The organism is Bryocella elongata (genome assembly GCF_900108185.1).
Taxonomy (GTDB): Bacteria; Acidobacteriota; Terriglobia; order Terriglobales; family Acidobacteriaceae; genus Granulicella; species Granulicella elongata.
In genome coordinates this window covers 346,028-403,698 of record NZ_FNVA01000003.1, presented here as the reverse complement: position 1 = coordinate 403,698, position 57,671 = coordinate 346,028, and the positions used below count along the sequence as shown (strand labels likewise).

Genomic DNA, 57,671 nt, shown 5'->3' with positions numbered 1-57,671 from the left:
ATCGTCGTCGACGACGGATCGCAGGACGACTCGGCTGAGATCGCACGTTCCTATCCGAATGTCCAGGTGCTGACACAGCCCAACATGGGAGTCGTTCGTTCACGAAACCGCGGCATCACGGATGCGACCTCGACGTGGATCGCGTTCCTCGATCAGGACGACGTCTGGCTGCCGGATAAGATGGAACGCCAGATTGCGGGGCTGCAGGCGAACCCGGTCGCTGAAGTCTGCATGTGCGGCTTTCAGATCCTGATTGACGGCAAACCGGGGGAGATTCGCCGCGCGCCGGAGAACTTCGCCCGGTCCCTCGAACATGGGTGCCTGGCACTACCGAGTGGGACGGTGGCGCGCAAGTCGGCGCTGGTTCGCGTCGGGGGGTTTCATGTGGACGCGGCCAAGGCTGAAGACTGGGACCTGTTGGTCCGGCTCAAGCGATCCGGCACGATCTTCATGAGCTTTCCGGAGCCCCTGATGCTCTACCGGCGACACGGCGCGAACGTGACGAACGACCCCGCGCATATCTACACGGGCGATCTGGAGGTCTTCGACCGGCTCATCCTGCCAGGCATTGCGGCGCCGTTGCGTCCCCTGGCCCGCTGGAGGCGCGTGTCGATGCTGGAAGGTGACCGCTCTATCCTCGAGCGCGAGCAGGGGCAGCCTCACCTCACACGCATGCTGCGCTCCCTTGCGATGTGGCCCTTCGGTAACGGCAAGCGGTACAGAATCGCAGCGCATATGGTGCTCCGGCGCCTCGGCGCCGTCGGGGACGACTCCATTCCGCCCAGTGCGAACTGATGGGTGCGACCCGATTCAAGCGCCTTGACGCCGATGTCTCCTTCACGGACTTCCGTGAAGGAGACATCGGAATCGAGCGCGACGTTTCGAAGAAAGACTTAGTGACCGGCGCTGGCAGAAGCGTTCTTGGGTGGCTTCGGGATGAAGAAGAGCAGCGGAATCATGCAGGCGCAGAAGATCGTCAGGTAGCGGATGATGTCCACGTAAGCGAGTGTTGCGGCCTGGCGATGCATCTCGTTGTAGATGTAGGCCTGCGCCTGGTGGATGGCGCCGAAGCTGGCGCCGTTGAACGGGCCGCCCTTTACGCCGGTACCGTTGCCGATCTTGAAGCTGCCGGCCATCTTGCTGACCTGCTGCTGATACCCGGGGCTACTCGGCGTCAGGTTGCGGATCATCGAGTTCTCATGAGCTGCGGTGCGCCTTGTGAGCATGGTGGCCATGAAGGCCGTGCCGCTCGAGCCGCCGATGTTACGCGCGAGGTTGGTAAGGCCGGAGACGTCGTTGTTCTCGTTCTGCTTCACCCCGATATACGCGATCGTGTTGATGGGGATGAAGAGGAACGCGAGACCGGAGGCCTGGAAGATGCGCATCAGCACAAGCTCGCCATAGCTGATGCCGAGGTTGATCTGCGCCATGTACATCAGCGATACGGTGAGCATGAAGAAGCCGTAGCCGATGAGCTTGCGCGGGTCGATCTTACCCGAGAGCACACCCACCACAGGCATCATGGCCATCATCATGAAGCCGGCAGGCGAGAGCACAAGGCCTGCGAGCTCCGCCGTGTAGCCCAGCAGGGTCTGCACGAACTGCGGGATGAGGATGGTGGTGCCATACAGCGAGAAGCCGAGCACGAACATCAGCATGAAGCTGATGGCGAACTGTCGTCGCTTGAAGAGGGTGAGATTGAGGATGGGCCGATGCCCGTCGCGCAGCTGCTTGAGCTCCCACCAGATCATGGTGATGAACGCGATGACCATGGCGGCGATGAAGAAGGTGATGATCTTCGAGCCGAACCAATCGTCTTCCTGGCCCTTGTCGAGCACGAACTCGAGTGCGCCGAAGGTGATGGCGAGTAGACCGAAGCCGATGAGGTCGAGCCGGATGCCGCCCTTCTGCGACTCCTTCACCTGCTTCTCGACCCACGGTGGATCTTCCACGATGCGCGAGGTGAGGAACAGCGAAAGCAGGCAGATAGGAACGTTGAGGTAGAAGATCCAGCGCCAGTCGAAGTTGTCGGTGATGTAGCCGCCGAGCGTGGGGCCGATAGCGGGAGCGACAACGACTGCGAGACCATACATCGCGAAGGCCTGGCCACGCTTCTCCGGCGGGAAGGTGTCGGCGAGAATTGCCTGCTCCGACGGTGCGAGTCCGCCGCCGCCGATACCCTGCAGGATGCGGAAGAAGACCAGCATCGGCAGCGAAACCGCCAGGCCGCAGAGGGCGGAAGAGATGCCGAAGAGGGCCACGCAGATCATGTAGAACTTCTTGCGGCCGATGAAGGTGGTCATGTACGCGCCGGCCGGCAGAATGATGGCGTTGGCGACGAGATACGCGGTGAGCACCCACGTGGCTTCGTCCTGCGTTGCGCCCAGCCCGCCCGCGATGTGCGGCAGCGCGACGTTGGCGATGGAGGAGTCGAGGACCTCCATGAAGGTGGCCAGCGTCACGGTCATCGCGACGATCCACGGGTTGATGCGCGGACGCCACGGCGGAGCGGCGACGGTGGTAGACACTTCAGTTGCGGTAGCTGCAGCCATACGGAAGGAGTTCTTCCTCTAGATTGTGGTCTTGGGCGGTCCGATTCAGAATGTTGGCGAAAAATGCCCTCGAAAGGGTCTTGCGGGGAACTGGCACGATGGCGTGCAGTCTCCCCGGCGTCCGCGTACGATGGTGCCCACGGGTTAAGACGGGGAACATAGCGGAATATTGTGAGATGAACGAAGTTCTTGAAAAACTGATCGTGGCCCAAGCTGTCGACCTGGAACTTGCCAGGCTGAAGAGCGAACTCGCGGGCGTGCCTGCGCGTCGCAAGGCCGCCGAGACCGCATTGCGTGCCGCCGAGGACGCGCTGCGGAAGATCGACGAGGGCATGCGCAAGGAAGAGGTTCTTCGCCGCACGCAGGAGAGCGAGGTCCGCAGCTACAAGGACAAGCAAACCCGGCTGCGGAAGCAGCTGGACGCGGCCACCTCCACCGCGCAGGTCACGGCACTTGAACACGAGATCGGCTTCACCGAGCAGGCCGTGGCGAAGCTCGAAGACGAAGAGCTGGCTTCCATGGAACGAACCGAGCAGCTGGAGATCGATCGCAGCCATGCGCAGGAGGCTCTGGAGCGGACGACCGCGACGCTTACCCGCGAAACGGTCGCCTGCGAGGTGCTGACCGAGCAGAACACTGCCCGCATCGCAGACCTCACCTCAGAGAGGGCCGCGATACGAGCCGACGTTGGCGCGACCGAGGAAGGCGAACGGTTGTTGTCGCAGTATGATCGCGTTGCGAAGTCGAAGGGGACGGCGCTCTCCGAGGCGACCGGACAGAAGTGCTCGGCCTGCCAGATGATGCTACGGACGCAGCGCTGGAACGACATCACCGACCGCGATCCAAACTCACCCCACAAGGACGAGGTGTTTACCTGCGAGACCTGCGGGCGGATGCTGTTCTACGACCCGCGCCGGGACGCACCGGGTGAGTGGACGCCAGGACAACGGCTCGCCTCCAGCAAGTGAGCCCGCAAAGACCGTTCAGCAGCGCGAGATGAGCGCGTCGCGGGTAGAGCGGTCGACCATGGCGGCCACGTCGAAGTACGGGATCGTCTCGACGCGGGAGGTCACAAGGAGCAGGCTGGCCCAGAGATCTTCCTGTAGACCCGAGGCGGCACAGTAGAAGTCGCCGCGGTTGGTGAAGAAGACCATGTGCTCATATCCGAGACTGTTGAGGAACCGAAGGCCATCGAGGGGATCTTCCTGGAGCAACCTTGGAAACCACTCAAAGAACAGCACTGGGTGGTAGCGACGCAGCAGCTCGACGCCGGAGCGCAACACGGCAAAGTCAAAGCCTTCGGTGTCGACTTTGATGAGGGCGAGGCCATTCCGGCTTTCGACAAAGGGCAGCGCAAGGGAATCCAGTCGGCGCAGCGTGCCCATGGCGACCCCATGAGCGGCAACGCGCGTGGTGGGGTTCGCCCTGCCGTCATCCTCGAGATAGACCTCGGCGCCTTCCTGCTCCCCAACAAAGGCGCGGGTCACTACCACGCGCGAATTGGCTTCGTGGTTTGCGGTACAGAGACCGGCTATCTCTTCTTCCGGCTCGATGCAAAGGTAAGCGAATCGTCCAGGCAGTGCCTCTTCAAGGATGGCGACGGTATCCCCAATATTTGCTCCCACATCCACTGCGGCGAGCATGGACGATGGGGTATGCTCCGCAGCGATCGCCTGGGCGGTGAGAGCGAGCGGACGGTTGTACTGCGGATTCACGACGAGGATCCCCGGAAGAGGATGCTCAGCGGGCATCTGGAGGCTCTGGCCATAGACGACGCACTTCACCGTTCGCCGGGAGCCAAAGCTGCGCGCCAGGGGGGCCACCACCCGTCGGGCGACCTTCGCCACGAGATTCAAAGGAAAAGGCGAGCCATGCGATGCGCGAGAGAGGCGCAGCTCCGCATCGAAGGAGAGCTGTGCGAGTCCCCCTGGCTGACGGGCCTTAAGCCCTTGACTGGTGCGTTCCACGTTCTGCATCACGGCTCCGCAGGCAAATGGAGGGGGCCTGGGAAGCACTTTCAGTGAGATAGGAGCTTGCTGGCGCGATTGTAGCGTACCGCAGGCTGCGCCATTGGCCACGGGGCGTGGCCGACGCATCTCGAAACCCGGCTCAGGGCTTGCGGATCGCCGCTTTGACAGCAGGAACCCGTACTTCGGCGCGGTTGCTGCCGCGCATGGGCTCGCTCATGGAGAGAATGAGCGCCGTGCAGGTCGCCTCACCGATCTTCTGGTAGCTGTGAACCGCCTCCGCATCGAAGTACACGGCGTCGCCCTCATCCAGCACGTCGACCATGCCATCATGCGTGAGTTGCAGCTGGCCGGAGAGCATCACCAGGAACTCCATACCACCGTGCTGGTGGGCACGCTGCGGGCGGCGCTCGTTGCCGGGAAGGAACTCGGCCACGTACGGGGTGACAGGCTGGTCGGCAGGCACCTGGCCGAGGCTCTCGAAGAAGTAGGCAGGCTCTTCGGCGCCGGTCTGCGGCAGGCGCTGGCGATCCGCGGCACGCACGATGCGGAACATCTCCGGGCGCTCCGGCTCGAAGAAGTAAATGAGGCTCCGCGAGAAGACCATCGCGATGCGTGCAAGGTTCCGCAGCGTAGGCACGACGCGGCCAGTCTCGAGCTGCGACAGAAAGCTCGCAGACAAGCCGGTGTGGCGGCCAAGCTCGACGAGGCCCATGCCTTTACGCTGGCGGAGCTGCCGGATGCGCTCGCCAATGCGCTTGCTTTCAATGCACACCTCGGCGGCTTCGGCGGTGATCGCTTCTGCTTGCACCGTGACGGGGTGCAACTCGGGCTGGGTCTGGGTCAGTATCTCGCTCATAGGCATCCGGGAACCTGAATTCAGGCACACCCCAAGCTCGGACCGCAGCCTGGCAATGTTGTAGGTACGATGACGTCTTGACGAGAGAGGATGCCCCACTTTGCGCTCCGGTGGAATCGTCCGGGCATGCGATTGAGCCTGTTGGACTTGCGAGGACGCCTCGCCCGGGGTCGCAGGGGTGCTAGGCTCGTTAGCATGGTTCGGTTCGTCGGGAAGCGTGTGTGGTGCAGCAGCTTTGGAGGCGCAATGGGCTCCGTTTTGCTGGCCGGGTTGCTGACCGGTTGCGCCAATCCCGGACCTCCGCGCGCACCCTCGCTGCATCTGCCGTCGCTGCCACGCGACCTCAGCGCAGATCGCTCCGGAGACGTCGTCGAGCTGCGATTCACTGCGCCCAGGAACTCCACGGACAAGCTGCCGCTGCGCGCCGCGACGATCAGCGGAACGCTTTGCCGGCAGGTGGGCAAGGGGCCATGCGTCACCGTCCCCGGCTCCGGTGGTACCTTTCCCCGGGTCGATGCCGGTGGAAGGCCAACGATTGTGGTGTGGCACGATTCCCTGCCCGCCGACCTTGGCTCCGGACCTCGACGCCTGCTGTGCTATCGCGTCGAACTGTTCAACGCTCTGGGCAAGTCCGCTGGCCCTTCCGATCCGGCGTATGTCGTTGCGGGAACTCCGCCGGCGCGTGTCGAGCACCTGACAGCGGAGGGCTCACGCAAAGGCATCGTGCTGCACTGGGCTCCTTCGACAGGGGATGCTGGCGAGGTGCTTCTTCGTCGCGAAGGCCGAGCTTCGCTGCCGCCCAAAGAAGCTGCCAAGGCGGAGAGCGCCACGCCAAAGCGCACCTCGACGCTGAGCTTGAACGATGACAGAACCGCGAAGCAGGACGTGGTTTGGATGAGCGCAGTACCCGATGCAGCGGACCGCTCGCAGAACCGCTCCCTGGACGCGAGCGCCGTGCTTTCCGTGCCCTACCGCTACCAGGCTGTGCGACGCGAGATGGTGAAGTTTGGCGGCCGCACGCTGGAGCTTCGTGGCGAGCTGTCCGACCCGGTAAGCATCACGCTGCAGCCGGTCTTTGCCTCGGCGGCGCCGACGGGGCTCGTCGCTGCCGCCTTCAGTAATGCGACGTCCCCAGGTGTCGCGGGTCCTTTCGCGGTTGACCTGGTGTGGCAACCCGTCGACGACGCGGATATCGCGGGCTACAACGTCTATCGCGAGCGGATCGATGCCAGTGGAGCCGCTGTGGGTGGGCGCGAGAAGCTCAGCCCAACCGCATCGCGGGAGCCGGGCTTCCACGATGCGACTGCGAAGGCAAACGAGCGCTATCGCTACAGCGTGACCGCGGTGGATACGCATGGCAATGAGAGCGCGGCGGCGACCACCGTGCTCGAGCCGAGCGAAGTGCAGTAAGAGGTTTTCGTCGTCATTCCGACCCTGAGGGCAGCGAACGAGGAAGACCCCCTGTATTCGCTTGCAGTCGAACAAGAGCCGAGTGAGCCTGATGCCTCTTCCGCAGCAATCATCCTGCGAAGCGATACGGGGGTTCCTCGTTCGCGCCGCTCTCTCGGAATGACGGTTAGTGCCGCGTTGACTATCGTCCTTCGCTCTTGAGGCGTGCAGCTTCGAACTCATCACCGTGCAGCCACTCGATGGTGTGAGGCAGATGAATCACCTGCCAGCCCAGATCCATGCCGAAACGGGCGATGTTGGCGTCGCCGCGGAAGTCCCACGTGGGATCGAAGTTGTCCGTGACGTTGTGATAGTCGTGCTCGTTGAACGCCTTCTCCTTGGCGATCCCCCACGCATGATCGTGGCCTTCATACAGCGTGCCGGAATCGATGGAGAACGCCGGGATACCGAGCCGCGAGAGCGAGAAGTGATCGCTGCGGTAGTAGCTGCCGGCGGACGGGCGCGGGTCGGGCACGATGGCGAGGCCGAAGCGTTTCGCGGTGGCTTCTACCTGCGGATAGAAGGTGGTCCGCTGCGCTCCGTTGACGTTGACCTCCTGCTGCACCCCGAGCGGCAGCAGCATGTCGACGTTGATGTCCAGCGCGATCTGAGCGGAGGGGATGGGCGTGTGCTGGCCGAGGTACTCGGAGCCCAGGAGGCCTTGCTCTTCCGCGGTGACCGCGGAGAAGAGCACGGAGTGCGGCAGCTTGAGGCCGTGCTTCGTGGCGTCACCCCACGCATGGGCCATCTCGATGAGCATAGCCACGCCGGTGCCGTTGTCGGCTGCGCCGTTGAAGATCTTGTCGGGGCCAGGTACTGAGGGATCGACGCCGAGGTGATCGTAGTGCGCGGTGTAGAGGACTGCCTGATCGGGAGCGCCGTTTCCAGGCAAACCACCCACCACGTTCGGGCTCTGGAAGGGCTTCACCGTGCTCGAGACCGTCGCCTGAAAGTGCACGGGCAGCTCCACCGCTTTGAAGCCGCGCTTCCCTGCCGCGTCGAACTCCTTGTCGAGATCAAGGCCGCTCATCGCGAAGATCTTGCGTGCTACCTCAAGCTGCACCCAGCTCGCGGCTTTGAGGCGTGGGTTCGCATCATCGCGGAGGTAGGTCTTCTCGCCGGTGTTGGAGTTCTGCACCACGTTCCAGCCGTAGCTGGCGAGGTCGGTGCGATGGATGATGAGCGCGCCGATCGCGCCCATCTTCGCGGCGTGCTCGAACTTGTACGTCCACCGGCCGTAGTAGGTGAGCGCGTCGCCCATGAAGAACTTCGGATCGTTCGACGGCGGATCGCCGACGATGCAGAGGATGACCTTGCCCTTCACATCCACGCCCGCGTAATCGTCCCACTGGTACTCGGGCGCGGTGGCGCCGTAGCCGACGAAGACGATGGGCGCGTCGACAGTCTCGTGCGCGTGCAGTTGCTCATCCGAGATGGTGTAGTCGTCACCGAACTGCAGCGGCGCCGCCTCGCCATGCGCCGGCTTCAGGACGGCGATCGTCTCTGCCGGCTTCACCTTCATGCTGACGAAGTTGACCTGCTGCAGGAAGGTGCCGTTGTCGCCCATGGGCTTGAGCCCGGCCTTGGCGAACTCGGCCGCGATGAACGCGGCTGCCGCATTGCCGCCCGCGGAACCGGGATAACGGCCCTCGAACTTGTCATCGGAGATGTACTTGTCGAGATCGCGGATGCGGTCGGCGCTGACTAGCTTCTCGGCGGCTTCGATGCTCTGAGCCTGTGCGGTCATGCGCGTGGCGACCGGCGCCAGGACTGCTGCAGCAAGAGCTGCGGTGACGATGCTGCGTGGCTTCATGCGAAAGGGCCTCCCGGAGGCGAGCTCCGTTGCAATGCAAGTGGTGTCAAGTATAGAGGGCGTGGCAGGTTCTCTACGGTACGCGGCGGACGGGCTTCGGGATCTGCATAACGCCGAGCCGCTGAAGTACCTTGCGTGTGAGGCCGGTGATGGCTAGCGCAGGAAGACGCGTGGCCGGGAACCAGAACATGTCGGTCTGCGCCGTGGGGATGGCGCTGAGCAGCGAAAGCTCGTCGTCTTCACCGGGTGTCTCCGCGACGAAGGGTATGTCCTCGGGATCGAGCTTGCTGAGGTCGCTCACGGCGTGAGTCACGGTCTCATCCGTAACGAGTGCGATCTCGTCGCTGAGATCCTCCGTCTGCGGCGGCAGTCCGGCGATTCGCTCTGCGAAGATCATCACGTAGTAGTTGGTGTTGGTGATGCTGTGGCGCACGCGAAGCACAGGCTCGAGGCCCTCGACCGCGTCGATAGGCAGCGGAGGAAGCTCGAGCATGTTGGGCATCAGCGAGGCATCTTCCGGCCGGCGGCTGAGAAGCACCTCTTCGCGTGTTCCGCGGCGACGGCGAACCAGCAGATGCGCGACGGTGCGGCTCTGCATCTGTGTGCGCTCGCCGGTGATGTGTTCTCCGCGCGTCTGGCACAGTTCGAGTACAGGGCACTGCAGGCAGAGCGGGGACCTGGGCGTGCAGATCGTTGCGCCGAGCTCCATCATGGCCTGATTGTGATCGCCGCAGGGATTGGCGCGCGTGCGCCTCACGGGCTGCGGAGGGATGAGCGATTGCGCCGTCTCCTGGATCAACGCACGGGTTGCCGCGCCCTTGTCTTCCGGCCTGCCCAGCACGCGCAGCAACACGCGCTCCACGTTGCCATCCACCACAGCGACACTTTCGCCATAGGCGATGCTCGCAATCGCGGCCGAGGTGTAGTCGCCCACTCCGGGCAACGTTCGCAACTCTTCCGCAGTGCGTGGCAGCTTGCCCTTCAGCTCGCGTGTGACAAACTGCGCTGCGCGATGCAGCATGCGTGCGCGGCGATAGTAGCCCAGGCCGCTCCACAAGGCGAGCACGTCGTCTTCGTTCGCTTCGGCCAGTGCGCGGATCGTCGGAAAGCGGAGCAGGAACTCCTGGTAGCGCTCGATGACGGTGGCCACGCGCGTCTGCTGCAGCATGATCTCGGACAGCCACGTCGCATACGGGTCGTCGACGCCGCGCCAGGGAAGATCACGCGCGTGGCGCTTGTACCACTTGAGCAGCGCGGCATGAAAGACTGCGGGGTCGAGCGGCTGCGGAGCGTCCAGAGATGGCGAAGATCGTTTCTTCATCGCAACGTCTATGGTCGCATCTTCAACCGGGAGACGGAGCTGCCGCGTGCTGCCGCTAGCAGCTCTCGTACTTCCAGTTGCGCGATTTGCCCTCGGCGATCCACTCGATGGCCTGCACCACGCGCTTGTCGCGGGTCTCGTCGCGCTTGGCGTCGGCGATCCAGTCGCAGTACTCGCGGCGGCAGCTGGGGCTCATCGCTTCAAACTGCTTCGTCGCCGTCTTGTTCTTCTTCAGCGCGATCGCAAGAGCTTCCGGCACAACCGCTTCGGGCTTGGCGACCTTCTGCTTCGGCCGCGACCATGCGGTGGTGCGGGTGCCATCCGCGACGGGCTTCGCCGCCGCAACGATGTAGGCCGTCAGCTCCTTCTTCGAAGGCAGGTCCTTGACGGAGGTGATCTTGCCGAAGCTACCCATGGACCCTCCTTCAGCGACTCCGTCCGCACGCAGCTCCTTCGTGATCTCCGTGCCCCACAGGCCGAAGCTGCAATGCGCCTTGAACGCCGCCATGTTGCCGAGGATCACGCCATTGAGCAGGAAGAACGGATGCGACCACTTGATGGTCTCCTCGACCCCCGGCACCGCCTTGTGTACGACCTCGCGGATGTGCGTAAGGATGGGCTGAGCGAAGGGCGCGGCCTTGTTGATGTACACATCCACGGCGGGAGAGAACGGTTCGTTGCCAACGGCTTTTTTCGTGGCCATGCAGTGGCTCCTCGCGCGATGCGAAGTGGGTTGTGGGGCTTCACGGAGATTGTATGAACGACTCGGCCCAGCGACAAGCGCGGCGATGGAAGCCTGTGCTACTTCGCTTCGATTGGCCCGGGCGGGTGTCCCAGCATGGGCGAGCAGCAGGACTTGATCGCCGGCGTGAACTCCATGAACTCCGCGCGCGTCTGGTCCGGGTCAAAGAGATTTAGCTGGATCTTGCCATCGTGTCCGACCTGGATGGCTCGGCACTGCGCGTCGGTGCAGCCGTTGGCCTGCAGACGCGCCAGCACCGTCTGGATGCGCTCCGTGCCGAGCGAGAAGTGATCCTGCGTGCCGGTCTCCTTCAGCGTCGGCGTGGCCGAGGCGCTGAGCATGTACTCCAGCCAGTCCTGGCCCTCAGGGACCTGTTGGCTCACCCAGTCGGTCTCGCTCTCGGTGCGGCCGCCGTGCCAATAGGGCGTGAAGCCCAGCACCTCGCGCCAGAAGGTATCTTCCTTCGCGCGGTCGCGCACGATGAAGCCGACGTGGATGATGCGCTGACTGGCTGCTGTCTCCGAGGTAGGCGCGGCCGCGACGAGCTTGGCGACCCCTTCGCGCTCGTGGCCATCGACGAAGAGGACGAGGTTGCCTTCGGGATCGCGGACGCCGAACTCACCGTCGTGCATCGGCTCGGTGGTCGCGACACCTTTGGCGTTGAGGTAGCGCTCGAGCGCCGCCGCGTCGCGCGTCATGAAGGCCACCGCGACCATGCGCTGCGTCGCGCTGGGCGGAGGCGTGTGCGGCAGCACCTCCACCCACTGGCGGCTGTTGACCGCGTAGACCCACTTTGCGTCTGAGCTATCTGCAACCACGCGCGTGAGCCCCAGCGTTGTGCCGTAGAAGCGCTCGGCGGCAGCGGGGTCCGTGCTATAGACGCGCATGAACGCGATCCCGGTGATCGCCGGGCGCTGCGGTTGCGGATGCTGCGCGAGGCTCGTGCCCGTGGTGGAAGCGAGGACGGCAAAGATCAGGGCGAGAAGGAGCGTGGGTCGCATGACGAGCCCACTTTATGCTGCTCTTTGCCCCAAGGTCAAAGCCCGGATCTACGGGTTAGCGAATCAGGTGCTGAAGGACGAAGAACATCGTGGTCAACACAACGAGCGTTCCCGCGACGATGCCGGTGATGTAATACACGGCCACGCGTTCCTGCCCCTGGCGCGGGCGGGTGATGCCTGCACCCCAGATAAAGCCCTTCGTGATGATCTGCGGAATTCCAAACATGTTTGCCTCCCGGCGGACGCGTGCGAAGCGCCACTGATAGAAGCATCTGCCAGCAGGCGGAAAGGAGTATGCAATTCCTGCGATGAAGTTGGATCATCGAATGACGGGGGCGGCGTGGCGGGCGAGACACAAGGGCGAATCTCGGTGCTGCGGCAGGACAAGGTGGTTCCGCTGCTGCCTGGAGCCGCACGTGTGGGCTCCGCGACTGCGCCCCTGCCTCGCGTGCAGCCCTGGCAGCACACCCTGCTCGAGCATCATCATGTCGGCGCAATCGAGATTCCGGAGCATGAGCACGACCACCTTTGCCTGCACCTGCAGCTGACCGGCGCACCTGAGCTGGAGTGGTGGAACGAGGGCCGTAACCGCCTCGTGGATACGGCTCCCGGTGCGATCATCCTGGTGGGCGCCGGCACACGCGACCGCGTGCGCTGGTCGGCGCCAAACGAACGCGTGATCCTCTCGGTACGGCCAGCTCTGCTGCAGCGGACTGCCGCCGAACTTGGCGCTGGAGCCCTGACCGATGTGGCGACGATGCGCAATCAATGGGCACTGCGCGATCCTGCGCTGGAGCACGCCGTTGGCCGCATGTATCGCGAGGCTGCGGAGGGTTTTCCCCTCGGCGCGCTCTACGCCGGGCTGCTGGAGAGCGAGTTAGCCGCGATGCTCCTGCGACGGCATGCCGAGCTTGCGTTGCCCGAGCTGCGAAGCAAGGGACGCCTGCCCATGCCGAAGCTGCATCGCGCGATGGAGTTCCTCACCGAGAACCTGGACCGCGATGTGCGGCTGGAGGAAGCTGCCGCTGCGGTGGAGCTGAGCCCGTTCCACTTCGCGCACGAATTCCGCGCGACGACGGGCCAGACGCCGTACCAATACCTGCTCACACAACGGATGGATCGCGCAAAGGTGCTGCTCCGGACCACGGACTGGAACGTACAGGAGATCGCCACGCAGACGGGGTTTACGTCAGCAGCAAGCTTCGTGCGGGCCTTCCGACAGAGGGTGGGAACCACGCCCGGAGAGTGGCGGAAGCAGGCGGGTTAGAGATTGACTCGGAGGGAAATGACCACTATGGTCATTTTGCGAGGTGCGCGATGACCGCATGGGCTGCGACACAAGCTAAGGCAAAGTTCAGCGAGGTGCTGGACAAAGCAGAGACCGAAGGTCCGCAGATTGTACGGCGGCGAAAGCAGGAGTTCGTCGTGATGACGCGCGAGGAGCACGATGCGGCGCAGACGGTGAAGAAGGAATTGGACGAGCCCTTCATGAGCGCGTGGGAGGCGTTGCAGCCTTCCTTCAAAGAGCGCTATGACGTCGTGTTCCCCCGCCTGAAGAGCAAGCCGCGGAAGATCAAGCTTGGATAGCACGGGATTCCTGCTCGATACCAACGTCGTCTCGCAGTTCACGAAGGCACGGCCAAATGATGCCGTGATGCGATGGCTGGGAACGGTGAAGCCGATCCAGCTTCACCTCAGCGTGATCTCGCTCACCGAGATACGGTATGGCACGGAGTCGATGCAGTTGGGGCGCAAACGCGCGAACTTCGAGCACTGGCTCGACGTGGATATACCGCGGATGTACCCAGGACGGATTCACCTAGTCGACGAGCGGGTGGCGGATGAGGCTGGCAGGCTGATCGCGCAGGCGAAGAAAGCTGCGACCACTCCCGATCTTGCGGACATACTGATCGCCGCGACTGCGGTAGTGCATGAGTTGGAACTCGCGACGCTGAACCGGGATCACTTTGAGAAGCTGCCGGTGAGCCTAGTGCGCTTCTAGAGTGCATCGCTCCCCTTCACCGCCTGGAACTCGACGAGGATGCCGCACGGTCATTTCCTACGCTATATCAGCTTGTCGAACCGGGGCGGTCCCTTTAGCAATATCCGTGTGTGAGGGGTGACTATCGTCTTCGTGCTTCAGGTGGGAGGAGGAGTGCGGCCTTTCCGGATCCCGTCTGAACGAATTGAAGGCTAACCCGGCGACTCCAATGATTAGGGTGATTATTAGCCCTAATAGCCATTCGAGGATCCCGTACACACGATTGATCTCCGCCTGCTGACCATCGGAATCACTCTTGATTTTGTCCTGAAGATCATTCAGTTGCTGGCGGAGGAGAGGCAGCGCGATTGCTTTTTCCGGTGACTGGGTGAGAGCTGACTCAAGCGCGCTTAGCCTCCGGTTTAAGTCTTGGTCCGTCTGGGCAGCACGCTGAAGCGCATCTCGATCCGCAGCGGAAAGGACCGAGTCTTGATGAGGCGTCGACCCCGCATGCGACATGGCCTGCAAGATTTTATCCCGGAGCTCAGATGAAGACGCATCTGCCTTCCCAAGACGCGCCTGTAACTCATTGATCGCCTGCTGCTGGCGCGAAACAATAGCGCTGAGGTCTTCGGCTCTAAGCTTAGACGCATTTCTTACCTGCTCATTCCGGATCGCGACCAAACTGAATACTGCACCGACGAGGGACGCAATGATTGCGATGTTGGCGATAAGAAAGCTGAGCCTATCGTCTTGCCTCATCTTCGATTTTTTTCTGGGGAGCATCGGCGCGATTTTATGCCGAGTTCCTTGCCTCAGCAAGGCGAATTAGTCCCAGAACACAAAAGCCGCCCTGAGGGCGGCCTTCGTGTTTCTGTCTTTGCGCGAAGCGCGTGCTGCTCCATGCAATGGTTAGTCGCCTGCTACCAGCTCGTCGTTCTTGACTTCGACTTCCTGCTTGGGGGCGGCGGGCTTGATGCCGCCGAGGCCGCCGATCTCGCCGAGGGCTACGAAGCCACCGGGCATATCGGGTTCCTTCAGGATTTCCTTGCGGTAGAGCTTGGCCATGCGGGCGTTCTCGGCGTCGGACTTCAGCTTCGCGTCGCGGGCGCGGATCTTTTCCTCGCGGGCGTTCTTGGCGATGCCGCTCTTGTCGAACGTATCGTTGGCAGCCGAGTTGACGTGCGCTTCGTTGAGCACCAGGTCGTACTTCTCCTGACGCTCGAGGCCGACCTTCTTACCACCGGCAAAGATCTCGTGACGGCCGTGCTCCTCGTACCACTTGGTGAGGGTCGACGTCATGTGCATCTTCTCGATGATGTTGCGCCAGCCGATGCCCGTGTTGTACGCGCAGAAGCTGATCTCGCCTTCCTGCGTGGCGTACGGGATGATGCACTGCTCGGTGCGGCGGAAGTCGTAGTTGAACAGATCCTGGAACCACATGCCGGCGATGAAGAGGAAGTTCCAGCGATCCTGGCGACGCTTCTCGATATCGGCCATGGTGCGGTCGCCGGTGACCTTGCCGTAGTTACGGCCGGTGGCGCCAAAGCACTTATCGAACTTCTCGAGCAGCGAGAAGATGCTGAAGTGCGTGGGAGCCTTCTTGGGATCGTAGTTGCGGATGAGCGCGAGGCCGGCGCCGAGGATCGTCATGAACTTGCCGCGGGAGGCGTCGTTGACCTTCGCGATGTCCTTGGCGAGCTGGGTGGCGTTGAGGAACGCCGTGACCGGAACCGCTTCCTTGGTTTCCTTGTCGATCATGAGCGCCATGCCGATACCGCAGTTGGGGTGGCAACCGCAGGAGAGCTGGCCCCAGTCGTGCTCGGGTCCGTGCACCAGGTCGGCCCAGTCGGAGAAGGTCGACATGAAGCTGATGGGGAACCAGTCGCGCGTGGACTCGCCGAGGCCGGTCTGGTTGCGGACGTCATGCGCGAGGTGCGACAGCGTGTAACGCTGCGCCATGCGGCGCTCGTCCGAAACTTCCTCGTCGCGGCCGGTGAAGGACACAGGCTGGAAGGAGAGGAAGTTGATCTTCTTGGGATTGTCGAGCGCGAACTGGATGATGCGGCCGACCTGCTCGTTGTTGATGCCGTTGATGATGCAGGTGACGGGGACGATGTCCACACCGGCGGCGTGGAGGTTGTGGATCGCCTGCAGCTTCACGTCGAACGAGTTGCCCACCTTGCGGTGCGAGTTGGCAGCATTGCCGATGCCATCGAACTGCAGGTACGCGTAACGCAGGCCCGCTTCCGCGGCGGCGCGAGCGAACTCAGCCGACTTCGCGAACTCGATGCCGTTGGTCGCGGCCTGGACGGAGTTGTAACCGACCTTGCGGGCGTAGGCGACGGCGTCGAGGAAGTATGGGGAGAGCGTGGGCTCGCCGCCGGAGAACTGCACGCTCATCTGACGACGCGGCTTAATGCTGATCGCGTTGTCGAGCATGGTCTTGATCTCATCCCACGTCAGCTCATGCACGAAGCCGACCTGGTTGGCGTCCATGAAGCACGGGTCGCACATCATGTTGCAGCGGTTGGTGAGATCGATGGTGAGCACCGAGCCGCGGCCGTGGGTGACGGTCGACGTGCCGTGGTTGTGGAGCTTCTCATCGTTGTGGGCGCGGATGTCGCGGCCCGGGAAGACGTCCTCGAGGTGCTTCATCATCGGCGGATCGATGGACATGACGTCCTCGAAGTGGCCGTGGATGGGGCAGTCCTTGACCATCAGGATCTTGCCGTCGCGCTCGATGATCTGCGCCTTGATCTCGCCGACCTTCTCGTTGAGAAGGATCTCGTGGGGCAGCTTGCCATCGACGATCTGCTGGCGGATCTCAGGCACGCACTTGGGGCAGAGCGAATCGGTGGTGCGGGGCCAGCCGAGGGGCGGCTTTTCCTTCTGGTAGGACTTCAGCAGCGGCTTATCGGACCACTTGGGCGTAAAGCTGTCGTTGGGGCTGATGGAGTTCAGCTTCTCAAATACGGCCCATCCGGCCTTGGCGCCCAGGACGACGCCCTTCTCGACGATCTTTGTGATCTTTGGCATTGCTGTCTATATCCTCCTGAGGATTCATGTTCAAAGCTATGGGGCAGTTGCCGCGATATCAACAAGCGAGCGGCGAACGGCGAGATTCTGCATTGAACGGGGAGGTAGGGGGTTAAACGGGGATGGCGGTTCGATTCAAAAAATAGCACCGCCGCCCGGAAGGCGGCGTTGTGGCGTTGGCGAATCAGGTACTTAGACGTCTTCTAGGCCCGAACGAAGCGGCGTCGCGCGACGCCAGCCGCCGCAAGCATGCCGGTACCGAGCAGCGCCAGGCTGCCGGGCTCGGGGGTTGCGGAGACGTTCTCCGTAATCGAGTAGAAGCCGCCGTCTTCGATGTTTATCGTCTCAAAGCTCCAGCCCGTGCCATCGCTGTAGTACGTGTACAGCGGATCGGCAGGGGCATAGAACGAAAAGCCATACTCGCCGGGCAAAAAGCTGACGAAACCCGTCTCAGCACTGGCGTTCGTCAGTCCCGCAGCGTCATAGGACATCGTCGTCGCGTTGGTGGGGTCGCCCGGATAGAACGAGTAGGAGAAGCCAGCGACGGTGTAGTCGCCCACGCCGTCGTCGTCCACGGTGATGGTGCCAGAACCCACCTGGGTAAAGGAGTCGAAGCTGGTGAAAGTGATGTTGTAGTTCTCGATGGTATCCGCGCGGGCGGAGAGCGGAAGCGCGACCAGAGAAAGGGGTGAGACGGCGAGGAGAATACGAAGCAGGGTGCGATGCATGGCCCAGGGCCCATCCAGATCCAAGAGGTGAAGAACAGGGTGAGTCTACCGGGGTGTGGAGAATCTTCCAAGGAGAATGTTGCTCTTTGACTAGATATATCAATAAGTTGGCCGATATGCGGGCGCGGCGTCCGAGATTCCAGGCCCCACGAGTGAGGGCTGTGCAGCAGACTCAGGCGGGGAGCCACACCGTCATTCGCGTGCCTTCGCCGGGAGCCGTCTCGACCAGGATTCGACCGTGGTGGCGCTCCACGATCTCCCGCGAGATGTAAAGTCCCAGGCCGTTGCCCAGGTCGCCCTTGGTGGAGTGGAAGGGCTCAAACAGCCGGGCCTTGGTCGCAGCGTCGATGCCTCGCCCGTTGTCGCAGACCGAGAAACCCGTCTGGATCAGCGTACCGTCGGGGGCGGCTTCCTTGAGAAGTTCGACGATGACGGTGCCCTTGCCATCGATTGGAGACGCATCGATGGCGTTGGAGACGAGGTTTGCGAGCACCTGGCGGAGCTGGCCGAGGAAACCACGGAGCGGCGTCGACCGGTCACCTGTGATCGTGACCCGAATCTGGCGGTTGCGGATCTTGCCCGCGAAGAGGCGGAGCACCTCATCCACCATGGCGCCGGCGTTGCAGGTCTCAGCCACGTCGGAGGTCTCACGATTCCAGCGCAGGGTCTGCTTGGTGATGCCCGAAATTCGCTCCAGCTCACTCTCGACCATGGCAATGTACGTGCCGGCGTTTCCGTCCCGCGAGAACTCTTCGCGCAGCAGGTACATGAGGTTGGTGATGGCCTCAAGCGGGTTGTTGATCTCGTGGGCGATGACGGAGGTCATGCGTCCGGTGAGCGCGAGCTTCTCGCTCATGCGCATGGCGGTCTCCCGCTCTTTGCGCTCGGTCAGGTCGAGCAGGGACCCGATCCAGCCGACCCGGACAGATCCGGCCCGCTGAAACGGCGTGATGCGGAGGTAGTTCCAACGCTCAGGGCCGCCGCTGGGGCTGGCGAGCCGCAGTTCGGCCTCGAAGTCCGTGCCCGCCTGGACGGCCTGCTCCCAGCGCTCGCCGAAGCCGGCCGCGTCTTCCGCGTCGAGGAGAGGTTCCTCGAACCAGTTGCCCTGAGGGCATAGCCCAGCCTCGCGCCAGCGGTCGTTCACATAGGTAAGGGCGCCATCATCGTCGACCGTGAAGATCTTGATGGGCAGGGCCTGGGTGAGGCGATGGAAGCGAGCCTCGCCTTCTTCGATGGCCTCTTCTGCCCGGCGGAGGCTGATGGTCGTGAGAGCGGCGCGGAAGTCCTCGGCCGAGTCGATCTCCATCTGCGTCCACTCGCGGGAGCGGCCGCGGACGATCTCCTTCCACTGGCCAAAGCTGGCGCGCGGGGTCAGCGTCTCCTTCGCCTTGTCAGCGTCGGCGGGATTGCCCGCCCAGGCGATGGTGGAGATGACCTCCGGCCGGAACCAGACGACCCACCGGCACCGCACGGACGAGATGCGCACCAGCAGGAGGCCACTGGCGGCGGGACGAAGCTCCTCGGCGAGATCGGCCAGCTCAGGAGGCAGGTCTGCAGCAAGGTGGGAGGTGAAGAAGGTCTGGATCTCGGGCCGTGAGTCGAGCCAGGCTGCGAGGCGATGCAGGGTCGATTCGGGCGGGGTGATGCCCGCAACCCGGACGCTGCCATCGAGCAGCAAAGCTATACCTTGGGCATTCGTGACATCCATCAGCACATCGCGGTGCTCCCCGAGCGCGTCGAGATAGTTGGGCTCCGAGGCGATGAGCGTGAGAAGACGCCGCTGAATGGAGTGGAAGTGGCGGGTCTGTTCCAGCTCGCGCGACGCGCGGAAGGCATTCAACTGCGTCGCACCCATCCTGGAGAGCATGTCGCAGGCGGAGCGAATGAGATACGGCACCAGCTTGGGCTCGGCGTTGTGCCCGCTGATCAGCCCCCAGAGCTTTCCATCCAGCACCAGCGAGACAGACATGGACGCCATCGTGCCCATGTTGCGCATGTACTGCAGATGGATGGGAGAGACCGAACGCAACACGCTGAGCGAGAGGTCGAGGGTAGCTGGCTCAACACTGGGATTGCCCACCAGAGGCGACGGGACATAGTTCGCGTCCGGAATGATGCGGACGGTGTTCTGCACATACAGGTCGCGGGCCTGCGCCGGGATATCGGAGGCCGGAAAGGCGAGGCCGAGGTAGCTGGGCAGGCGACCGTTGTTGATCTCGCTGAGCACGGTGCCGTGGCCTTCGGCGTCAAAGCTGTAGAGCATGACGCGATCAAAGCCGGTGAGCTGGGAGAACTGCCGGGTGAGGGAGTCGCAGAGCTCCTGTTCGGTACGGAGGCGGTTGAGCGTGGAGACGAAGTTGGTGATGACCGCGTTCATTGTCTCCGGCCCAACGACGCTCTCCTGCTGCTCGAACTCGAGCGCGCGGTAGGGGCCAATGCAGTGCGTCATCGCACTGAAGAGGTTGTCGCCGATGCGGAAGGTACCAAGATAGGTGCCGAGACCATCTTCGCCGTGGGCGCAGATCTTCTTATGAAAGCGGAAGGCGCTCATCACCTCGCGCTCAAAGAAATCATCGAGCTTGGAGCCGACGACGAGCCGCAGGGGGACGTTGAGGAAACGCTGCGAGTTCTCGCTTGCCGCTACGATGACCTCGTAGTCGGGCAGGGTGAGCAGGAAGAACCCATGCTGCTGGATGCTTCCAGGCACACGGATGGGTTCGTCTACGCAGTTGAGTACATCTGGGGCTGAAGGTTGCAAGGCAAACCTACCTCCGGAGCGCGAAACAAAAAACAAAGAAACAAACAACAGGCGAACAACAACCTACTGGAGAGATGCCATTTCAGGGTGTGGCGGCTGTGTCGAAGCCGAGGTTAGTGCCTCACCAAATAATGCGAACATTCCTTGCGCCGCAGCAACTACCTGGTCCTCTTCGGAATCGGGCAGCGCCGCGAGTACCAGCTTGAACTGTTGCCACAACGAGCCGGTCCTGTCTCCGTAGCCGCGAAAGTAGGCAGCGCCGTGTTCGGGCGTAAGGCCGAGTGTGGTTTCCAGGTGCTTCGCGATGTACTGCCCGCCGAGTGAAGAGCCCTCGACGACGTACATTGCGCCCAGAAAGCTGGCAGCGAAGGTGGCTCCATCGAGCTCATCGAGCCCCGGAATGGCGGCGGAGTGGAACGCACCCACGGCTGGCACCGCGATACCGAAGGCGCTGAGATCCTTCTCCAGCAGGAAAGCCCGGCGCCGGGATGCGACAAGTGTCTCGAGCGCTGCCGGGTGGTGTGTGAGCGCGAAGCTCTCCCACGGCGCAAGAGCAGCATAAAGACCGCGAAGATAGCCTGTGTACTCGGCCAGAGTGAGTCCGTCAGCGGTGATCGGCATCTGCGACTCGGTTGCATTGTGCTGCGGGCGCGTGCGCTCGCGCAGGTGTTCCAGATTCATACAACATGCCTTTCCGGCATTCCGTGATGGCCCATGACATCCGCAGGCGATTCGAGCAGCGGCAAAGCGGACGACCCAGCCGAAATTCCAACAACCAGCATCGTATGATGCGTTGGATACGATCAAAATCTTTGGACTTTGCAATGAAGAAGAGAAAAGTGCCTGAATTACGGCTCTTGGGTACCCGTGCCTCCCGCGTGGCGGCCCTGATGGTGGTCTTTGCCTCGCTGTCGCAGACAATTGCGGCCGAACCGCTGCCCGCGGGCCTCCGCGGAAGCTGGCGCATCACTCGCGTGCTGCCCACGCACAACGTCACGTGCTGGAGCCGCGAGCAGGCAGACCAGCTGGTCGGCTCGACGCTGACCTATGCGACGCGCGCGATGAGCTGGAAGGGTGGCACCGTCGCGCTGAGTGAAATCAATGTTCGCAGCGTGAGCGCGGAGCAGTTTGCGAAGGAGAACGGCAGCGAGCAGGGTCGCGCCAGCTTCGAGCAGGTGGGCATCCGCAGCCGCAACGTGACCGAGGTTGACCTTCAGCACGAGGACATGGACATCACCGGGGCCACGACGGAAGTTCCGGGAGATGCCGTGCTGCTCGCCGGGCCGAACCGCATCGTCGTGAGCGCCTGTGGCGTGTACTTCGAGGCGACCCGGAGTGGCATGGCCCAGGTAGCTTCGCGGTGACGCAGAGGGCGGGGCGGCGGGTGGCTATTTCTTGTCGGGGACCAGCACCGGAAGGTCGGAGCTCCAGGTATCGAGCACACACTTCCAGGCGCCGTCGCCCTGCTTCTGCCACACCTCTGCCATCTTGCCGTTGTCGCTGATGGGAACGCCGGCGGCGTCTTTGCCTTCCAGCGTATAGGTGCCGTAGATCCAGGCCATGTCGCCGGCGTCCGATACGACGGTCTTCGTCGCCTTCCAGTCGATCGCAAGATCTTTGGTCGCCATCAGCTCGCCGATGGCGGCGCGAATCTCTGCAGGCGTATCGGCGGTCTTCTCGTTGGGCGGCAGCACGACGGCGTTCGGCGCGTAAAACGCCATCCATGCGTCCACGCTGTGGGTCTGCGCGGCCTTCACCCAGTCTGCGTCCATCTGCGTGAGGCGCACCAGGTCCGCGCTGTGATCCGGCGACGCGACGCTGGCCGGCTTGTTGCAGCCGGAAGACAACAACGCCAGCGCGTAGACCGCGAGGCCAGGCAACATCACTGATGCAAATCGCTGGGGAAGTCTACCGTTCATACGAAGCTCCACGGGGCGTTGATTCTGCGGTGGAATCGAATATACACGGGCAGATTCACGTTGCTCCATGGGCCAGGTGGACCGCTCCACGACTGATTTGCCGCACAGCGTGGCTACTGGCGCAGCTCGACGATCGTCGCTCCCTGGCCGCCTTCGTTGTACGGCGGCTCTGTCACGGAGGTGACGTGCGGATGATTGCGCAGGAAGTCGCGCAGCGTGCGGCGGAGGATACCCATGCCCACGCCGTGCACGATGCGTACACTGCGATGCCCCGCGAGGTACGCTTGCTCGATGTAGCGCTCGACCTCGCTCTCGGCCTCGTCCGCCTTGCGGCCGATCACGTTGATCTCCGACGACACATCGCTGGGACTTTCATGCGCTGCGCTTGAGACGGTCACGCCGCCGCGACGCTTCGTCGAAGGAGTCTCGATCTCGTGACGCTGCAATCGGCGGACGTCGGTGCGAGGCACACGCATCTTCATGGAGCCCATGACGACCTCCACCATCTTGTCGTCGATGAAGCGATCGATGCGGGCCTCGCGCTGCATGGTCTGCAGCATCACAGCATCGCCGACGGCGAGCTCGCGCTCCGCCTCAGTGGGCCTGGCCGCAGCGGGCTTTGCCGCCTCCTGCGCATCGGCGACGGCAGTCTTGAACTCACCCGTGGTCTCACGGCGCAGCCCCGCGAGACGCACGGCGGCATCGCGCGTGATGCGCTTGGCGAGGGCCTTGTCGGAGGTCTTGTCGGCGATGACCTTCACCATGTCGGTGAGACGCGACTCGAAGTCCTTAAGCATGGCTTCGAGCTTGCGCTCGAGGTCGCGGGTGCGCTGCTGCTGCTCGATGCGGCCTTCCTTCGCCAGCCGCTCGCGCTCACGTTCCAGCTCGCGCTGCTGCTCGGCCAGGGTGGCACGCTCGGAGTTCGCGGCCGTCAGCTGCGCGTGCAGATCATCGAGGAAGCGCGCGATGTCCGCTGTCTGCGTGGTGAGCTGCGAGCGAGCGTTGTCCACGATGGAAGGATCGAGCCCAAGCCGCGCTGCGATGTTGAGGCCGGACGAAGCTCCGGGCACACCGAGCCGCAGCTCATAGGTGGGCGAAAGCGTCGTCTCATCGAAACCCACCGCGGCATTCAGCACGCCATCGTACTTTGCCGCGTAGACCTTGAGCGAGGTGAGGTGTGTCGTGATGAGCGACCAGCAGCCGAGCTCGAGGAAGCGTTCGGCCACCGCAACGGCCAGCGCCGCGCCCTCTTCGGGATCGGTCGCGGAACCAAGCTCGTCGAGCAGCACCAGCGAGGCCGGGCCGGCGTGGCGCGCGATGCGGTCGACGTTGGTCACGTGCGAGCTGAAGGTGGAGAGGTTGTTCTCGATCGACTGCGCGTCGCCAATGTCGGCGAAGACGGCGTCGAAGATGGGCAGACGAGCGGACCTGGCCGGAACCGGCAGGCCGGACTGCGCCATGATGGCGAGCAGGCCTGTCGTCTTGAGCGTGACCGTCTTGCCGCCGGTGTTGGGGCCCGAGACGATGACCTGGTGCTTGGCCTCTGCGCCTCCCGGAAGGATCAGCGTGAGCGGCGTGATGGAGTGGCCTTGATCGCGCAGGCGCAGCTCGAGAAGAGGATGCCGCGCTTCGAGCACCTCGAATACCGAGAGTGTGTCTTCGTCCGCCCCCTGGCCGACGATGGGCTTGACGCAGTTGAGGTCCTCCGCGAACCGCGCCACGCCCTGATGCGCATCGGCCTCTCCGAGGATGAGCGCCCCCAGCGCCAGCGTGGGCGAATGCGCGGCCACTGCTCGGGTCATCGCAACAAGGATGCGATGGATCTCTTCCTGCTCTTCGTCGAGCAGGCGCGAGAGCTCGTTGTTGAGCTCGATGGTCTCCATGGGCTCGACGAAGACGGTCTGGCCGCTGGAGCTGGAGCCATGGACCACGCCGCCGACCTTGCGCTTGTACTCACTCTTGACCGGGATGACGAAGCGGTCGCCGCGCACGGTGATGAGCGAATCCTGCGTGGAGCCGTCGCTGGCGAGCCTCGCCAGAGCTGCGTGCAGGCTATGTTCGATGGCCCGATGCTGGCGTTCGAGCGCGCGCCGGATGCGGGCGAGCTCGGGCGAAGCATCGTCGGCGAGTGAGCCATCGGGCTCGATCTTGCCCTGAATGGCGCGGAGGAGCGGCTGCAGGTCAGCCTCGAGCAACGCAAAGGCTGCGGCGCGGGTCGCGGTCAGTGCCTCTTCGAGGCCAGCCGGAGGTTCAGCCACCAGCGCGCGCCACGCCTCGACCCGCTCGGCGTGGACGAGGAGCTTGCGCAGCTCCAGCGCCTCCAACGCAGTGCCTTCGATGCGCGCCTGGTCGAGCAGGTCCGTGGGATCGAAGATGCCACGGAAGTTGAACGGCATGCCGGCGCTGATCAGCCGGCGCAGCTCCGCGTTGCGGGCCTGCTGGCTGTAGATCCACTCCGAATCGGAGGAGGGGGCGAGCGCGAGCAGCCACTGGTGGCCGAGCGGAGACATGGTTCGCGCAGCGAGTCGCTCGCGGAGCTGCTCCCATTGAAGGGCGGAGATGGCGAACTCGGAAAGGGCGGACGGGATGGAGGGTTGCAACGGCACTCGGATAAGGATACGTTTTGGGCGTCAAAGATGCAGAACTGCTCGGGGACGCCTGCCGGGCCCTGCCCGGAAGCCGAGTCGGGGAACCGCGCCGGTACGATTCGCGTAGAGAAACAATGTGGGCGAGCGCTGCGTGACGGAATCGCAGATTCGCCGGAGGAAGTGCGATGCAATGCACTCGTTGTGGTTTGGAACAACCCCAGGATGCGCGGTTCTGCTCGCGCTGCGGCACGGCGATCCTGGCGTATCAGCAGCAGCCTGCACAGGCAAGCAACCCCGCTCCAGGTAGTGGACCGGGCACGGGATATGGCCCTGGCTATACGCCGGTCTATGGGCCTGCCGTGGGTGGAACGGGATACGGCGCAGGCTATGTCCCGGGGTACGGGGCCGGTTACGGAGCAGGCTACGGTGGGGCGATGGCTGGCGGAAGCTACTCCTACAACCGCGTGGCGCGCCACGTGCAGACGGTCGGCATGCTGTGGGCGGTGTATGCCATCTACCGCTTCGTCACCAAGGTCCTGGGGATGACGCTCTTTCACTCCTGGATTCGGCACTCGCACGGGTTTGGCTCGTGGGGTGGCGACTGGATGGGTGGCTTTCTGCCGTTTGCGCTCACGTCGCTGCTGCTTTCGACGACCCTCGCAGCGCTGGCGGCGTACGGCCTGTTGACGCGCCAGACCTGGGGCAGGGTCATCGCCATCGCGTGTGCGGTGTGGTCGCTGATCCATCCGGTGATGGGAACCGTGCTCGGCGTGTACACGCTGTGGGCGCTGGCTTCGGCCACGAGTGGCATGGAGTACGACGCGATGGCGCGTCCTCCGGCTCCCAAAGAGAGCTAGGCGAGCAGGCAGAGAGGCGACAAAGGGCGGAGCTTCGGCTCCGCCCTTGCTGCGCTGCGGACCTCCTTCGTGCCACCCGTCACAGGCTGCCACTCGACACGCGACCTACAATAGTTCCATGGAATTTCCGGTAACTCGACTGCGCCGTCTGCGTTCGAGCGCGGCAATGCGCTCCCTGGTCCGCGAGACCCACCTGCACCCCGGTGCTCTGATCTACCCGCTGTTCGTCTGCGAAGGCGAAGGCGTGCGCAAGCCCGTCAGCTCCATGCCCGGCGTCTTCAATGTCTCGGTCGACGAGGCCGTGAAGGAGATGGAGGAGTGCGCGAGCCTGGGCATCGGCGGCGTGCTGCTGTTTGGCCTTCCCGAGAGCAAGGACGAGGTCGGCACCGGCGCCTATGCGGACGACGGCATCGTGCAGAGGGCCCTGCGCGCGATGAAGGCCTCGCCCGCATCGAAGAAGCTCGTGCTCATCGGCGACGTCTGCCTGTGCGAGTACACCTCGCACGGCCACTGCGGCATTGTGACCAGGCAGGGCGATGACTTCGGCGTGGAGAACGACCCAACGCTGGAGCTGCTCGCGAAGACGGCTGTCTCGCAGGCGCTGGCCGGGGCGGACATCGTGGCACCCAGCGACATGATGGACGGCCGTGTGGCCGCGATCCGCGCCGCACTGGACAAGCACGGCTTCTCGGGCACTCCGGTGATGAGCTACGCCGCGAAGTTCGCGAGCGCCTTCTACGGCCCCTTCCGCGAGGCCGCGGATTCTGCACCGCAGTTCGGCGACCGCCGCACCTACCAGATGGATGGAGCGAACCTCCGCGAGGCCATGCGCGAGATCGAGCAGGACATCTCGGAAGGCGCCGACATGCTGCTGATGAAGCCGGCGATGCCCTACCTCGACGTGATCCGCGAGGCCCGCAACCGCTTCGACCTGCCCATGGGCGCGTACCAGGTGTCGGGCGAGTACTCCATGATGCACGCGGCCTTCGAACGCGGCTGGCTGGAGCCGGAGCGCACCATGCTCGAGAGCCTGCTATGCCTGCGGCGCGGCGGAGCGGACTTTATCGTGACGTACTTCGCGAAGGACGCGGCGAAGCTGTTGTAGCGCCGCGTCGCAGCGATTCCAACTAGGATGTGTTCATGACCACGCGCCATGAACGGGAAGCGCAGCACGATAGGCTTTGCGCCTTCGCGTGGAGAGGTCATCGCTTCTGGTGGTGGGCAAAGATGACCTCGCCGCTCTGGTTCATTGCTCTGGTCTGGCTAATACTTACGAGAATGCCGCGCTATGGACCTGCCCGAACCACCGGGGAACTTGTGATCCTCGCGATGGTCGGTGTGTGCGTTGCGGTTGACTGGAAGGTCTCAGAGTTCCGCTGCCCACGGTGTCACCTGCCTTATTACAGACAGGGCATCCTGGCGTGGATGAGATTTCTCCTGCGGAGTGGGCTGTTGAACTACAACCCCTTCCAGCGTAGCTGCCAGCACTGTGGGCTGAAGAAGTGGGCCTGCGGTAGCCAGCAGAGCTAGAACTCGTCCAGCTCCGCGAAGACCTCCGCGAGCGAGATTGTGATGGGCGAATGCTCGATCCGCAACATGCCATCGTCAGTCCGCGCAAAGCCCTGCCGCGAAGCGTAGTACGCTGCGCGCTTCCACGGATCGATTGCCCAGATGTTCTCGACACCCATCGTGGCGTAATCGTCGACTCGCTCCTGCAGCTCGCCCAGCGTGTCATCCTTCGAAAGGATTTCAACGCAAAGCAAGGGTGCGAAGCTGATGATCGCGTCCTTGGGGTCGGTGTTCCGCAGCACCGTCACATCAGGGATGCGAAAACGCGTTGGCGTGATCTGAAAGCGCTGTTCTGGGAGCGCACGAACGCCCCAATCGCTCCGGTGCTCCCGGAAGATGCCGGTAATGATTGCCTGGATGTGCGCGTGCGGCTGCTCTCCCACGTTCCGCTCCTTCAGTTCGCCGTCTACGTAGTCACGGTCGGGCCGATAGGTAGTCCGCAGATACTCACTCACTGGAATGTGAACAGCAGCCGCCATGGGGAACCCTCGTGGCAGTAGGGTACGCCGAGCCGCGCACCGTGAAAAGCTGCAAGTCGCTAGCGCAGCGACTCCATCAGCAGCCGCTTCCATCCCGGCACATCCAGCTTCCATACGATCTTCGCTGGCCGCCCATGGTCATGTACCTCGCCCCAGCGAGATGCGTTGCGCTCATCGCGCGTGACGTTCAGCCGATCCACGACAGTCATCCCGCGCGTGAGCACGCTCTCGCACTCGATCTCAACGTCGTGCTCGCTCACCTCGAGCGCCAGAGACGGATCGAGCAGCACCGCCATAGCTATTGGGTCCGGCAGAGAGATGCCGTGTTCGCCGGTCTGCTCCAGATAAGCCTCGCGAGCCCGGCTGTTGCATTCGATCGCAAAGCGCGCCAGCGGTGTATCCAGCGCCAGCACCTTCTCGATATCGTCCACGTTGAGGGCAGCGTCATAACGCGAGAGCTGCCAGCCCACCAGCTCGATAGGAATCCCTGACAGCATCACGATGCGGGCGGCCTCGGGGTCCACCCAGATGTTGAACTCGGCCGCGGGCGTCACGTTGCCCTCGCAGCAGGGCGCGCCCCCCATCACCACGCAGCGGCTGATGTTCTTGGCGATGCTCGGGTCGCGAAGCAGCGCCGTCGCCAGGTTCGTCAACGGGCCCAGCGTGATGACCTCCAGCCCCGGATTGGCCAGTGCGCAGGACGAGAGCGCATGCACGGCGTGCCCATGCTCTGCCGTGCGCCGCGTGGGACGGAATCCGTGATCGCCCAGGCCATCCTGGCCGTGGAACCACGTCGCAGACTCGAGCTCGCGCTTCAGTGGCTCATCGCAGCCAGCGAACACGGGCACATCCGACCCACACAGCTCGGCGGTATAGAGCGCGTTGCTCACCGCCTGCTCCACCGGCACGTTCCCGGCGACCACGGTGATCGCTGCCACCTCAACCTGCGGCGAACGCAACGCCATCATCAGGGCTACCGCGTCGTCCGAAGCCGTATCCGTATCGATCAGAAGCGTCCGCGCCATCGCTCACATCCTCTACGTACAAGCTACGCGACCACCGGTCTCTGCCGTACCGGTCCAGGAATAAGGATTCACGCGCCCGTAACGATCTTGCCGCGAAACATCGCAGCTTCAGCCTTGCGTCGCCGCACGAGCCCTGGCTGTGGCTCGCCATCCGCGTGAATCCATAGCCCGAACTGGACCGCCGCGCCCACAAAGTCCTCCAGGTTCACCTTCTGCAGCAGGGTCGACTTCAGCAGGTTCCCGACGCCAGCGTTGAAGGCGAAGTCCACCAGAGCATCGAACTGGTGCTGCACGATCGGCACCTTGACGCCGCGATTGACCGCTGCGACACAAGGCATGACGTCCGCCCGCAACAGCGCTTCGGCGACAAACTCCGAGATCGCCTGGCCTTCGTGGACGTCTGCCCCTGTGTGACCGTAGCCAATCGTCCAGATACCCGCGACATCGCGATAGGCGGTCAAACGCAGCCCCTCAAAGCTCTTTGTCAGCTCCAGCCCTGCTGCGCTATAGGTAAACTTGCTCACTCTCCTGCTCCTCTCGGGATTGGCCGTGCAGGCCGGTTTGGGCCGTGGGGCTACCTTTGTGCGAGCTGCTGCACCCAAAGGCGGTACTCGCACATCGAATAGCGTTGGCACCCCTGGCGTCGTAAACTTGGGCTGTCATCAGCGAACTCCGCGCGACCGCGCGGACAGCGCGATTACTCGCGGAAACGGAGCACTCTCTTGGCAGAAACTTTGTTTGACTTGGCGATCGTGGGCGGTGGCCCCGCCGGATACACCTGCGCGATCCGCGCCGGACAGCTCGGCCTCAAGGTCGCCCTGATCGAGAAGACCGACAAGCTCGGCGGCACGTGCCTGCACGTGGGCTGCATTCCCACCAAGGCCATGCTGTTTTCGGCCGAGGTCTGGGACCACATCGGCCACGCCGCCGGCTACGGTATCGACAACGTCGCGGCGCCGCAGCTGAACTGGGCCAACGTGCTCAAGCGCAAGAACGACATCATCGTGAAGCACACCAAGGGCCTCGACTTCCTCATGAAGAAGAACAAGGTCACCGTGGTGCGCGGCCACGGCCGCATCGCCGGCCCGGCCAAGGACGGCATCCTGACCGTCAACGTCACCGCCGCCGACGGCAAGGTCTCGCCCGTGCAGACCAAGAAGGTTGTGCTCGCGACCGGCTCCGATGCCCGCATGCTGCCCGGCTACCAGGCCGACGACACCATCCTCACCAACATTGAGATCCTCTCACTGCCCACCTTCCCCAAGTCCCTTGTCGTCATCGGCTCGGGCGCCGTCGGCGTGGAGTTTGCCTCGATCTTCCGCAGCTTCGGCGCGGAGGTCACCATCGTCGAAGCCCTGCCCCGCATCGTCCCCGTTGAGGATGAAGAGGTCTCCAAGGAGCTTCTGCGCTCCTTCAAGAAGCGCGGCATCGACGTCCACACCGGTGCCAGGGTCGAGAAGATCGAAAAGCACAAGGGCGGCGCGAAGGTCAGCTTCACCGACTCCACCGGCAAGGCCGTCGTGAAGGAGACCGAGAAGGTCCTCATCGCCGTGGGCCGTGGGCCGCGCACGCAGGACGCAGGTATCGACAAGACCAACATCCAGCTCGATCGCGGCTTCATCCCCGTGAACCAGTGGATGGAGACCACCGAGCCCGGCGTCTACGCCATCGGCGACATCGTCGCCGGCCTGCCGCAGCTGGCGCACGTTGGCGCAATGGCCGGTGTCGTCGTCGCGTCCAAGGCCGCCGGCAAGTACGCCCGCGCCGTCCGCAAGGACCGCGTCCCGGGCTGCACCTACTGCGATCCGCAGATCGGCTCTGTCGGCCTCACCGAGGCGCAGGCCAAGGAGAAGGGCTACCAGGTCAAGGTCGGCAAGTTCCCGTTCGTCGGCAATTCCAAGGCCACGATCCTCGACTCGCACGATGGCTTCGTGAAGGTCGTCTCCGACGCCAAGTACGGCGAGGTCCTCGGCGTACACATCATCGGCCCGCACGCCACCGAACTCATCGCCGAGTGCGTCGTCGCGCTCGAGCTCGAAGCCACCGTGGAAGAGCTGATGTTCACCATCCACGCCCACCCCACGCTCGCCGAAAGCCTGCTCGACGGCTTCTCCAGCGTTGAAGGAATGGCCATCAACGTCTAGCCCATGCGCCAGCAAAAGTGAGAGAAGGGCTGCGAATCTCCGCAGCCCTTTTCTTTTCCCCATCGTCACGCCGGGTCGTGCATCCGATCTCTGTACCGCCGGGAGAATCAGCCATGCCAACAGAATCCCGCCCTCCGTTCCCACCCTTTACCCACGAGACCGCCGTCGAGAAGGTCCGCAAGGCCGAGGACGGATGGAACACCCGCAACCCTGCGCAGGTAGCTCTGGCCTACACGCCTGACAGCCGTTGGCGTAATCGCTCCACCTTCCTGAATGGACGCGACGAGATCGTCGCCTTCCTCACAAGCAAATGGGAGAAGGAGCGCGGGTACCGCCTCATCAAGGAGCTTTGGGCGTTCACCGGCAACCGCATCGCCGTGCGCTTCGCCTACGAGTGGCAAAATGATCAGGGAGAGTGGTTTCGCTCCTACGGCAACGAGAACTGGGAGTTCGACCCCAACGGCCTGATGGCCGTCCGCCACGCCAGCATCAACGATGTGGCCATCACTGAAGCACAGCGGCTCTTCCACTGGCCCCAGGGTCGCCGGCCTGATGCCCACCCCAGCCTCTCCGACCTCGGCCTGTAGCCCCCCCGTCGCATGATCCTGCACCTGCTCCAACTCGGCCGCATCCCCTACGACGAGGGTCTCCGCATCATGCGTGAGGTCGTCGAGGCCCGCAAGGCCGGCGTCATCGCCGACACGCTCCTCCTCATGGAGCATCCGCCCGTGCTGACCCTTGGCCGCAACGCCACCCGCGCCAACATTCTCGCCAGCGACGAACTCCTCGCCCAGCGCGGCGTCACGCTGCACGACACCAACCGCGGCGGCGAGGTCACCTACCATGGCCCCGGCCAGCTCGTCGGCTATCCCATCGTCGATCTGCACGGCGACCTGCCCGGTAAGCGCGGACCCTTTCTTGGCCCCGTCGACTTCGTCCGCCTCATGGAAGAGGCCCTCATCCTCACCGCTAAGGACTTCGGCATCCCCGCGCAGCGCGTCGCCGGCCGCACCGGCGTCTGGACATACGCCGGCGGGTCTGTACTGGAGAAGAAGATCGCTGCCATCGGCATTCATGTCTCGCGAGGCGTCACCTCGCACGGCTTCGCGCTCAACGTCACCACCGACCTGCGCGACTTCCAGCTCATCATCCCCTGCGGCATCGCGGACCGCGCTGTGACCTCGCTGGAAGAAGAGACAACCCTGCCTGACCCACCGATGCTCCAGCAGGCCTCCAACAGCACTGCCGCGAACTTCGGTCGAGTCTTCCAGCGCCAGGTGATGGCTGCCAACTCCATCGACGATCTCCTGCCTGCCGCACAGCAAGTCCGCTAAACGAACCGGCCCAACGGGCCGTTACCCCACCGCCGTATAATCCAGAGTTGGCGACTCAGGCCACCGCTCGCACGCGTGGCCTTCCCCTCGACACTTTCACGCGGAGACCTTTTCCCGATGCCAATCGACGTAGTCATGCCCCAGATGGGCGAATCCATCACCGAAGGCACACTCACCCGCTGGCTCAAGAAGCCCGGCGACACCGTGGCCCGCGACGAGCCCCTCTTCGAGATCTCCACCGATAAGGTCGATGCCGAAATCCCCTCGCCCGTTGCGGGTGTGCTCGGTGAGATCAAGGTGCAGGAAGGTGCCACCGTCACGGTGAACACCGTCGTCGCCAGCATCAATGAGCCCGGCGGAGCTTCCGCTCCTGCTGCGGCTCCCGCGACCCCAGCCGACCTCGCGATCGACTCCGTCACTCCAGCCGCTGAAGCCGTCGCCGCCCGCGATCTCGCAGCAACGGCTGAAGCTCTCGCACCCGCTGCCGGCCCCGGCACCGACGTCCCGATGCCCCAGATGGGCGAGTCCATCACCGAGGGCACGCTGACCAAGTGGCTGAAGAAGATCGGCGACAAGGTCGAGCGCGACGAGCCCATCTTCGAGATCTCCACCGACAAGGTCGACGCCGAAATCCCCTCCCCCGCCGCCGGTATCCTCACCGAGATCAAGGTGCAGGAAGGCCAGACCGTCTCCGTCGGAAGCATCGTCGCAGTCATCGGCGGTTCGTCTGCTGGCGCTGGAACTCCCGCCGCAGCCCCTGCACCCGTTGCAGCCGCTCCGGCGGCCGCGCCCACGCCCGCTGCTGTTTCAGCTCCCGCAGCTTCTGCTGGCACGGCCCCACGCTCCTCGCCGCTCGTCCGCAAGATCGCCGAAGAGAACAAGGTGGATCTCTCGGCTGTCCCTGGAACCGGCGCATCCGGCCGCATCACCAAGGAAGACATCCTCGGCCATCTCTCCGGAGCTAAGCCCGCAATCGCAGCGCCCGCACCCGCCGCTGCCGCTCCGGCGCCCTCTGCTGCTCCCGCGGCAAAGCCCGCAGCCCCCGCAGCTCCGGCCCCCACGCCCGGCACCGTCGAGCCGTGGACGAAGATGCGCGGCATCATCGCCAAGCGCATGGTCGAGTCCAAGCACACCAACGCGCACGTCCACACCATCTTCAAGGTGGACATGACCCGCATCGTGAAGCTGCGCGAGAAGGAGAAGAACAAGTACGAGCAGCGCAACGGCGTGAAGCTCACGTACATGCCGTTCATCACACGCGCCGCCATCAACTCCCTGCGCAAGCACCCCATCGTCAACGCCGCCATCCAGGGTGAAGGCACGCTCTACAACAAGAACATCAACATCGGCATCGCCGTCGCGCTGGACTGGGGCCTCATCGTTCCCGTCATCAAGCAGACCGAAGAGAAGAACTTCCTCGGCATCGCGCGCGGCATCGTCGACATCGCCGAGCGCGCCCGCACCAAGAAGCTCGCACCCGATGACGTCGCCGGAGCCACCTTCACCATCACCAACGCCGGCATCTTCGGCGAGCAGTTCGGTACGCCCATCATCTCCATGCCACAGGCCGCCATCCTCGGCGTCGGCGGCCTCTTCAAGGAGCCCATGGTCCTCACCGACAAGGACGGCAACGACTCCATCGCCGTCCGCTCCGTCCAACGCTTCACCCTGGGCTTCGATCACCGCATCATCGATGGCTCCGACGCCGGCAAGTTCATGTCCGACTTCAAGGCCTACCTCGAGAACTGGAACGAAGACATCGGCTAAGCATCGATCCTCGCGACATAAGGGCCCCGGCAACGGGGCCCTTCTCTTTTGCCATGCCATTACACCTATCGCCGCTCCGCAAACCAGGTCACCACCACATGCGCGACCGTTAGCAACACCCCAAGCGCCCCCATCATGCCCTTCAACCTCTGCACGCTCCGCTCATGCGAGGCAACACGCTCCTCGATCTCATGCAGCCTTCCTGGCTGCCCAATCCCCAACAGTTGATCCATCTGCGCCTTCAACGCACTGAGATCCCGCAACACCTGCGCCTCAAACTCCGTCATCGCCCCTCACAGCTCACACCCTCGTTGCTCCTGGCTGAACAGAACCCCACCCTGTAATTCTGGAAGCCTCGCCCCTCTACAGCTCGACCAAGCCGGACCTAACGACAACGCCGCCAACGGGCAAAGCCCTCTGCTCTTACACCGGCCAGTTCACCACCAGTTCGCTCGAGAACCGCGAGTACAGCGGCGGCGTGCTGGCGTCATACATCCGCACGTAGAAACGCTCACCCTCGGTCGCCCGTGGAATCGTAAAGTTAACCACTGGACTCCGCAGCACCAGGTCCGCCGCGTCCACACTCACGCCAAACTGCCAGTCCGCCCGCCGCACCTCGAAGCCCCCACCCGCCGGCGGATTCGTACCCGTGCTCACGCCAATGGCGGTCGTCGACAAGCTGGTCACGGCCAGCTGCTGCAGGTTCGCAAGCACCTGGCCGGACCCCGTCGCCGCCGTCAGCGGCAGGTACGCATCGGGCGCAATCGCTTCGCTCAGCTTCAGCCCGAGCCCATCCGCGTACTCCGTCGCCCAGTCGTTGGCGAACTTCATCGCGTAGCGCAGCACCTCCGGCGCGCTCTGCCCATCCTTGATCTCTACGCTCCGCACCAGCAGCGCCGTCGTCACGCCATCGCTCGTAACGTTGAGCACATCGCCCGGCCACACATCGCTTGCCGGATTGACCGCCTTGTACTCGCCGCTCACCGCGCAGCTTCGCGTCGTCGCGAATGCCAGCACCGCGAGCGCTGCGCTCTCGCAATCGACGCTGGTTCGCGCAGGAGGATCAAGCACCTTGCCCAGCCAGCGGCTCGTTCCCGCCGCTCCGCCTACGGCCTCCGCCGCCACGCTCGCCGCATTCTCCAGACGCGCCACCGAACGCCCGCGCGCGCGGTACGACACCGTCACCCGCTCGCCCGCCACCGGCACACGCCCCGCGTAGAACGTCACCTTCGCCACCGTCCCGTTCGACGTCCCATGCGTCGCCGCGCAGTCGCATCGCTGCCCCGCAAGCCCAATCAGCCGCGTCTGCACCGTGCCGCTCGGCAGCGTACTCACCACCCACACGCTCCCCGGCCGCGTCACGCTCACCGCACCCACGGTGCCAAACAGGTTCGTCGAGTTCGCCACCACGAACGTGCATACCGCAGGAGTTGATGCCACCGGAGTACCCCCCGCAGCAGAGTCGTACAACACCGTCGCCGGCGTGTTCGACGCCACTCCTTCGTCGACCAGCTCGAACACCACATCCATCGGAGCCGTGATGCCGCTCGCACTGCCAAAGCTCTCCACCGCGCCGTTCGCCATCGCGTAGTACACCTGCGGCACCCGCTGCTGCTCCACGCAATGCAGCCTCAGCCGCAACGTGTACAAGTGCCCAGCCACTGGCGTGAACACTGTACCCAACTCCGCGCCATTCACCACCGGCACCACTACCGTCGCGCCGCTCGACTGCCGCACGCGGAATCCCGCAAAGCAGTTCGCCAGCTCCACCACGCCCTCGTACATCCCGCCCAGCATGCCGTCCGAGCTCGCCCCAAAGCTCACGCCCGCGAGCTGCACCACGACGCTACCGCCCATCTCCATCGCGTCCACGGCCGTGACCATCGTGGTGCCGTCCGTGCCCGTGCCTCCGTTCAACACCAGCCAGCCCGCACCCAGCGACACATGGCTCCCCGGGTCCAGCTTTGTCCAGACCGCAGCATTCAGCGCAGGTCCATTGAAGCTTTCCCGTACCAGTGTCCGCGCCGTCTCGCGAAACGCTTCTTCGCTCAGCTCGAACACCGTCGTCGTACCATCGCCTTCGAAGATCTCCTGGACATACGCGACAGGCTCCTCCGCGCCGGAGATGGTCACATCGTTCACCAGGTCGCGCACCACGTTCGTCGCCAGTTCGTTCGCGCTCAGCGATCCATCCGCATCGCTGAACGTATGCACCACCGTGCCCGCCGTCTGCACCGATACCGCGCCGCTCAGCACGCGATACGCCGCATAGCCAGCCCCTGCGCTCAGCGCCGCATTCTCACTCCACGGAGCCGAAGCCCGGCTCACCACCGCGCCCGTCTGCTGCAGCGCGCCTCCACTCGCCACGCTGAGCACCGAAGGCCCACCCGACTGCGCCCGCGCCGTCAGCAACTGCAGCAGCGAGCCACCCGACAGCCACAGCCCCGTCAGCGACCCCGCAACTGTCCCCGAGCCCAGCCGATCCAGCAGCCACTCATCGCTGACCGCCGTCACCCTCGCGCGATACACCGCGCCCATCGACGCGGCCCCCGCATACACATTCACCGGCTCCGTCGCGCAGTAGCCCGTGAACAACACCGCGCCGGCCTCGCTCGTCACCACCACGCGTGCATGCCGCACCGGGGTCGCGAGCCCACCCAGCCCCAGCACCATCTCCCACGTGCACCGCGACGGCACATTCAGCCCGCGCTGCAACGTGATCGGCCCCTCCGCCGCCACGCTGCCCGTGTATTCCATCGCTCCCAGCCCATCGAGATTGTCGATCGTAATCCGCAACTCGTCCTCCTCCAGCCGCCGTCACCCGCACCTCGAAACCCAGCACCCACAACTCGACACTCGATCGCAAATTGTTCTCCGCTGTCAGCGACAGCCCGTGTCGAGTCTCCACGCAGTAGCGAACGGCGCAGCCGCTGACGCAAAGCGCTCCCCTCGCGCGAGCGAGGCTGACGCGAAGCGCTGCTACCCGCCCACATAACTCCGGAAGCACACCACCGTCTCCCCATCGACGGGGTCCTTCACCGGCAGCGCACGAAACGAAGCCGCAAGCCTCACCGCCTCAAACCCACCCGCCGCCTTGTCGAAGCTCTCCGCAATCCCGCTCATGGCCTGCAGCCGCGGATAGTGCCACACCACACGCGCGCCCTGCTGTCCCTCGGCCACAAACACCGCCGACCACTCCTGGAAGAAGCTCGAGCCTTCGCGATCGCAGAAGCCCACGACGCCGCTCACCTTCATCCCACTCGCTGGAGCTCCCGCCACCAAAGCGCTCTCCAGCGTCAATGCGCCGGTAGTCGTGTTGATCGCACTGATCCGCCCCACGTTCAATGTGACGCGCCGGACGTAGTCCACATCCGTAAGCGCCGTGCGCACATACGCTCCACTCACACCGCTCCCCACAAACCCCATTGCGCCCGCATAGTCGACATCCACGGCCACCAGCTCACCGACGCTGAACGCACTCGCCGCCGCGCCCAGCTGCAGCACCGTCGCCGTCGATCCGGTACCCACCGGTACCGCGCTGACTCCCGCGCCACCTGAGCCCTCCATCGCTGCGCCGCTCGCGGTCTTCAGCACGTTCATCTGCTGCGTTCCGCACGACAGCGCGAGCTGCAGCTTGCCCCAGCTCTCGAACGCAAACCCCACCGTCGCGCCGATCTCGGTCCGCACCTGCATTTGCGCCGTCAGCGGAGCCCCGGCCAGGACCGGCTCAACCTTCGTTCCACTCTTCCGTGCAAATCCCCGAATCCATCCCAGGTCGACCCACGGTGCCGGCGGCGCGCTCAACGCAAACCCACCCTCCTGCGCCGGATCGAAGATCGTCGGCTGCATCGCAGCCCTGTTCACCGGAGCAAAGTAGGCCCGCACGCGCTCCACCACCGGAGCCATCACCTCGGTCACCACACTCACAGCTCACCCGCTTCCTGATAACTCATCACCATCACACTCGCGACGCGCCCCACGCGATCCTTCTTCAACACCTGCTTGCCGAAGCTCACCGGCCCCCACCACACGCTCGTTCCCATCGCACTCGCAGCCTTGCCCTGCTCCAGCCCTGAGTAATTCATCTTCACCGTGTTATGCGGACAGGTATTCACCGCGGCCAGCAACTCACCATCCATCGCTGCCAACGCGCGCCCTCGATCCATCCCTGCATTCAGCGCCGTGCCCGCCGTCTCGTACCCCACCACACACTCCATCGCGACCACAGGCATCGCGCCTTCGCTCTCGATAGACACGGCGCCCCACTCCACACGAAAGCAATCCGGTAACGAGAACGCATTCACCATCTCGTTCTCCACCACCTCGACGCCCGGCCGCGTTACGCCTCGCAACACCACCGTCCGCTCCGGATTGATCGCCGCCAGCCGCCCCTGCAGCACCTCATAGAACGTGTCCTTCGCGTTCTGCATCCCATCACTCCTCTGCACCCCTCGTCGCTCAACCGCTCACCGCTCGTAGCTCAACAGAGTTCCTTGCACCTGCCATCCTGGCGGCCTCGCTCCTCTACAGCACGATCGACACAGCTGCTACGCCACGGGCTTCACCATCCGCACGCCATAGCAGTAGGGCTTCCCCTCTGCCTGCATGGTCCGCACCGCAGTAATCATCCACACCACGCCGTCCACAACCACGCCCACCGCCGACTGCAGCAACGCATCCACCGAGTCATACGCGAGCGTCCCGGCCACCCGCAGCATCGCCTCCGCGCTCACCAGCATCTCGCTCGTCGCTGCATCAGCCTTGCGAAACGCCACCGGCCCCAGCACGGCATCCTGGAACAGCGGCGTCGCCAATCCCAGCTGCTCGCCAGCGTCCCCACTCACCGCCGGAGCCGGCATACGCAGCAACACACTGCGCCCGCCCGACGTCCGCAGCAACACCTCAGCCACCCGCGCGGCCCCCGTCCCAATCGACTCCGCCATCGCTAGCCCAGCCTCTCCGCCACATAAGGCCGCAGCATCGACTGCACCTGCGCATCCAGCAACGAATCGCTGAAGTACTCCGTCTGCAGCGTGTCCATCCTGGCGGACTTCACATTCAGCCCCGGCGTCGCCTGTGCATTGCGCACGATCTGCGCGCATGCCGCCTTCACCGTGTCCGGAACCACCGTCAATCCCGCCGTGTACGTCACCTCGGCCTCGCCATAGCGCAGCCCCAGTAGGTTCCACGTGAACTGAAACTCCCCGGTAGGAAGGCTCACATCCAGCGTCGTCGGATCGACCGTCACCCACGCCCCCGGCAGCCCAAACGCCCCCGCAAACGCGCTGATGAGCGGATCATGACGCTCCGTCTCTACCGCATACTTCGCTTGCACCGCGTCCACGCTGATCAGTGGCCCATAGCTTAGCCGCACCCTCTGCGCTCGCACCGGCACACGCATCCGCTCCGTATAGCTAGCACTCAGCAACGAAGGCCGTCGGCAAAATCCTTCCATCATCGCCGACGCCATCGTCACCCACGCATCGGCCGTATCCTCCGGCAATCCATACAACGGATAGTCCGCAGGCGTTAGATACCCCATCGGCTCCCTCTCTTTCCCTTCCGCTACGCCACTCCAACCCACAACTCGAGGTCCGAAACCCTCAACCCGAAACTCGATCAATCGCTCTATGGCGGGTGCCCCGGGTCCGGATCTTCAGACCCGGGTTCTCCCCCCGCACAGCAGCGCGCGACACGCAACAGAACCTCAATCGCCTTGGTCGTTCGGTTTGCTCTTTCTGTCTTCGCTTTTCTTGTTTGTCATCCATCCTCGAAGAGGATCTGCTTCTCGACGCTAACGGCGAAGCCGCTAACGCGAAGCGCTACCCCGCGAAGCGGGCTACCAGCGTCCTGCCCGCAAGGTCAGGACGCCGCCGCTCCTATCGATCCACCAGCACCTGGTAGTGCGCGTAGCTGGCGCCCTTCACCACCGGCGCACCGAACTTCACAGCCACATACTGGCTCGCCAGGGTACCCGGCATCCCCAGCTGGAAGATCCGCGGATTCACATCACCCAGCCAGTGGTACTCGATCAGGTCCTCCGTCACGATGTACGCTGGCAGCACCGCCGAGCCCGAACCCGGAGTGCCCGTGTACGCCAGCGTCCACTCCGGGATCAACGGAATATCGCCCGCCTGCGTCGACAGCATCTTCACCGTCAGGCCGCCCTCGATCGCCTTCGTATTCAGCACCACGTTGAACTCGGCCTTCATCTCGCGATCGATCAGATCCAGCAGCACCGGGTTCGCATAGATCGCCGTCGGCCTCACACCAAAGTTCGTGTTCGCCAGCATCAGCGCAATCGCAGACTTCAGGCCATCCACGATGCTCTGCGAGGTCGTGATTGTAGTGGTGTTGCCACCCGCCGCAATCTGCCCCGCCACACCGTAGTACTGCGTGGTCGTCGGCGAGCTCAGGCTCGTGTCCGTGCCGTTCCACAGCGCCAGGTCATGCGTGCGCAGCAGACCATCCACGGTATCCGCCAGGTCCTTCGCCTGCAGGTACGCGAACTGGCTCTGCTGCTTGCCCAGCTCGATATCGAACAGGTTGTAGTTGATCTGCGAGACCAGCGCCTTCAACGGAACGCTGTTCTCAATCCGCGTCGGCTGCACCGTCGGAGCCACAATCGATCGCGGATTCACAAACGCCGACGACGCTGCCGCCACCGGGATCGCCGTCTCCTCGAAGTACCGCGACGGATGGCCCGTCGCCGGAACCTGCTTGATACGCTGCCCAAACACGCCACGCCGGCGCACCAGGTCCACAATCTCCGACTGGTACAACGGCACTTCCACGGCGCCCGGTCCAATGTAGTCCGCCGCCGCGCTGATCTCCGTAAACTTCACGTTCATTCCCATCTCCTGTGTCTCTTCCTCTCGCGCACAAGCGCGCAAAACAAAAGGCGCAGCCGAAGAGGCCACGCCTTTACCTTTCTTGTTGTCATCCCCAAACAGATTCTGCATTGACTCGCGAACGGGCGAAGCCCGCTGACGCAAGGCGCTACCCGCACACCACGCGGCCAACAGCGAAGCCGCTCCCTCTAAACCAACCCCGCCCGCATCAGCTCCGCCTTCACCGCAATCCGCTGCTCCACACTCAACCCCACCAGCGCTGCATCGAGCACCCCGGCCTCAACCCGCTCCAGCTCCACGCCACGCTTCGCCAGCATGTTCGCCGTACCCGCCGACACCGTCTTCCTTCCCGCCGACGCCGTCAGCTGCGCAATCTTCGCTTCGGCCTCCTCCAGCTTCCGAGCCAGCTCAGCCTCCCGCGCCGACTCCACCGTCGCCACAATGCGCTCCACTGTACCCTCAGCCGCGGCCTTCAGCTCCACCTGCTGCAGCACCATCTGCTCCGCTGCCTGCTCCAACGACTTCACCACCGCCACCAGCTGCTCCATCAACTCGTTCATCTCCACCACACATCCCTCCATCACAACCTCATCTCTCTGTCGTTCCCCATCGCTCGCAGCTCGATCCCTCAAAGCTCAACACCATTCCTCGCACCTCAAGACCTGGAGACCTCGCACCTCTACAGCCCCGTTCTCAACGACAGGTCATCTTGCAAGGATTCCCTCCTCGCTGATGCCCGATGACCTCTCTGGCTGTACAGAAGCTTTTCTGCTCTCTCCATGCCCCCACATCTCGAAGGAATCTGACCTAGCGGTATGCCCCGCAGGTTGCCGGCGTCAGCACGCCGCTACCGCTCTTTCCCACCCGAAACGAAGTTCCCCGGTACGCAGCCTTCTCCCGCAGCAGGATCGCCGCACCCGTAAACGTCGCCCGCGTCAGGCGCCACACCGGCGCTCGCATGTCCTCGACATGCGCATCTGCCAGCTCATAGCTCATTCCCATCGCCGCGTCCTTTGGCAGGCCAGCTCCTGCCTCCACCCGGGCCCTTTCCCGGCAACGTACTCCGCCACCGAACTCAGGAAAGTCCCTCGCAAACAGATACCCACTCACCAGTAGCCGCCTGCCTTCCCCCTCCGGCTCCAGGTGAGCCGACGTTATGATCCCGCACTTCTGCCGCGCATTGTGCCCATCCCATCCCGCCTTGTAGTCCACCGCCATCCCCAGCAGACTTGGCAATGCCTCCCGCGCCGCCTCTCGCGACAGGATCACCCGGTGCCCTCGCGACCCATTCGGTGCCCTGTCGCTCGCCTCATCCACCACCGTCAGACAACCCTCAAACGGCAACCGGTTGGGATGACCCACGACCTCCGGGAAGTCCACCGCCATCGCCTGCATCGAAACCACTCGCGCCTCCCGCAAACACCGCCGGAACCGGCTCACATCCTCCACATCCACCCCCTCCATCCCAACTGGCATCTGGAAACTGGCCAACTCGAAGCTTAAAACCCGCAACCCTGAACGCGATCAAACATTCGTCGTAGCAGAACCCGGCTCGACCAACGGCATCATCCCCAGCCCACGCATCTCCCGAACCTCTCCCACACTCAACACACCGTTCTTCAGCAGCTCCATCTGCACCTGCAACTCCGTCAGTGGATCCCTTCCGTCCAGGTCACTCCAGCAGAAACGGAGATCCTCCCAACCCAGCCGCTTCGCAATCACATCCCGCGTAATGTGCTCCGCGATCAACCGTGCCACCGGCACCACGGCGTTCTGAAACGCCTCGTTCGCCAGCTCCTGCGCCGTCGCTCGATTGACGCCTTGCTCCGCGCCCAGCATCATCGCCGGCAGGTCGAACGCATTCGCAATCATCCCCACCAGGAACTGTTGCCAGCCAAGATGCAGCTCCGCCTCGCTACCACCGTTGAATCGCAACACCTCCGGCTTCTGCTCCGAGCTCAGAAACGGCACCTTGCCGGTGCCTTCGATCTCGTCTTCCCACCAGCGGATCAGTCGTTCCTGCTGCTCCGGCGTCCTCTCGTTCACCCAGATCGCAAACTGCATCACCGAGTGCGAAGCCACCCGGCTCGCATAGCGGTTCGCGCTGAGAAACTGCGAGATCGTCTCGAACGCCACCTCCAGCTTCCCCAGCCCAAACAGCGAGTGCGACCGCGGGTTGAGCCGTACGTACATCAACTCGCTGTCCAGCAGCGTCAGGCTCGCGTCCTTGCCAGCCTTGCCCGTCACCTGCGCATACCGCGGGTCCTCCGGGTCGCCGCTCCACTTCGGGTTCACCTGGATCGACGCCCCATCCACTGGGTACAACCGCACCGGCCTCCGCGCATCGCCCGTCAGCTCAATCTCCGCCGCACCCCAGCCACCCACCAGCGTGTCCTCAATCACCTGCTCGATCAGTGTGCGAAAGCTGTCCCCCTCGTTCGGCGCCTCCAGCGACCTCCACAGCGCCGCGATCCTCTCCGCCCGGTCCCCCGCCTCATCCGCTCCAGCTCCCGGCTTCGCTTCGATCCGCCAGTCCATGCAGGCAATGCGGTCCTTCACCGCATTGATCGCCCGCCTCGCCACCGGCGTCTCCGCAAACCGACGCAGGTTCGCCGCCGTCGGCCTCGGCGGCATGTTCTGAATTCCGTTCCCTCGGAAGGGCGCAAAGATCGAGTTCAGCCCCAGCGGCGTCGACGTCGTCTTCCGCTCTCCCTGCGCTGCATCGATACCGGCTGCCCACTCCCACACCTGCTTCAATCCCATCGCTTCCTCCAAACAAAAGGGACGCGATCGCTCGCGCCCCCATCTCATCCCTCAAACCTCAATGGCTCATTGCTTGTTGCCCGTTGCCCGTTGCCCGTTGCCCGTTGCCCGTTGCCCGTTGCCCGTTGCCCGTTGCCCAACAGAGCTGAAACCAGCAACCTCACCCCTGCCAACCTGGAGACCTCGCCCCTCTACAGCCCCTGTTCTCCAGCACCTTGCAAGCTGCGAAGCATGAGCCAGAACCCGCCACCCGCAGAGCCTATACCCGCAGCTCCCGCCGCGCCGTCGCCGCAATCCTCTCCAGGTCCCCTACCGTCATCACCCGGATCGACTCACGCTCCATCGCCCGCACCCCAAAGCGGTACTGCTCCTCATCGCCCACCACCGAAATCGGCTCCACAATCGCCGTCAACTCCATCTCCAGCAGCTCAGTCCGCTTGACTCCCTCTCGCAACGCTTCTGCGGAGTAAGCCAGCCCCTTCGCCCCTTCCACATCCGCATCCAGTGACACCGCCTGGAACATCTTCACCACGCCGTTCCTGTAACCGCAGTCCAGCCTGAGCGGGTCTCCGGCCTGCGTATAGTCCGCCGCGCGAATCCGCTTCCGCATCAGCCGCCAAACGCCCGCCCGCTCGAACTGCTCGCGCATCTGCCCTACGATCGCGGCTCGTCCCGACAACCTTCGCGCCCGCTCCGCAACCTTCAGCGGCTCCACATACAAGCGCATCAAGGCATCCATCTCGGCCGGCAAGCTCTCCGCGAGCGTCCCTCGCATCTCGCTCATCTGCACGCTGTTCGAAAGCGAGTCCTCCAGCACCGTCAGCACCGGCTTCACTGCTCCAACATCCCCGCCGCGGAGCCGCTCGGCAATCTCCGTCTCCAGCGATTCCAGCATCTCCACATCGGCTCCGGGATCCAGGCATCGCACGCGGCTCCAGTCACGCGTGAAACGCACCTCCGCGATCGCGTCTTCACCCCGCAGCACCACGCCGATGTTCGTGAATTCGCCCTTCACCACATCCGGCACATACCGGATCAGGGCAAACTCGCACCGCAGCCGCTCCGCCAAATCCCGCCTCCACATCCCTACTCTGCAACTTGCCCGCCAAACCGAACCATCGCCGCTCTCAGCCAGGCCCCGCAACCCAGTTTCACTGTTCTCGCGGATTCTTCGACATCACATCAAAAGTCGCGGCCCCGCACTCTGCTGCACGACACGCCCCGCTCTCACTTCGGCACTTGTCCTTCCCCAATACGGAAACGGCTCCCGATCCGACACCCGAAACGCCTCCACCAGCTCCCGCACCCGGCTGCGCCGCTTCAACAGCATCTCCACCAGCCGTTCTATCTCACCGACGTCCCCGCCATACCACTCCGGCGGCACCATCTCCGCAATCTCCCACAGCTTCTCGCCCGCAAATCCTTCGATCGCAGCCACCCACGGCTCAAAGCTCTCCCAGCCGCGCACGCCCGCGTACACCAGGTTCCGCGCATATACCCCACGCAGCGGCGAATCTGGAAACGTCCACTCCCCCGCATTGAAGCAAAATCCCTGGTCGATGAACACCGCGCGGTACCTGCGCTCCCGCACCCGCCTCTCAAAGACCGCCTGTCGCCCGTTGCAGTTCCCCGTCCACTTGTCCACCAGCAACATGCCGGCAAACTCGCCCAGATTTCTCACCTCGGTCAGCTGCGACTCCGGCAAATAGTCGACCACCTGCCCCGGCATGAGCCCACCCACAAACTGGCTCCCGAACTGCAGCCCCGCCGAGCAGCTCTCCCACGCCCCGCGAGCACCCTGCACTCTCAGCTGCGGACTCTTCTCCACCAGCCACGGGCTCACCTCGACCACCTCGGTCTTCGGCACACTCAAGCCCAGGACCTCCGCAATCCGTGTCGCCAGCAACTCGTTCGCCAGCACCCGCACATGCTGCGGATTGTTCTGGAACTTCACCACCCACAGCAGACCGTCGTCGCACAGCATCAACTGACTCTGCGCCCCGCCCCGCATCCGCTGCACTGCCTGCACCGCCGTCAGCGCCAATCCCCGCCCTCACCTTCTCAACATGGGCTCTACTGGCGACGAGTCTAACCCATCCCTCTCCCGCAACTGCATCTGGCCCCGGAACCCGCGACCCGCAGCCCGGAACCCGCCACAACCTTCCTCCCGCTGTCGGCGGAACCGGCGGCGCGAGGCCCTGCCCTGCACAACACCTACCGAGCAGCGCTGATCAACTCTTCCCGCACCGTCTGCGCGATCCCCATCGCCATCACCAGGTCATCATGGGATCCCGCAGCCGCACCGTACCGGCCACCAGTCCCCGCTGTAAACGTCCGGCACTCCTCCAACAGCCTCCTGCTCAGGAACCTCTCGGCCGACTCCTCCAACAGTACCCTCATACGCGCAATCATCTCGGGCCGCGTCGCAGCGCTCGTCAGCCACCCAGCCTGCCCACCGCTCTCATACACCCGCGCATATCGCTCCCTGGTCTCCAGATACGCAAGCACCGCACTCCCATGGTTATTTCGCTCCACAACCACCACCGCACCACCGTATTCCCTCGCTAGGTCCGCAGCGACCCTCGCCGTCTCGGCCGGTCCCAGCCGTTCGCGCAGCTCCGCACATTGCAGCCCCGTGCTCCGCTCGATCACCTGCACCGCGGAGAAGTCCCCGTGGACTCCGCCACCAGCCGTGTCCACCGCAACGATGTACTCACGCCTCGGCATCGCGGGCAGAAACACCCACAGCGCTCCGCCTCGTCTCCGCTCACGTGGCTCTTGCACTTCACCCAATCGGCTCTCCAACGCGGCCACATCGAAGCAGCAGTGATCACTTGCCCGAAAGCAGCTCACCGCGTCCTCTGCATACTCCTGCGATCGCAGCACCCCGAAGCTCTTCTCCAGCCCCCTCCGGTACCCGATCTGCGCTCCGCTCAACCCAAACATCGTCACAAGCGCGAGCTCCTCATCCCGCATCGCTGCCCGCTCAACCTCAGGTCCCACATATCGCTCCTCCATCCACCACGGGAAGAAGTGCCGCACAACGTCCCCGACGGCTCCGCATTCATCTACCCCCGACATCCACTCCTCATAGAACGCCCCGTACGCTCCATTCGGCGTGCTCTCCAGCACCATCTCTCCATCCGGAGCCAGTGCCGCCCTCAGCCCCGCCAATGTGCCCACCGCGTCTCCCGGCCACCGGCTCACCTCGCTGCACAGCAGGTTCGTGAGACTCACACCTCTTCCCGCATTCGAGTCGCTTGCACTGCCCACGCACATCTCGCTGTCCAGCTCCGGAAACACCATCCGGCCGGCGCTTGCGTGGCTCCGGCGCAGCGGACCTTCGCGCAGGTCCTCGGGAAGCCCCTCCCACATCCGGTGTACCGTCTTGAAGATGGCTTCCGCTGCGTCCCTGTTCTGCGCGACCACCATCGTCAAAGACCCCGGCCGTGTCACCGTGCGCAGGAAGAACCTCCCCGCAATCCACGTCGTGACTCCCATCTGCCGGGCCTTCAGCACAATGTTCTGCCGCCCGCGCCGCTCTTCGAAGCTCCGCTGCGCTGCATTGGCACGCAATCGCATGAGCTCGCCGGATCTTCCTCGCACCAGCAGCCAGCGCTCCGCAATTCGGATCAGCGCCCTGGGCCCTTGTTCGATCCTCTTCCCAAGCGCGACGAGCGCCTCTAACTCCGTTCGAGGCTTCCTCCGCGCTCTGCTTCTCAGACCCGGCGCGACGCGTTCGCCGACCTCTGCGCCCGCGCCGCCTCCAGCCTTCTCCTCCGGACCGTCTGGCATCTCCCTTGCTTCCCACTCGTCTAGTGCGTCACCCACGTGTACGTGCCCGACTGGTTCTGGCACACCTGTAAGCTCCCGTTCACCGACGCCGAGCCCTTCGTGTACCAGAACTCCCCTTCGATTGCCGTCGCGCACGTCGGCTTCGTCCCTGAAGGCGTTTGAATCAGTGCTCCTTGCTGGGTGAAAGCCGCAACAAGCCCGGTCGAATTCTTCAGATCCAACACATCGCCTGTGCTCGACGAACTCCCATTGGTCACCGTCAGGGCTGCGTAACCATCCGCAGCGTTCCGTGAAGCCGTCATCGAGGTCCCGGAGGCGCCCTGGGCAAACTGGCCGTAGATGCTGCTGTTCGACGAAATCAGAGAATTGAATTGAATCGCAGATCCCGCAATACCCGAGACAAACGACCACGACTCGGCGCCCAGAGACTCGTTTGTGCTCGTATAGATCACGCGGCCACCGCTTGTCGTGTTCACGGAACAATCGGCCATCCCGCTGTATTTGCCGGTGACACCCGCATACACCCGCGTCACGAAGCATCCATACCCGGCCGGAATACCCGTCGTCGCGAGGTCTGAAAGGGTGCTGGCCGCATTGGTCGAAGTCACAAATACCAGGCGAGACGCAGTGGTGCTCGCTGCATCCGTCAAGGCAAGCTGCGTACCGTTCGACAAGATCGGCACACCGCTGTTGACCGCCGTCCCGCTCGTGCTCCACGCGCCGAGCGACTCGATCGTTGGTGCCGGAACCGCCACGCCATTGATCCTGCCGCATGTGACCGCATTCGATCCATTCGTCGTACAGTCTCCACTGAGCTCCGCCGCCGAGAAGGGACTGCCTCCGCGAAGAATTCCGCTAAGCGTCGACCCCGTTCCACTGCCACCCTGCGCCACAGCCATCACGCCCGAATTCACCTCGCTCGCCGCGATGCTCTTGTTCGTTAGTGTCTGTGTATCGCTCACTCCCACCAGAGCGCTCGCCGGGGCCGTCAGCGAAGCTCCCCATGCGCTCCCGCCCGCGTACACCGCGATCCCCGCAGCACTCGGCCACGTCATGCTGCCACCGGTACCCGTCGGTACCGTCCAACTTCCATCCTCGCGAAGGTACCGCGTCGATCCTGCAGTCGCACCCGGATCCGGCACCGCACCTACTGCGTGGCTCGATCCGCTTGGCCCAAACACCGGGAGTCGCGCCGCCGCTATCGTTCCACTCGTAATCGAACCCGCGCCAAGACTTCCCGTCAGCGTCGTCGCATTCACTGTGTTCGCATTGAGGGTCGTCGCATTCAGCGTCGGAACCGTCATGCTCGCCGGGCTCATCGTGTACAACTGCCCCGCCAGGTTCCACTGCAGAGTGTCCGACTGCGGCGAGTAGTACAGCAGATCCCTGCCCACCTGCGACTGCAGGTCCATCAGTGCATAGGTCGAGTCCCACCGGTTGCACCCATGCAGGTTGCAGTTCACCTTCAGCACATCCGTCGTACCCGCAATCAACTCGAAGTCGTTGCTCCACACACCCGACACGTTGAAGGCATCGTCCGGCGGTAGATGCGTTCCTCCACCACCCAGGTAAGCGCTCGCCGGAGCCCCATTCGTGATCTCCCAGCCGCGCACGCCCGGGCCCACCGTACCTCCGTAGAACTTGCCCGCACTCGAGTACTGGAGCGGCTTCGGCACGTACTGCGTGATGATCTCGGTATCCGGAGCCACCAGTTGTTGATAGTAGTGTGGCTCCTCCACTGCATCGCCCGATGCCCACGGCGCCGTATTCGGTCCCAGCGTAAGCAACCCATCGACAGCATTCGCCGCGGGATCCAGTACGCTCACCACCTCGGCCATCGGATACAGAACAAATCCACCGTTCTGCACGACCACCGTCCCACCTGTCGTCGTGCTGTTCGCCCCGACATTCGCATACGTGAACGTATTCGGCCCCGTCGTCGTCACAACATAGCTGCCGTTGTAGCTCGAGTCCGTTGCTCCACTCACCGTCAGCGTCAATCCGTTCACATCTACCGGAAGGTTTCCCGCCGTCGTCGCCGTCACCACGTTCGCATTCCGCACCAGCGTCGTCAGCGTCCCCGTGTAGTTCACGTACCCGCTCGTCGAGTACGAGATAGCCGAAGTCGAGCTGCCCACAATCGGCGTGTTCCCATCCGCGTAGTACAAACTCGTCGCATTGATCGACCCAACCACAGGAAACAGCTGCCGAATCCCATTCACCGTGTCGGCGGTCTGCTCCAGGCCATAGCCGCACAGCCCACCCACGGCCAGCACCGCCCCTGTGTTGTGAACCTTCGCCAGCGTAAGCTGCACATGCGTGCCGTCCACCACGCTGTAGTTGGCCATCTCGAAGTTTGGAAACTCCTGGCCGTTGTGCACCACATCCGCCACGCACGTCACGCCACTGCTCGCCACTGCCGCCGTATTGGTCGCAAACCCGCTCGGCACACCCGTGGTCGCGATACTCAACGTCACAGTCCCCGGAGCCAGGTTCCGCACCTGCGACGTAGCAGCCTGCGACGTCTGCAGAAATGTGCTCACCGGAAAGCTCGTCCCGCTGAACGTCGCGATCCCCAGGATCGTCTTGCTTCCCGAAACAATCTGCCCCGTCGTGATCGTCTTCGACGCATTCTTGTCGATCAGGAAGCGCCCGTCGCCCTCTGTTCCCCCTCCGGTCGCGGCCTGCACCTGCACGCTCGTCGAGCCCGTCGTGCAGCCCGTCTGGCACGTGCCCGTGAAGACATTTGTATCCTCTTCCACCTGCAGATCGAACGGGTGCGTCCCCTCGTCGGCCTCGTCCCTGTATCCGCCCGACGATAAGATAAATTGCCCACCCGCAAGGCAATCGCCCACGCTGTAGCAGCTCATCTCGTTGCCCGACTGCACATGCTGGCCCTGCGTATTGTACACACCCGTCAACTTCAGCACGCCATACGTGCTCTTGAAGTACGGCGGTGTCTCAACATCCTGCGGAGACTGATTCGACCCTCCGGAGATCGCAATGTTGCTCAACACAACATTGCGCGCGTCCATACCCACCGCACCCGGCCGCAGCACCTGGAACTGCGGCGCCGAAAGCGTCTCCAGCTCCACTCCGCTCGTCGCCGCCACCTCGTTCGATCCCACCGGGAGCGGGTTCAGCGATGTCTGCGCCGTCGCACCCTGACGGTGATCAATCACCTGCGTCTCAGACGCAAACACGCTCGCACTCGGTATCTCACCGCTCGCATACGTCGGCTCCACCTCTACCGTGCAGCCGCCAGTGCAGTTCGAGCTCCCCAGCGCGTTCGCAATCCCGTTGTTCCCACCGCCGTTCACATACTGACTCGCATACAGCTCGCCGTTCAGATCGTTCACCTGGAGCTGCGTGCCCGCAGGCTGCGTCACCACCTGCGTCGCCGCAGGCAACACGCTGACCTTCTGCCCCAGCCCTGCAGCCAGCGCCCCGACGTTCTCATCCACGTAGTTCTTGTCCGCTGCCTGGTTCGCGCTCACAGGATCCGCCGGCAACACCAGCGGCCCCGTCATGGCATCCCCCGCCTTCAGCACATACGGCGAGGAATCCGCTGGCGTACCCGTCAATGCCGCAGCCACGGCGTTGTCTACATAGGCCTTCGACACCGTCTGCATCGCCACAGTCGTCGGCAGCACGCTGTTTGAGATAGCAGCCAGCTTCGCCGGCCCCGCGCCCGCAACCGCATAAGGCACCACCCAGTACTGTCTGCTGGTCGACCCATCATTCAGGTGAAAGATCGCTGTGTAGTAGTTCCCCATCGGCGTCGAATTCGCATTCGGCACCAGCGACACACTCAACAGCCCCGCCGCACTCAGCGTCACCGTCGTCGATCCCGCCGCCACCGCCGTCCCGCCGGTCGTCGTAAACGCTCCCCAGCTGATCGATACCGTCCCGCTCGCCGGCGTTCCATCCGCCCGATACACCGTGTCCTGCACCGTCGTCGCAGGAGCCTGCGCAATAGCGGCCAACGTACCCGCCATCCACACCAGCACAAGCCCCACGAGCGTCAAACCTCGCACCACTGCCCTCATCACCCCTCCAGGCTCAAGCTAGGCCTCCCACATCAGCCCGCTCCAACAAAAAAAGGGACAGGCCAAAGCCCATCCCCACCCCGAAAACCACACTCAACTCAAAGTCCAGCCTCTTACTGGGCACCCATCGCCACCTAAGTCGTCGGCGCACTCGCAGCCGCCGTCTTCGGAGCCACTGCACTCAGCAGCACCGAATTGACGGCCTGCGCCAGCTGCACAAAATCCGTATCCCCAAAGTGCCCCACCGACACCCCAATGCTGTGCGCCACCGCCAGCCCAATGTTCACGTAACCCAGCACCGTCTGCAGCTCTGTCTTCGTCATCGCTCTCCTCCGTCTCCTTCACTCGAAACTCGAAACTCGAAACTCGAAACTCAATCAACCTTCTTCCCGCAATCCACCACCGCAACCCCTGCCCCCAAGCCGCCCACGCGAAGCGCTCCCCGGGCGAAGCCCGGCTAACGCAAAGCGCTGCTCCTTGCACCCTCATCCACGCACCCGATACCATCGCCTCTAGGCGCAGCTCTACCGCCCGCCCCGAAAGGCAGTCCATGGATTCCAGTTCCAACTCTTCGTTCCGGCGCTCTGAAGACATCGCCCTCGACCTGCTCAAGTTCGTCGCGGGCCACGCCAACCTCACGCGCAGCACCGCGCCCTCCACCGGCTTCGGCGTGCCTTCCTCCACCAAGCCTGAGGACGCAGTCACCCAGATCTTCGAGCTCTACGCCCGCTGCCGCGAAGCCGTCGAGTCTCCCACCCCCGACACAAAGAAGTAGCCTTGCCTGCCACTCGCGTAGCCGTCATCGGTGCCGGCTCCTTCGGCCGCAATCACCTCCGCGTCTACCGCGAGCTCCAGGCCGCGCATCCCGGCCTCGTCGAGCTCGTGGCCGTCGTTGACCCCAGCGAAGCGAACCTCGCTCAGGCCACCGAGCGCTTCGCTATCCCCGGCTACCCCACGCTCGACGCTCTGCTGGCGGCCGACCTCCACCTCGACGCCGCCAGCGTCTGCGTCCCCACCATCCATCACGCCACCGTGGCCGAACAGCTCATCGCCGCCGGCCTCGACGTCCTCATCGAGAAGCCCTTCGCCGCTTCGTTAGCCGAAGCCGACCGCATCCTCTCCTGCGCGCACGAACACGCCCGCATCGTCGCGGTCGGTCACCTTGAGCGCTTCAACCCCGCGGTCGCAGCCACCATCCAGCGCCTCAACCACCCCATGTTCTTCGAGGCTCACCGCCTCAGCATCTTCACCGCACGCTCGCTCGACGTGGACGTCGTCCTGGACCTCATGATCCACGACCTCGACATCGTGCTTGCCCTCACCAACTCCCCGGTGAAGGAAGTCCGCGCCGTCGGCCTGCCCGTCCTCTCTCACAAGGTCGACATCGCCAACGTCCGCGTCGAGTTCGACTCCGGCTGCGTCGCCAACTTCACCGCCAGCCGCATCTCCACCGAGCAGGTCCGCAAGCTCCGCCTCTTCCAGCCTCGCCAGTACCTCTCGCTCGACTTCGCCCGTCAGGAACTACTCACCATCGACGTCGCCGGAGTCACCCCCGAACAACTCGCAATGCTCGCCGCCGGCTCCGCATCTCGCATCTCGCATCTCGCATCTTCCGCTCAACACCCCTCACCCGGCCTGGCCCTGGAGAAACTCGAACTCCAGCGCGCCGAACCCCTCCGCCTCGAACTCGAAGACTTCCTCCAAGCCGTGCGCCACCGTACAGCCCCCCGAGTCCCCGGCGAAGCCGGACGCGCCGCCCTCGCCCTCGCCCTCGAAATCAACCAGCAGATCGCCGCCCACGCCCACCGCGCTGGCCTTCTCTAGCCGCCCGGATCCGCGTCCCCAGTGCTGCAATCCCAGTGCGGCAATCCCAGTCCCTTCTCGCAGCTCACTTCCTCAAAGCTCGAAGCTCAACAGACCCCTTGCCCCCGCCCGCCTGGATACCTTGCGCCTCTACAGCTCATCTCTCGCGTGAGCCCCAAAAGAAAACTGAGAGCCGAAGCCCTCAGTTCATTCGCTGCACCGTCATGCCCGGTTGTATCTTCGGCGGCACGAACTGGTCATCCATAAGTTCGTCGTTGATCGTCAGCTTCGTTACATCGATCTGCAGCGAATACTCGTCCAGCGGCCGGCTGATCGTCACCCGCGCCGGAAACTGTTGGCCGTTGTAGTCCTGGTAGTTCTCATACACAGCCTGCGTCTCCACGCGACCCTTGTCGTCGTAGATGTCCTGTTCGTACGGCAACATCGTCACGCGGCTGATATGGATCACCCTCGTCGGTGAGAGAATGTTCCCCTCTCTCCGCTTCATCACCGTCAGGTCGTAGTCCGGCTCCTGCAGCAGAAACTTTTGCTTCGGCTGCGGCGGTAGCGTCCGCGTCGATTCCGTCAGCGACACAAACTCGTCCGCCTCAATCCCATGAATCAGCAGCGAGTCCAGGAACACCGGCGGCCGCAGATTCTCCATCTTGTTCTCTGACGGCTTCGTCACTACATTCGTCCCGACAATCGCCTTGTTCCGCGGCGGAATGATCATCGTGAACATCTTCCCGTCGCTCACCATGTCCATCGCCCGCGATCCCAGCACAGGAAGCTGCAGAATCACCCGCAGGTCAGCCGGCTGGCGCACAAAGATATACCCGCGAAACGCGGTATACGTCTTGACCTCGCCCTCTTTGCCGCCGCCCGTACTTAGTGTCAGCAGCACCGAAGCGCTCAGCGTCTTCATCGCCGCCGCCCGCTCCGACACCTGCTGCTCCAGCTCCTGCACCGTCGCCGACTTGAACGTCTCCGGTGCCTGAATCTTCTGCACCGTGCGCGTCGTGTGAAAGCACCCGGTCAACCCCAGGGAAACGCCCATCACGGCGACCGGTAATGCCTTGAAATTCCTCATTCAGCCAGACCTTCAGTATATCGACTCCCTACCCACCTCCGGGGATGCACTGATCCGACATAGAAATCCATCGGTCACCCCAAACGTCAGCCTGCAACACCTTCTTCTCAGCCCGTAACATCCTCGCCTTCAAGCTCTCGCAGCAACCGCAACGCGCTTCCTGCATTCCGCTTTCCCGGCTTTGCCGCTCGTTCCAGCAGCTCCGTCGCCAGCTTCATATGCGCCGAGCTCCCCTTCTTCGCGGCCACCACAAACGCGCCCAGGATCTCCTCGAACTCGTTCTCCAGGGTCTCCTGCATCAACGTCCGGCAATCAGATGCCGCAACCTTCTTGCCGCCCGTCCTTGGGCTCGTCGACTCCCCAGACTCCCTCGCCCGCCTCTTCCCTGCCATCCCCACCCCAAATACAAAGAGGGTGGCAGGCCATTAGGCACCACCACCCTCAGCAACAGTTACAGAATACCAGTCCGGCACCAGTGACTATGCCAACGGAATCGAAGCAACAAGTTCCATCCCTTCAGCAGTTTGAGCGGAAGTCCCCCTACCGCTGCCCTTGACACGCTATCAGCGGCTCCAACAGGCGCAGCCTGAGAAACACCGCCGTCAGGTGATCGACCGCCGCACCATACCTCCTGATACAGCTCCGCAGACTCATCCCCATCAGCGACGCCGCCTCGCCCTGCGTGTACTCCTGCAGCGCGATTCGCTTGATCAGCTCCTGCTCCCCGGCATCGAGCTCCGACAGGCACCGCTCCACGTCGTAGCAGAAGATCACCACGTCCTCGAAGCTCTTCACCCGGTAGCTCGTCACATTCCCCCGAAACAACGACCTGCCCAGAAGCGAAGGCACGCGCCCCGCCTCCATCGACATCCGCAGGTAGCGGTGCAACATCGCCTCCGTGTACTTCCGATAGAACGCCAGCTCCGGTTGCGGCACCGTTCGCTCCGCCTCTTCCGTCTCCGCCGCTGCCCATACCCTCGGCAGCGTGGACACCATCCGGCCCGTCGTCCCCTCCATCACAGCCGCGGACTGCCCGCTTTCGACCCCGTTGCAACCCTCGGGCCGTATCGATGCCACCGTCTTCCAGGCCAGCAACTTGCTCATCGCGCACCTCCTGCCACAGCTGCCGGCTTTCGCTTGCTACCCGGCTTGCGCCGCACTCGCGCCGCCGGAAAATCCGAGAGCCACACCGCGCACCCTCGGCAATACACACCATCTGTCGCGGCTCGCGTCCAAAGCGCACCGCAGCCTTCACACACCTTCAATTCCACGCGAAAACGATTCATGGTCTTCTCCACGCACAACCCTTCCTCGGCGGGCCTCGGTGATTTTTCATCGGTCGGAGGGGCCCGCTCATAGGTTCATGCAGCCTTTGCTTCGCTCGCAGTCGGCTCAGTCGCCCGATCCACGGCACAGCAAACGCCGGTTTCTGTCACTTGACCAGGGTCCTTCCCGGGGGAGAAGCGTTACCGGACCCGTGCCACGCAAGTCCTTTCCCAGTTCGAACTGGAATCAGGCGGCCACCCATTTTGGGCGAGACCACCCCATCCACCACCCGGGAAAGTTCTGCGTTTATAGCCGCGCCCCCTACCGCTGTCAACGCGAATCTTGGCCGCATCGCTCGCGCGGCCCATCCATCAAGGAATCACGGAGTTGACTGAAAACATGGAGGTTATGCGTTAACAGTTTCGCCTAATATTCGCCACAGACGAGGCTCAGGGGCTCCTCGGTTCAAATCGGAACGCGCCTCGCCACAATCTCTTGCGCTCAGGCCTTCCACAGCACAAGCATTCCCATTCCGGGAGCTTCCAGCTCCCGCAACTGAAAACCCGGAACCCGAAACTCGACCGTTCCTTGCCTTGGATCGAACCAGCTGGCCTGACAAGCTCTCCCTACCGCTGTCCCGCCGCCTTCCGGTACGCCTCAACGTTATCCGAGTGCTCCTTCAGGCTCTTCGCAAACTTCGTCGCCCCGTTCGCGTCGGCCACAAAGTACAGGTTCTCCGTCTTCGCCGGATGCACCGCAGCCTGCAACGCTGCCAGCCCCGGGTTGCAGATCGGCCCCGGCGGCAGCCCTCCATGCACATAGGTGTTGTAGGGAGAGTCCGCCTTCAACTCGCTCTGGTGGATCACCCCCGTCCACGTCCCCCTCAGCAGCGACGCATAGATCACCGTCGGATCCGTCTGCAGAGGCATCCCTTGCTCTATCCGGTTCTCAAACACGCCCACCACTTCCGGCCGCTCGCTCGCCATGTGAACTTCCTTCTCTGCCAGCGACGCCATCGTCACGGTGCGATTCACATCGCCCTTCAGCCCCAGCCTCTGCGCCTCGACCGTAAACTTCGCCACCATCGTCGACAGCATCAGCAACGGAGTCGCATGCCGGCCAAACTTGTACGTCGCCGGGAACAAATACCCTTCCACCGACTCTGCCTGCGGGCTCCACGGCTTCACCAGCTCGGTGTGCTTTCTCTCCACCGCCAGAAACTCGTCCGCTTTACCCAGCCCCGCGCCCTGCACCGCCGCAGCCACATCGAAGATGTTGTACCCCTCCGGGATCACGACGGTCAGGGTAAACACATCCCCGTGCTCGATCCTCCAGTACACGTCCCACAGGCTGTCCGGGTGATCGAACCGATACTCTCCCGCCTTCAGCGTCTGCCGGCCATGCCGCTCCGTCTCCCAGAGCTTCAGCGCTCCAAAGACCCACGCGCTGCGCACCACGCCCGCCGACTCCATCTGCTTTGCGATCCCCGCCGTCGAGGTCCCCGGCGCGACCTCCACAAACTGCTCGCTCTGCGGCCCAAACGGCATCAACAGCTCAAACGCGCCTATCCCGGCCACCGCCAGCAGCACCAACAGCAGAATCGTCAGCAGCTTCATTCAGACCTCTCGCTCTAAGAATGCCATCGCATTACGAAACATGCCCGACAACAAAGCCAACCGGTAGCGCCCCAGCTTCCCCTCCCTCAATCTCCAGATCCCAAACCCGAAACCCGCAGCTCGCAACCCGAAACTCATTCGGCATCGTTCCCTCTCGCAGTTCCCTCTCGCACTTCGGCACTCAAACGAGGCTCGGCCACACCCAATCTGCTACCCTTCACCCCGTGTCCGACCTCCGCACCTTTGCGCGCACCATCTTCCACCGCGCACTCCAGGCCTGTGATGTCCGCGCCGCCGTCGCACGCGCGATCCGCATCGCTCCGGGCGCCATTACCCTTGCAGACCGGACGCTGCCGCTCGACGAGCTCGACAACATTCTCCTCATCGCAATCGGCAAAGCCGCCGTCCCCATGCACCAGGCCGCACTGTCGGCACTCGGCAGCACGTTTGCCACGACCTCGATCGTCGTCGCTCCTCCCGCCACACTCCCCCGCGAAGCCAGCACACGCAACACCCTTTACCTCCCCGGCGACCACCCCACACCCA

General features: G+C 63.7%; 53 protein-coding genes (2 of these 53 running past the window's edge). 16 read left to right on the top strand and 37 right to left on the bottom strand.

The window, feature by feature from the left end:
- Positions 1–795, top strand: partial view of a glycosyltransferase gene (locus C4S68_RS10855; protein WP_103933070.1) — the 3' portion only. Its footprint begins 162 nt before the window's first position; 795 of the gene's 957 nt are visible here — the last part of the coding sequence; its start codon lies off the left edge, out of view; it ends in the stop codon at positions 793–795.
- A gap of 98 nt (positions 796–893) precedes the next feature.
- On the opposite strand, the gene C4S68_RS10850 is transcribed toward C4S68_RS10855, so the two are convergent.
- Positions 894–2,552, bottom strand: coding sequence for a DHA2 family efflux MFS transporter permease subunit (locus tag C4S68_RS10850; RefSeq protein WP_146072108.1), 1,659 nt, complete (start codon positions 2,550–2,552; stop codon positions 894–896).
- A gap of 176 nt (positions 2,553–2,728) precedes the next feature.
- Here C4S68_RS10850 and C4S68_RS10845 point away from each other — a divergent pair, with 176 nt between their 5' ends.
- Entirely contained in the window at positions 2,729–3,520 is a 792-nt protein-coding gene (locus C4S68_RS10845) for a zinc ribbon domain-containing protein (RefSeq protein ID WP_103933069.1), read from the top strand.
- A 15-nt stretch (positions 3,521–3,535) separates the two neighbouring features.
- On the opposite strand, the gene C4S68_RS10840 is transcribed toward C4S68_RS10845, so the two are convergent.
- Together C4S68_RS10840 and C4S68_RS10835 are read right to left on the bottom strand one after the other, a co-directional pair.
- A complete protein-coding gene (locus C4S68_RS10840) occupies positions 3,536–4,528 on the bottom strand; it encodes an FkbM family methyltransferase (RefSeq protein WP_160115103.1) in 993 nt (330 codons plus the stop codon).
- Between the two features lie 133 nt (positions 4,529–4,661).
- Positions 4,662–5,378, bottom strand: a complete 717-nt coding sequence (locus tag C4S68_RS10835; RefSeq protein ID WP_235011520.1) for a helix-turn-helix domain-containing protein — start codon at positions 5,376–5,378, stop codon at positions 4,662–4,664.
- Positions 5,379–5,624: 246 nt separating this feature from the next.
- Between C4S68_RS10835 and C4S68_RS10830 the strand changes: the two genes are divergently transcribed.
- Complete coding sequence (locus C4S68_RS10830; RefSeq protein WP_103933066.1) at positions 5,625–6,788, top strand: hypothetical protein; 1,164 nt, start codon at positions 5,625–5,627, stop codon at positions 6,786–6,788.
- Between the two features lie 181 nt (positions 6,789–6,969).
- Here C4S68_RS10830 and C4S68_RS10825 read toward each other — a convergent pair whose 3' ends face one another.
- The 5 genes from C4S68_RS10825 to C4S68_RS23185 all read right to left on the bottom strand — a co-directional run bounded on the left by C4S68_RS10825 (position 6,970) and on the right by C4S68_RS23185 (position 11,930).
- Positions 6,970–8,640: a M28 family peptidase gene (locus C4S68_RS10825; protein ID WP_103933065.1), complete on the bottom strand. Its 1,671-nt coding sequence runs from the start codon at positions 8,638–8,640 to the stop codon at positions 6,970–6,972.
- Between the two features lie 73 nt (positions 8,641–8,713).
- Entirely contained in the window at positions 8,714–9,961 is a 1,248-nt protein-coding gene (locus C4S68_RS10820; protein ID WP_103933064.1) for an A/G-specific adenine glycosylase, read from the bottom strand.
- A 55-nt stretch (positions 9,962–10,016) separates the two neighbouring features.
- Entirely contained in the window at positions 10,017–10,664 is a 648-nt protein-coding gene (locus C4S68_RS10815; RefSeq protein WP_103933063.1) for a YdeI/OmpD-associated family protein, read from the bottom strand.
- Positions 10,665–10,762: 98 nt separating this feature from the next.
- Entirely contained in the window at positions 10,763–11,704 is a 942-nt protein-coding gene (locus tag C4S68_RS10810) for a VOC family protein (protein WP_146072107.1), read from the bottom strand.
- 55 nt (positions 11,705–11,759) lie between these two features.
- Positions 11,760–11,930, bottom strand: a complete 171-nt coding sequence (locus tag C4S68_RS23185; protein ID WP_160115102.1) for a hypothetical protein — start codon at positions 11,928–11,930, stop codon at positions 11,760–11,762.
- A 114-nt stretch (positions 11,931–12,044) separates the two neighbouring features.
- Between C4S68_RS23185 and C4S68_RS10805 the strand changes: the two genes are divergently transcribed.
- From C4S68_RS10805 to C4S68_RS10795, 3 genes are read left to right on the top strand one after another with little or no spacing between them, the layout of a single operon-like run.
- Complete coding sequence (locus C4S68_RS10805; RefSeq protein ID WP_160115101.1) at positions 12,045–12,971, top strand: AraC family transcriptional regulator; 927 nt, start codon at positions 12,045–12,047, stop codon at positions 12,969–12,971.
- Between the two features lie 50 nt (positions 12,972–13,021).
- Positions 13,022–13,291: a type II toxin-antitoxin system prevent-host-death family antitoxin gene (locus tag C4S68_RS10800; RefSeq protein ID WP_103933060.1), complete on the top strand. Its 270-nt coding sequence runs from the start codon at positions 13,022–13,024 to the stop codon at positions 13,289–13,291.
- Positions 13,284–13,706: a type II toxin-antitoxin system VapC family toxin gene (locus tag C4S68_RS10795; protein ID WP_103933059.1), complete on the top strand. Its 423-nt coding sequence runs from the start codon at positions 13,284–13,286 to the stop codon at positions 13,704–13,706. The genes C4S68_RS10800 and C4S68_RS10795 overlap by 8 nt, the downstream gene beginning before the upstream one ends.
- A gap of 57 nt (positions 13,707–13,763) precedes the next feature.
- On the opposite strand, the gene C4S68_RS10790 is transcribed toward C4S68_RS10795, so the two are convergent.
- The 5 genes from C4S68_RS10790 to C4S68_RS10770 form a co-directional block, all read right to left on the bottom strand.
- Positions 13,764–14,447 (bottom strand): hypothetical protein, encoded by a 684-nt coding sequence (locus C4S68_RS10790; RefSeq protein WP_146072106.1) that lies wholly within the window; start codon positions 14,445–14,447, stop codon positions 13,764–13,766.
- 150 nt (positions 14,448–14,597) lie between these two features.
- Entirely contained in the window at positions 14,598–16,724 is a 2,127-nt protein-coding gene (locus tag C4S68_RS10785; RefSeq protein ID WP_103933057.1) for a radical SAM protein, read from the bottom strand.
- 203 nt (positions 16,725–16,927) lie between these two features.
- Complete coding sequence (locus tag C4S68_RS10780) at positions 16,928–17,452, bottom strand: PEP-CTERM sorting domain-containing protein (protein WP_103933056.1); 525 nt, start codon at positions 17,450–17,452, stop codon at positions 16,928–16,930.
- 172 nt (positions 17,453–17,624) lie between these two features.
- Positions 17,625–20,210: an ATP-binding protein gene (locus tag C4S68_RS10775; protein WP_103933055.1), complete on the bottom strand. Its 2,586-nt coding sequence runs from the start codon at positions 20,208–20,210 to the stop codon at positions 17,625–17,627.
- Positions 20,211–20,273: 63 nt separating this feature from the next.
- Positions 20,274–20,891 carry a biliverdin-producing heme oxygenase gene (locus tag C4S68_RS10770; RefSeq protein ID WP_103933054.1) on the bottom strand — a complete coding sequence of 206 codons (618 nt, stop codon included), beginning with the start codon at positions 20,889–20,891 and terminating at the stop codon, positions 20,274–20,276.
- A 143-nt stretch (positions 20,892–21,034) separates the two neighbouring features.
- Between C4S68_RS10770 and C4S68_RS10765 the strand changes: the two genes are divergently transcribed.
- Entirely contained in the window at positions 21,035–21,574 is a 540-nt protein-coding gene (locus tag C4S68_RS10765) for a hypothetical protein (RefSeq protein WP_235011518.1), read from the top strand.
- A 24-nt stretch (positions 21,575–21,598) separates the two neighbouring features.
- Here the strand turns inward: C4S68_RS10765 and C4S68_RS10760 are convergent, their stop codons facing one another.
- Complete coding sequence (locus C4S68_RS10760) at positions 21,599–22,129, bottom strand: YybH family protein (RefSeq protein ID WP_160115100.1); 531 nt, start codon at positions 22,127–22,129, stop codon at positions 21,599–21,601.
- 113 nt (positions 22,130–22,242) lie between these two features.
- Positions 22,243–24,735, bottom strand: coding sequence for an endonuclease MutS2 (locus C4S68_RS10755; RefSeq protein WP_235011517.1), 2,493 nt, complete (start codon positions 24,733–24,735; stop codon positions 22,243–22,245).
- 167 nt (positions 24,736–24,902) lie between these two features.
- Here C4S68_RS10755 and C4S68_RS10750 point away from each other — a divergent pair, with 167 nt between their 5' ends.
- Together C4S68_RS10750 and hemB are read left to right on the top strand one after the other, a co-directional pair.
- Positions 24,903–25,574, top strand: a complete 672-nt coding sequence (locus tag C4S68_RS10750; RefSeq protein ID WP_146072105.1) for a zinc ribbon domain-containing protein — start codon at positions 24,903–24,905, stop codon at positions 25,572–25,574.
- Positions 25,575–25,692: 118 nt separating this feature from the next.
- Positions 25,693–26,679, top strand: coding sequence for a porphobilinogen synthase (hemB, locus tag C4S68_RS10745; RefSeq protein ID WP_103933051.1), 987 nt, complete (start codon positions 25,693–25,695; stop codon positions 26,677–26,679).
- A 421-nt stretch (positions 26,680–27,100) separates the two neighbouring features.
- Here the strand turns inward: hemB and C4S68_RS10735 are convergent, their stop codons facing one another.
- The 3 genes from C4S68_RS10735 to C4S68_RS10725 all read right to left on the bottom strand — a co-directional run bounded on the left by C4S68_RS10735 (position 27,101) and on the right by C4S68_RS10725 (position 29,171).
- Entirely contained in the window at positions 27,101–27,622 is a 522-nt protein-coding gene (locus C4S68_RS10735) for a Uma2 family endonuclease (protein ID WP_103933049.1), read from the bottom strand.
- Positions 27,623–27,681: 59 nt separating this feature from the next.
- Positions 27,682–28,647, bottom strand: coding sequence for a nucleoside hydrolase (locus C4S68_RS10730; RefSeq protein ID WP_200821527.1), 966 nt, complete (start codon positions 28,645–28,647; stop codon positions 27,682–27,684).
- Positions 28,648–28,715: 68 nt separating this feature from the next.
- Positions 28,716–29,171 (bottom strand): lysozyme, encoded by a 456-nt coding sequence (locus C4S68_RS10725; RefSeq protein WP_103933048.1) that lies wholly within the window; start codon positions 29,169–29,171, stop codon positions 28,716–28,718.
- Between the two features lie 198 nt (positions 29,172–29,369).
- On the opposite strand from C4S68_RS10725, the gene lpdA reads away from it, so the two are divergent.
- The 4 genes from lpdA to sucB all read left to right on the top strand — a co-directional run bounded on the left by lpdA (position 29,370) and on the right by sucB (position 33,892).
- A complete protein-coding gene (lpdA, locus tag C4S68_RS10720; RefSeq protein WP_103933047.1) occupies positions 29,370–30,791 on the top strand; it encodes a dihydrolipoyl dehydrogenase in 1,422 nt (473 codons plus the stop codon).
- A 113-nt stretch (positions 30,792–30,904) separates the two neighbouring features.
- Positions 30,905–31,378, top strand: coding sequence for a nuclear transport factor 2 family protein (locus C4S68_RS10715; protein WP_103933046.1), 474 nt, complete (start codon positions 30,905–30,907; stop codon positions 31,376–31,378).
- A gap of 12 nt (positions 31,379–31,390) precedes the next feature.
- Entirely contained in the window at positions 31,391–32,125 is a 735-nt protein-coding gene (gene lipB, locus C4S68_RS10710; protein WP_103933045.1) for a lipoyl(octanoyl) transferase LipB, read from the top strand.
- A gap of 117 nt (positions 32,126–32,242) precedes the next feature.
- Positions 32,243–33,892 (top strand): 2-oxoglutarate dehydrogenase, E2 component, dihydrolipoamide succinyltransferase, encoded by a 1,650-nt coding sequence (gene sucB / locus C4S68_RS10705; RefSeq protein ID WP_103933044.1) that lies wholly within the window; start codon positions 32,243–32,245, stop codon positions 33,890–33,892.
- A gap of 65 nt (positions 33,893–33,957) precedes the next feature.
- Here sucB and C4S68_RS10700 read toward each other — a convergent pair whose 3' ends face one another.
- From C4S68_RS10700 to C4S68_RS10630, 15 genes are all read right to left on the bottom strand, one after another.
- Complete coding sequence (locus tag C4S68_RS10700; RefSeq protein ID WP_103933043.1) at positions 33,958–34,179, bottom strand: hypothetical protein; 222 nt, start codon at positions 34,177–34,179, stop codon at positions 33,958–33,960.
- A gap of 136 nt (positions 34,180–34,315) precedes the next feature.
- On the bottom strand, positions 34,316–36,688 hold the full coding sequence (locus tag C4S68_RS10695; protein WP_103933042.1) for a hypothetical protein: 2,373 nt from the start codon (positions 36,686–36,688) through the stop codon (positions 34,316–34,318).
- A 183-nt stretch (positions 36,689–36,871) separates the two neighbouring features.
- A complete protein-coding gene (locus tag C4S68_RS10690; RefSeq protein ID WP_235011516.1) occupies positions 36,872–37,819 on the bottom strand; it encodes a hypothetical protein in 948 nt (315 codons plus the stop codon).
- The gene (locus C4S68_RS10685) at positions 37,816–38,322 is read right to left on the bottom strand and encodes a hypothetical protein (protein ID WP_103933041.1); all 507 of its coding nucleotides are present in this window, start codon (positions 38,320–38,322) and stop codon (positions 37,816–37,818) included. Before C4S68_RS10685 ends, C4S68_RS10690 begins: the two co-directional genes overlap by 4 nt.
- 117 nt (positions 38,323–38,439) lie before the next feature.
- Positions 38,440–38,835 (bottom strand): hypothetical protein, encoded by a 396-nt coding sequence (locus C4S68_RS10680; protein WP_103933040.1) that lies wholly within the window; start codon positions 38,833–38,835, stop codon positions 38,440–38,442.
- Positions 38,836–38,837: 2 nt separating this feature from the next.
- Positions 38,838–39,434: a hypothetical protein gene (locus C4S68_RS10675; protein WP_103933039.1), complete on the bottom strand. Its 597-nt coding sequence runs from the start codon at positions 39,432–39,434 to the stop codon at positions 38,838–38,840.
- A gap of 337 nt (positions 39,435–39,771) precedes the next feature.
- Positions 39,772–40,743 (bottom strand): hypothetical protein, encoded by a 972-nt coding sequence (locus C4S68_RS10670; protein ID WP_103933038.1) that lies wholly within the window; start codon positions 40,741–40,743, stop codon positions 39,772–39,774.
- Between the two features lie 188 nt (positions 40,744–40,931).
- Positions 40,932–41,303, bottom strand: a complete 372-nt coding sequence (locus tag C4S68_RS10665; protein WP_103933304.1) for a hypothetical protein — start codon at positions 41,301–41,303, stop codon at positions 40,932–40,934.
- A 247-nt stretch (positions 41,304–41,550) separates the two neighbouring features.
- Positions 41,551–42,138 carry a hypothetical protein gene (locus tag C4S68_RS10660; protein WP_235011542.1) on the bottom strand — a complete coding sequence of 196 codons (588 nt, stop codon included), beginning with the start codon at positions 42,136–42,138 and terminating at the stop codon, positions 41,551–41,553.
- Between the two features lie 129 nt (positions 42,139–42,267).
- The gene (locus tag C4S68_RS10655; RefSeq protein WP_103933037.1) at positions 42,268–43,506 is read right to left on the bottom strand and encodes a phage portal protein; all 1,239 of its coding nucleotides are present in this window, start codon (positions 43,504–43,506) and stop codon (positions 42,268–42,270) included.
- Between the two features lie 259 nt (positions 43,507–43,765).
- Positions 43,766–44,575, bottom strand: coding sequence for a DUF3037 domain-containing protein (locus C4S68_RS10650; protein ID WP_103933302.1), 810 nt, complete (start codon positions 44,573–44,575; stop codon positions 43,766–43,768).
- Positions 44,576–44,683: 108 nt separating this feature from the next.
- Entirely contained in the window at positions 44,684–45,550 is an 867-nt protein-coding gene (locus C4S68_RS10645) for a HipA family kinase (RefSeq protein ID WP_235011515.1), read from the bottom strand.
- 170 nt (positions 45,551–45,720) lie between these two features.
- Entirely contained in the window at positions 45,721–47,088 is a 1,368-nt protein-coding gene (locus tag C4S68_RS10640) for a terminase (RefSeq protein ID WP_235011514.1), read from the bottom strand.
- Positions 47,089–47,321: 233 nt separating this feature from the next.
- Complete coding sequence (locus C4S68_RS10635) at positions 47,322–51,350, bottom strand: hypothetical protein (RefSeq protein WP_146072104.1); 4,029 nt, start codon at positions 51,348–51,350, stop codon at positions 47,322–47,324.
- 134 nt (positions 51,351–51,484) lie between these two features.
- Positions 51,485–51,673 (bottom strand): hypothetical protein, encoded by a 189-nt coding sequence (locus C4S68_RS10630; RefSeq protein WP_103933035.1) that lies wholly within the window; start codon positions 51,671–51,673, stop codon positions 51,485–51,487.
- Positions 51,674–51,900: 227 nt separating this feature from the next.
- On the opposite strand from C4S68_RS10630, the gene C4S68_RS10625 reads away from it, so the two are divergent.
- Both C4S68_RS10625 and C4S68_RS10620 read left to right on the top strand, forming a co-directional pair.
- Positions 51,901–52,125, top strand: coding sequence for a hypothetical protein (locus C4S68_RS10625; protein WP_103933034.1), 225 nt, complete (start codon positions 51,901–51,903; stop codon positions 52,123–52,125).
- Between the two features lie 2 nt (positions 52,126–52,127).
- Positions 52,128–53,174, top strand: coding sequence for a Gfo/Idh/MocA family protein (locus tag C4S68_RS10620; protein WP_103933033.1), 1,047 nt, complete (start codon positions 52,128–52,130; stop codon positions 53,172–53,174).
- Between the two features lie 181 nt (positions 53,175–53,355).
- On the opposite strand, the gene C4S68_RS10615 is transcribed toward C4S68_RS10620, so the two are convergent.
- The 4 genes from C4S68_RS10615 to mltG form a co-directional block, all read right to left on the bottom strand.
- Positions 53,356–54,243: a DUF4292 domain-containing protein gene (locus tag C4S68_RS10615; protein WP_103933032.1), complete on the bottom strand. Its 888-nt coding sequence runs from the start codon at positions 54,241–54,243 to the stop codon at positions 53,356–53,358.
- A gap of 107 nt (positions 54,244–54,350) precedes the next feature.
- Positions 54,351–54,542: a hypothetical protein gene (locus tag C4S68_RS10610; RefSeq protein ID WP_103933031.1), complete on the bottom strand. Its 192-nt coding sequence runs from the start codon at positions 54,540–54,542 to the stop codon at positions 54,351–54,353.
- A 241-nt stretch (positions 54,543–54,783) separates the two neighbouring features.
- Positions 54,784–55,347 carry a sigma-70 RNA polymerase sigma factor region 4 domain-containing protein gene (locus C4S68_RS10605; protein WP_103933030.1) on the bottom strand — a complete coding sequence of 188 codons (564 nt, stop codon included), beginning with the start codon at positions 55,345–55,347 and terminating at the stop codon, positions 54,784–54,786.
- A gap of 788 nt (positions 55,348–56,135) precedes the next feature.
- Complete coding sequence (gene mltG, locus C4S68_RS10600) at positions 56,136–57,125, bottom strand: endolytic transglycosylase MltG (protein WP_103933029.1); 990 nt, start codon at positions 57,123–57,125, stop codon at positions 56,136–56,138.
- 224 nt (positions 57,126–57,349) lie between these two features.
- Between mltG and C4S68_RS10595 the strand changes: the two genes are divergently transcribed.
- A protein-coding gene (locus C4S68_RS10595; protein ID WP_160115099.1) for a glycerate kinase type-2 family protein crosses the window boundary here: on the top strand, positions 57,350–57,671 show its beginning. Its footprint extends 1,046 nt past the window's final position; only the first 322 of its 1,368 coding nucleotides appear in the window; the start codon lies at positions 57,350–57,352; its stop codon lies beyond the right edge, outside the window.

Bases quoted from the DNA above. Each gene is read 5' to 3' on its own strand.
- C4S68_RS10810 (WP_146072107.1), bottom strand. From the start codon at position 11,704: ATGCGACCCACGCTCCTTCTCGCCCTGATCTTTGCCGTCCTCGCTTCC.
- C4S68_RS10715 (WP_103933046.1), top strand. From the start codon at position 30,905: ATGCCAACAGAATCCCGCCCTCCGTTCCCACCCTTTACCCACGAGACC.
- lipB (WP_103933045.1), top strand. From the start codon at position 31,391: ATGATCCTGCACCTGCTCCAACTCGGCCGCATCCCCTACGACGAGGGT.
- C4S68_RS10790 (WP_146072106.1), bottom strand. From the start codon at position 14,447: ATGAGGCAAGACGATAGGCTCAGCTTTCTTATCGCCAACATCGCAATC.
- C4S68_RS10680 (WP_103933040.1), bottom strand. From the start codon at position 38,835: ATGGCGGAGTCGATTGGGACGGGGGCCGCGCGGGTGGCTGAGGTGTTG.
- C4S68_RS10770 (WP_103933054.1), bottom strand. From the start codon at position 20,891: ATGAATCTGGAACACCTGCGCGAGCGCACGCGCCCGCAGCACAATGCA.
- C4S68_RS10625 (WP_103933034.1), top strand. From the start codon at position 51,901: ATGGATTCCAGTTCCAACTCTTCGTTCCGGCGCTCTGAAGACATCGCC.
- C4S68_RS10835 (WP_235011520.1), bottom strand. From the start codon at position 5,378: ATGAGCGAGATACTGACCCAGACCCAGCCCGAGTTGCACCCCGTCACG.
- hemB (WP_103933051.1), top strand. From the start codon at position 25,693: ATGGAATTTCCGGTAACTCGACTGCGCCGTCTGCGTTCGAGCGCGGCA.
- C4S68_RS10615 (WP_103933032.1), bottom strand. From the start codon at position 54,243: ATGAGGAATTTCAAGGCATTACCGGTCGCCGTGATGGGCGTTTCCCTG.
- C4S68_RS10825 (WP_103933065.1), bottom strand. From the start codon at position 8,640: ATGAAGCCACGCAGCATCGTCACCGCAGCTCTTGCTGCAGCAGTCCTG.
- C4S68_RS10660 (WP_235011542.1), bottom strand. From the start codon at position 42,138: ATGCAGGCGATGGCGGTGGACTTCCCGGAGGTCGTGGGTCATCCCAAC.
- C4S68_RS10785 (WP_103933057.1), bottom strand. From the start codon at position 16,724: ATGCCAAAGATCACAAAGATCGTCGAGAAGGGCGTCGTCCTGGGCGCC.
- C4S68_RS10610 (WP_103933031.1), bottom strand. From the start codon at position 54,542: ATGCAGGAGACCCTGGAGAACGAGTTCGAGGAGATCCTGGGCGCGTTT.
- C4S68_RS10840 (WP_160115103.1), bottom strand. From the start codon at position 4,528: ATGCAGAACGTGGAACGCACCAGTCAAGGGCTTAAGGCCCGTCAGCCA.
- C4S68_RS23185 (WP_160115102.1), bottom strand. From the start codon at position 11,930: ATGTTTGGAATTCCGCAGATCATCACGAAGGGCTTTATCTGGGGTGCA.
- C4S68_RS10750 (WP_146072105.1), top strand. From the start codon at position 24,903: ATGCAATGCACTCGTTGTGGTTTGGAACAACCCCAGGATGCGCGGTTC.
- C4S68_RS10700 (WP_103933043.1), bottom strand. From the start codon at position 34,179: ATGACGGAGTTTGAGGCGCAGGTGTTGCGGGATCTCAGTGCGTTGAAG.
- C4S68_RS10820 (WP_103933064.1), bottom strand. From the start codon at position 9,961: ATGAAGAAACGATCTTCGCCATCTCTGGACGCTCCGCAGCCGCTCGAC.
- C4S68_RS10815 (WP_103933063.1), bottom strand. From the start codon at position 10,664: ATGGCCACGAAAAAAGCCGTTGGCAACGAACCGTTCTCTCCCGCCGTG.
- C4S68_RS10730 (WP_200821527.1), bottom strand. From the start codon at position 28,647: ATGGCGCGGACGCTTCTGATCGATACGGATACGGCTTCGGACGACGCG.
- C4S68_RS10670 (WP_103933038.1), bottom strand. From the start codon at position 40,743: ATGAACGTGAAGTTTACGGAGATCAGCGCGGCGGCGGACTACATTGGA.
- C4S68_RS10800 (WP_103933060.1), top strand. From the start codon at position 13,022: ATGACCGCATGGGCTGCGACACAAGCTAAGGCAAAGTTCAGCGAGGTG.
- mltG (WP_103933029.1), bottom strand. From the start codon at position 57,125: ATGAAGCTGCTGACGATTCTGCTGTTGGTGCTGCTGGCGGTGGCCGGG.
- C4S68_RS10605 (WP_103933030.1), bottom strand. From the start codon at position 55,347: ATGAGCAAGTTGCTGGCCTGGAAGACGGTGGCATCGATACGGCCCGAG.
- sucB (WP_103933044.1), top strand. From the start codon at position 32,243: ATGCCAATCGACGTAGTCATGCCCCAGATGGGCGAATCCATCACCGAA.
- C4S68_RS10640 (WP_235011514.1), bottom strand. From the start codon at position 47,088: ATGCGATTGCGTGCCAATGCAGCGCAGCGGAGCTTCGAAGAGCGGCGC.
- C4S68_RS10760 (WP_160115100.1), bottom strand. From the start codon at position 22,129: ATGAACGGTAGACTTCCCCAGCGATTTGCATCAGTGATGTTGCCTGGC.
- C4S68_RS10780 (WP_103933056.1), bottom strand. From the start codon at position 17,452: ATGCATCGCACCCTGCTTCGTATTCTCCTCGCCGTCTCACCCCTTTCT.
- C4S68_RS10765 (WP_235011518.1), top strand. From the start codon at position 21,035: ATGAAGAAGAGAAAAGTGCCTGAATTACGGCTCTTGGGTACCCGTGCC.
- C4S68_RS10675 (WP_103933039.1), bottom strand. From the start codon at position 39,434: ATGGGGTATCTAACGCCTGCGGACTATCCGTTGTATGGATTGCCGGAG.
- C4S68_RS10850 (WP_146072108.1), bottom strand. From the start codon at position 2,552: ATGGCTGCAGCTACCGCAACTGAAGTGTCTACCACCGTCGCCGCTCCG.
- C4S68_RS10685 (WP_103933041.1), bottom strand. From the start codon at position 38,322: ATGCAGAACGCGAAGGACACGTTCTATGAGGTGCTGCAGGGGCGGCTG.
- C4S68_RS10665 (WP_103933304.1), bottom strand. From the start codon at position 41,303: ATGAACGAGTTGATGGAGCAGCTGGTGGCGGTGGTGAAGTCGTTGGAG.
- C4S68_RS10635 (WP_146072104.1), bottom strand. From the start codon at position 51,350: ATGAGGGCAGTGGTGCGAGGTTTGACGCTCGTGGGGCTTGTGCTGGTG.
- C4S68_RS10830 (WP_103933066.1), top strand. From the start codon at position 5,625: ATGGGCTCCGTTTTGCTGGCCGGGTTGCTGACCGGTTGCGCCAATCCC.
- C4S68_RS10630 (WP_103933035.1), bottom strand. From the start codon at position 51,673: ATGACGAAGACAGAGCTGCAGACGGTGCTGGGTTACGTGAACATTGGG.
- C4S68_RS10735 (WP_103933049.1), bottom strand. From the start codon at position 27,622: ATGGCGGCTGCTGTTCACATTCCAGTGAGTGAGTATCTGCGGACTACC.
- C4S68_RS10845 (WP_103933069.1), top strand. From the start codon at position 2,729: ATGAACGAAGTTCTTGAAAAACTGATCGTGGCCCAAGCTGTCGACCTG.
- C4S68_RS10655 (WP_103933037.1), bottom strand. From the start codon at position 43,506: ATGGGATTGAAGCAGGTGTGGGAGTGGGCAGCCGGTATCGATGCAGCG.